The sequence below is a fragment of the Streptacidiphilus jiangxiensis genome, assembly GCF_900109465.1.
GTDB lineage: Bacteria > Actinomycetota > Actinomycetes > Streptomycetales > Streptomycetaceae > Streptacidiphilus > Streptacidiphilus jiangxiensis.
Genome location: NZ_FOAZ01000008.1, coordinates 283,697 through 338,971, shown reverse-complemented (window position 1 = coordinate 338,971; position 55,275 = coordinate 283,697). Strand labels below are relative to the sequence as shown.

55 protein-coding genes and 2 pseudogenes (1 of these 57 running past the window's edge) are annotated in these 55,275 nt (G+C 71.7%); 23 read left to right on the top strand and 34 right to left on the bottom strand.

What is annotated here, in order from left to right; all coding sequences use genetic code 11:
* Positions 1–263, bottom strand: the 5' portion of a protein-coding gene (locus BMY61_RS18145; RefSeq protein WP_269083976.1) for a SigE family RNA polymerase sigma factor. 427 nt of this gene lie to the left of the window's left edge; the window shows 263 of its 690 coding nt (coding positions 1–263); its start codon is at positions 261–263; its stop codon lies beyond the left edge, outside the window.
* A gap of 110 nt (positions 264–373) precedes the next feature.
* Positions 374–892 (bottom strand): DinB family protein, encoded by a 519-nt coding sequence (locus tag BMY61_RS18140; RefSeq protein ID WP_042451959.1) that lies wholly within the window; start codon positions 890–892, stop codon positions 374–376.
* Between the two features lie 179 nt (positions 893–1,071).
* On the opposite strand from BMY61_RS18140, the gene gadC reads away from it, so the two are divergent.
* From gadC to BMY61_RS46270, 5 genes are all read left to right on the top strand, one after another.
* Positions 1,072–2,556: a glutamate/gamma-aminobutyrate antiporter GadC gene (gene gadC, locus BMY61_RS18135; protein ID WP_042451963.1), complete on the top strand. Its 1,485-nt coding sequence runs from the start codon at positions 1,072–1,074 to the stop codon at positions 2,554–2,556.
* A complete protein-coding gene (locus tag BMY61_RS18130; protein ID WP_042451966.1) occupies positions 2,553–2,990 on the top strand; it encodes a hypothetical protein in 438 nt (145 codons plus the stop codon). The genes gadC and BMY61_RS18130 overlap by 4 nt, the downstream gene beginning before the upstream one ends.
* Positions 2,983–4,344: a dipeptidase gene (locus tag BMY61_RS18125; RefSeq protein ID WP_269083977.1), complete on the top strand. Its 1,362-nt coding sequence runs from the start codon at positions 2,983–2,985 to the stop codon at positions 4,342–4,344. Before BMY61_RS18130 ends, BMY61_RS18125 begins: the two co-directional genes overlap by 8 nt.
* A gap of 13 nt (positions 4,345–4,357) precedes the next feature.
* Positions 4,358–5,884, top strand: coding sequence for an MFS transporter (locus BMY61_RS18120; protein ID WP_042451969.1), 1,527 nt, complete (start codon positions 4,358–4,360; stop codon positions 5,882–5,884).
* 211 nt (positions 5,885–6,095) lie between these two features.
* Complete coding sequence (locus BMY61_RS46270) at positions 6,096–6,446, top strand: hypothetical protein (protein ID WP_052438989.1); 351 nt, start codon at positions 6,096–6,098, stop codon at positions 6,444–6,446.
* A gap of 87 nt (positions 6,447–6,533) precedes the next feature.
* Here the strand turns inward: BMY61_RS46270 and BMY61_RS18110 are convergent.
* From BMY61_RS18110 to BMY61_RS45040, 3 genes and pseudogenes are all read right to left on the bottom strand, one after another.
* Positions 6,534–6,695: pseudogene (locus tag BMY61_RS18110) on the bottom strand (NCS2 family permease); the annotation flags it as partial.
* A 94-nt stretch (positions 6,696–6,789) separates the two neighbouring features.
* Positions 6,790–8,160 carry a hypothetical protein gene (locus tag BMY61_RS18105; RefSeq protein WP_042451974.1) on the bottom strand — a complete coding sequence of 457 codons (1,371 nt, stop codon included), beginning with the start codon at positions 8,158–8,160 and terminating at the stop codon, positions 6,790–6,792.
* 312 nt (positions 8,161–8,472) lie between these two features.
* Positions 8,473–8,634, bottom strand: a pseudogene (locus tag BMY61_RS45040) (NCS2 family permease); the annotation flags it as partial.
* 273 nt (positions 8,635–8,907) lie between these two features.
* On the opposite strand from BMY61_RS45040, the gene BMY61_RS18095 reads away from it, so the two are divergent.
* Together BMY61_RS18095 and BMY61_RS18090 are read left to right on the top strand one after the other, a co-directional pair.
* Positions 8,908–9,126 (top strand): lipocalin/fatty-acid binding family protein, encoded by a 219-nt coding sequence (locus tag BMY61_RS18095; protein ID WP_143094409.1) that lies wholly within the window; start codon positions 8,908–8,910, stop codon positions 9,124–9,126.
* A gap of 14 nt (positions 9,127–9,140) precedes the next feature.
* Positions 9,141–9,857, top strand: coding sequence for a creatininase family protein (locus BMY61_RS18090; RefSeq protein WP_042452238.1), 717 nt, complete (start codon positions 9,141–9,143; stop codon positions 9,855–9,857).
* A 193-nt stretch (positions 9,858–10,050) separates the two neighbouring features.
* Here BMY61_RS18090 and BMY61_RS18085 read toward each other — a convergent pair whose 3' ends face one another.
* Together BMY61_RS18085 and BMY61_RS18080 are read right to left on the bottom strand one after the other, a co-directional pair.
* Positions 10,051–10,353 (bottom strand): hypothetical protein, encoded by a 303-nt coding sequence (locus BMY61_RS18085; RefSeq protein WP_042451981.1) that lies wholly within the window; start codon positions 10,351–10,353, stop codon positions 10,051–10,053.
* Between the two features lie 175 nt (positions 10,354–10,528).
* Entirely contained in the window at positions 10,529–11,989 is a 1,461-nt protein-coding gene (locus BMY61_RS18080; RefSeq protein WP_042451982.1) for an NCS2 family permease, read from the bottom strand.
* Between the two features lie 156 nt (positions 11,990–12,145).
* On the opposite strand from BMY61_RS18080, the gene BMY61_RS18075 reads away from it, so the two are divergent.
* Genes BMY61_RS18075 through BMY61_RS18065 form a run of 3 tightly spaced genes read left to right on the top strand, consistent with a single transcriptional unit; the run spans position 12,146 to position 16,425 of the window.
* The gene (locus BMY61_RS18075) at positions 12,146–12,457 is read left to right on the top strand and encodes a DUF2530 domain-containing protein (RefSeq protein WP_042452240.1); all 312 of its coding nucleotides are present in this window, start codon (positions 12,146–12,148) and stop codon (positions 12,455–12,457) included.
* A 19-nt stretch (positions 12,458–12,476) separates the two neighbouring features.
* Positions 12,477–14,870 (top strand): HAD-IC family P-type ATPase, encoded by a 2,394-nt coding sequence (locus BMY61_RS18070; RefSeq protein ID WP_042451986.1) that lies wholly within the window; start codon positions 12,477–12,479, stop codon positions 14,868–14,870.
* A 58-nt stretch (positions 14,871–14,928) separates the two neighbouring features.
* The gene (locus BMY61_RS18065; protein ID WP_143094408.1) at positions 14,929–16,425 is read left to right on the top strand and encodes a DUF2079 domain-containing protein; all 1,497 of its coding nucleotides are present in this window, start codon (positions 14,929–14,931) and stop codon (positions 16,423–16,425) included.
* A 22-nt stretch (positions 16,426–16,447) separates the two neighbouring features.
* Here the strand turns inward: BMY61_RS18065 and BMY61_RS18060 are convergent, their stop codons facing one another.
* The 7 genes from BMY61_RS18060 to hemL form a co-directional block, all read right to left on the bottom strand.
* Complete coding sequence (locus tag BMY61_RS18060; protein WP_042451989.1) at positions 16,448–19,795, bottom strand: sacsin N-terminal ATP-binding-like domain-containing protein; 3,348 nt, start codon at positions 19,793–19,795, stop codon at positions 16,448–16,450.
* A gap of 150 nt (positions 19,796–19,945) precedes the next feature.
* Positions 19,946–21,103: a c-type cytochrome biogenesis protein CcsB gene (gene ccsB / locus BMY61_RS18055; protein ID WP_042452244.1), complete on the bottom strand. Its 1,158-nt coding sequence runs from the start codon at positions 21,101–21,103 to the stop codon at positions 19,946–19,948.
* Positions 21,104–21,108: 5 nt separating this feature from the next.
* Positions 21,109–22,818 (bottom strand): cytochrome c biogenesis protein ResB, encoded by a 1,710-nt coding sequence (gene resB, locus BMY61_RS18050; RefSeq protein ID WP_042451990.1) that lies wholly within the window; start codon positions 22,816–22,818, stop codon positions 21,109–21,111.
* On the bottom strand, positions 22,818–23,564 hold the full coding sequence (locus tag BMY61_RS18045) for a cytochrome c biogenesis CcdA family protein (protein WP_042451993.1): 747 nt from the start codon (positions 23,562–23,564) through the stop codon (positions 22,818–22,820). The genes resB and BMY61_RS18045 overlap by 1 nt, the downstream gene beginning before the upstream one ends.
* On the bottom strand, positions 23,561–24,154 hold the full coding sequence (locus BMY61_RS18040) for a TlpA family protein disulfide reductase (RefSeq protein WP_042451995.1): 594 nt from the start codon (positions 24,152–24,154) through the stop codon (positions 23,561–23,563). Before BMY61_RS18040 ends, BMY61_RS18045 begins: the two co-directional genes overlap by 4 nt.
* A gap of 125 nt (positions 24,155–24,279) precedes the next feature.
* Entirely contained in the window at positions 24,280–24,921 is a 642-nt protein-coding gene (locus BMY61_RS18035; RefSeq protein WP_042452246.1) for a histidine phosphatase family protein, read from the bottom strand.
* A gap of 44 nt (positions 24,922–24,965) precedes the next feature.
* The gene (hemL, locus tag BMY61_RS18030) at positions 24,966–26,330 is read right to left on the bottom strand and encodes a glutamate-1-semialdehyde 2,1-aminomutase (protein WP_236656223.1); all 1,365 of its coding nucleotides are present in this window, start codon (positions 26,328–26,330) and stop codon (positions 24,966–24,968) included.
* Positions 26,331–26,503: 173 nt separating this feature from the next.
* Here hemL and BMY61_RS18025 point away from each other — a divergent pair, with 173 nt between their 5' ends.
* Complete coding sequence (locus tag BMY61_RS18025; protein ID WP_425314695.1) at positions 26,504–27,151, top strand: hypothetical protein; 648 nt, start codon at positions 26,504–26,506, stop codon at positions 27,149–27,151.
* Between the two features lie 100 nt (positions 27,152–27,251).
* Here the strand turns inward: BMY61_RS18025 and BMY61_RS18020 are convergent, their stop codons facing one another.
* Positions 27,252–27,962, bottom strand: coding sequence for an alpha/beta fold hydrolase (locus BMY61_RS18020; RefSeq protein WP_042452000.1), 711 nt, complete (start codon positions 27,960–27,962; stop codon positions 27,252–27,254).
* Positions 27,963–28,114: 152 nt separating this feature from the next.
* Between BMY61_RS18020 and BMY61_RS18015 the strand changes: the two genes are divergently transcribed.
* Complete coding sequence (locus tag BMY61_RS18015) at positions 28,115–28,936, top strand: helix-turn-helix domain-containing protein (RefSeq protein WP_174514524.1); 822 nt, start codon at positions 28,115–28,117, stop codon at positions 28,934–28,936.
* On the opposite strand, the gene BMY61_RS18010 is transcribed toward BMY61_RS18015, so the two are convergent.
* The 8 genes from BMY61_RS18010 to BMY61_RS17975 all read right to left on the bottom strand — a co-directional run bounded on the left by BMY61_RS18010 (position 28,928) and on the right by BMY61_RS17975 (position 37,256).
* Positions 28,928–29,653, bottom strand: a complete 726-nt coding sequence (locus BMY61_RS18010; RefSeq protein WP_342342525.1) for an alpha/beta fold hydrolase — start codon at positions 29,651–29,653, stop codon at positions 28,928–28,930. The two genes, BMY61_RS18015 and BMY61_RS18010, sit on opposite strands and share 9 nt — an antisense overlap.
* 410 nt (positions 29,654–30,063) lie before the next feature.
* Positions 30,064–31,113, bottom strand: a complete 1,050-nt coding sequence (locus BMY61_RS18005; protein ID WP_042452002.1) for an aldo/keto reductase — start codon at positions 31,111–31,113, stop codon at positions 30,064–30,066.
* Entirely contained in the window at positions 31,113–31,589 is a 477-nt protein-coding gene (locus BMY61_RS18000; RefSeq protein WP_201777606.1) for a MerR family transcriptional regulator, read from the bottom strand. Before BMY61_RS18000 ends, BMY61_RS18005 begins: the two co-directional genes overlap by 1 nt.
* 59 nt (positions 31,590–31,648) lie before the next feature.
* Positions 31,649–32,764 carry a MerR family transcriptional regulator gene (locus BMY61_RS17995; RefSeq protein WP_042452004.1) on the bottom strand — a complete coding sequence of 372 codons (1,116 nt, stop codon included), beginning with the start codon at positions 32,762–32,764 and terminating at the stop codon, positions 31,649–31,651.
* Positions 32,765–32,825: 61 nt separating this feature from the next.
* On the bottom strand, positions 32,826–34,100 hold the full coding sequence (locus BMY61_RS17990) for a hypothetical protein (RefSeq protein ID WP_042452006.1): 1,275 nt from the start codon (positions 34,098–34,100) through the stop codon (positions 32,826–32,828).
* A complete protein-coding gene (locus BMY61_RS17985; RefSeq protein ID WP_052438990.1) occupies positions 34,097–34,654 on the bottom strand; it encodes an RNA polymerase sigma factor in 558 nt (185 codons plus the stop codon). Before BMY61_RS17985 ends, BMY61_RS17990 begins: the two co-directional genes overlap by 4 nt.
* 82 nt (positions 34,655–34,736) lie before the next feature.
* On the bottom strand, positions 34,737–35,528 hold the full coding sequence (locus tag BMY61_RS17980; RefSeq protein ID WP_042452008.1) for a transglycosylase SLT domain-containing protein: 792 nt from the start codon (positions 35,526–35,528) through the stop codon (positions 34,737–34,739).
* Positions 35,529–35,951: 423 nt separating this feature from the next.
* Positions 35,952–37,256, bottom strand: a complete 1,305-nt coding sequence (locus BMY61_RS17975; RefSeq protein WP_042452010.1) for a hypothetical protein — start codon at positions 37,254–37,256, stop codon at positions 35,952–35,954.
* A 218-nt stretch (positions 37,257–37,474) separates the two neighbouring features.
* On the opposite strand from BMY61_RS17975, the gene BMY61_RS17970 reads away from it, so the two are divergent.
* Complete coding sequence (locus BMY61_RS17970; RefSeq protein WP_042452011.1) at positions 37,475–38,866, top strand: lipase maturation factor family protein; 1,392 nt, start codon at positions 37,475–37,477, stop codon at positions 38,864–38,866.
* Between the two features lie 43 nt (positions 38,867–38,909).
* Here the strand turns inward: BMY61_RS17970 and BMY61_RS17965 are convergent, their stop codons facing one another.
* The gene (locus tag BMY61_RS17965) at positions 38,910–39,734 is read right to left on the bottom strand and encodes a MerR family transcriptional regulator (protein WP_042452014.1); all 825 of its coding nucleotides are present in this window, start codon (positions 39,732–39,734) and stop codon (positions 38,910–38,912) included.
* Positions 39,735–39,921: 187 nt separating this feature from the next.
* Here BMY61_RS17965 and BMY61_RS17960 point away from each other — a divergent pair, with 187 nt between their 5' ends.
* Positions 39,922–41,664, top strand: coding sequence for a carbohydrate binding domain-containing protein (locus tag BMY61_RS17960; RefSeq protein WP_042452017.1), 1,743 nt, complete (start codon positions 39,922–39,924; stop codon positions 41,662–41,664).
* Between the two features lie 9 nt (positions 41,665–41,673).
* On the opposite strand, the gene BMY61_RS17955 is transcribed toward BMY61_RS17960, so the two are convergent.
* Complete coding sequence (locus BMY61_RS17955; RefSeq protein ID WP_052438991.1) at positions 41,674–42,186, bottom strand: hypothetical protein; 513 nt, start codon at positions 42,184–42,186, stop codon at positions 41,674–41,676.
* 217 nt (positions 42,187–42,403) lie between these two features.
* Here BMY61_RS17955 and BMY61_RS17950 point away from each other — a divergent pair, with 217 nt between their 5' ends.
* A complete protein-coding gene (locus tag BMY61_RS17950) occupies positions 42,404–42,745 on the top strand; it encodes a chaplin (protein WP_075003957.1) in 342 nt (113 codons plus the stop codon).
* A 123-nt stretch (positions 42,746–42,868) separates the two neighbouring features.
* Here the strand turns inward: BMY61_RS17950 and BMY61_RS17945 are convergent, their stop codons facing one another.
* Positions 42,869–43,114, bottom strand: coding sequence for a chaplin (locus tag BMY61_RS17945; protein WP_042452020.1), 246 nt, complete (start codon positions 43,112–43,114; stop codon positions 42,869–42,871).
* A gap of 336 nt (positions 43,115–43,450) precedes the next feature.
* Here BMY61_RS17945 and BMY61_RS17940 point away from each other — a divergent pair, with 336 nt between their 5' ends.
* The 4 genes from BMY61_RS17940 (at position 43,451) to BMY61_RS17925 (ending at position 44,856) form a co-directional block, all read left to right on the top strand.
* Complete coding sequence (locus tag BMY61_RS17940) at positions 43,451–43,693, top strand: chaplin (protein ID WP_042452022.1); 243 nt, start codon at positions 43,451–43,453, stop codon at positions 43,691–43,693.
* Positions 43,694–43,782: 89 nt separating this feature from the next.
* The gene (locus BMY61_RS17935) at positions 43,783–44,022 is read left to right on the top strand and encodes a chaplin (RefSeq protein WP_042452025.1); all 240 of its coding nucleotides are present in this window, start codon (positions 43,783–43,785) and stop codon (positions 44,020–44,022) included.
* A gap of 68 nt (positions 44,023–44,090) precedes the next feature.
* Positions 44,091–44,339, top strand: coding sequence for a chaplin (locus BMY61_RS17930; RefSeq protein ID WP_042452028.1), 249 nt, complete (start codon positions 44,091–44,093; stop codon positions 44,337–44,339).
* A 133-nt stretch (positions 44,340–44,472) separates the two neighbouring features.
* Entirely contained in the window at positions 44,473–44,856 is a 384-nt protein-coding gene (locus BMY61_RS17925) for a hypothetical protein (RefSeq protein ID WP_042452030.1), read from the top strand.
* 97 nt (positions 44,857–44,953) lie between these two features.
* Here BMY61_RS17925 and BMY61_RS17920 read toward each other — a convergent pair whose 3' ends face one another.
* Positions 44,954–45,643 (bottom strand): hypothetical protein, encoded by a 690-nt coding sequence (locus BMY61_RS17920; RefSeq protein ID WP_042452034.1) that lies wholly within the window; start codon positions 45,641–45,643, stop codon positions 44,954–44,956.
* Positions 45,644–45,910: 267 nt separating this feature from the next.
* Between BMY61_RS17920 and BMY61_RS17915 the strand changes: the two genes are divergently transcribed.
* The 3 genes from BMY61_RS17915 to BMY61_RS17905 all read left to right on the top strand — a co-directional run bounded on the left by BMY61_RS17915 (position 45,911) and on the right by BMY61_RS17905 (position 47,062).
* Positions 45,911–46,249: a rodlet layer protein gene (locus BMY61_RS17915; RefSeq protein WP_075003956.1), complete on the top strand. Its 339-nt coding sequence runs from the start codon at positions 45,911–45,913 to the stop codon at positions 46,247–46,249.
* A 64-nt stretch (positions 46,250–46,313) separates the two neighbouring features.
* The gene (locus tag BMY61_RS17910; RefSeq protein WP_042452038.1) at positions 46,314–46,652 is read left to right on the top strand and encodes a hypothetical protein; all 339 of its coding nucleotides are present in this window, start codon (positions 46,314–46,316) and stop codon (positions 46,650–46,652) included.
* A 68-nt stretch (positions 46,653–46,720) separates the two neighbouring features.
* Complete coding sequence (locus tag BMY61_RS17905) at positions 46,721–47,062, top strand: hypothetical protein (protein WP_042452044.1); 342 nt, start codon at positions 46,721–46,723, stop codon at positions 47,060–47,062.
* Positions 47,063–47,170: 108 nt separating this feature from the next.
* Here the strand turns inward: BMY61_RS17905 and hemB are convergent, their stop codons facing one another.
* The 7 genes from hemB to BMY61_RS17870 all read right to left on the bottom strand — a co-directional run bounded on the left by hemB (position 47,171) and on the right by BMY61_RS17870 (position 54,304).
* Positions 47,171–48,157: a porphobilinogen synthase gene (gene hemB, locus BMY61_RS17900; protein ID WP_042452047.1), complete on the bottom strand. Its 987-nt coding sequence runs from the start codon at positions 48,155–48,157 to the stop codon at positions 47,171–47,173.
* A gap of 141 nt (positions 48,158–48,298) precedes the next feature.
* Entirely contained in the window at positions 48,299–49,981 is a 1,683-nt protein-coding gene (locus tag BMY61_RS17895; protein ID WP_075003955.1) for a bifunctional uroporphyrinogen-III C-methyltransferase/uroporphyrinogen-III synthase, read from the bottom strand.
* Entirely contained in the window at positions 49,978–50,979 is a 1,002-nt protein-coding gene (gene hemC / locus BMY61_RS17890) for a hydroxymethylbilane synthase (RefSeq protein WP_075003954.1), read from the bottom strand. Before hemC ends, BMY61_RS17895 begins: the two co-directional genes overlap by 4 nt.
* Complete coding sequence (locus BMY61_RS17885; protein ID WP_042452050.1) at positions 50,976–52,283, bottom strand: glutamyl-tRNA reductase; 1,308 nt, start codon at positions 52,281–52,283, stop codon at positions 50,976–50,978. The genes hemC and BMY61_RS17885 overlap by 4 nt, the downstream gene beginning before the upstream one ends.
* On the bottom strand, positions 52,280–53,059 hold the full coding sequence (locus BMY61_RS17880) for a redox-sensing transcriptional repressor Rex (protein ID WP_042452052.1): 780 nt from the start codon (positions 53,057–53,059) through the stop codon (positions 52,280–52,282). Before BMY61_RS17880 ends, BMY61_RS17885 begins: the two co-directional genes overlap by 4 nt.
* A 101-nt stretch (positions 53,060–53,160) precedes the next feature.
* Entirely contained in the window at positions 53,161–53,889 is a 729-nt protein-coding gene (locus BMY61_RS17875) for a 3'-5' exonuclease (RefSeq protein WP_042452055.1), read from the bottom strand.
* A gap of 136 nt (positions 53,890–54,025) precedes the next feature.
* Positions 54,026–54,304 carry a glutaredoxin family protein gene (locus BMY61_RS17870; RefSeq protein ID WP_042452057.1) on the bottom strand — a complete coding sequence of 93 codons (279 nt, stop codon included), beginning with the start codon at positions 54,302–54,304 and terminating at the stop codon, positions 54,026–54,028.
* Between the two features lie 94 nt (positions 54,305–54,398).
* Between BMY61_RS17870 and BMY61_RS17865 the strand changes: the two genes are divergently transcribed.
* Positions 54,399–55,265: an HAD family hydrolase gene (locus BMY61_RS17865; RefSeq protein WP_042452060.1), complete on the top strand. Its 867-nt coding sequence runs from the start codon at positions 54,399–54,401 to the stop codon at positions 55,263–55,265.
* The last annotated feature ends 10 nt before the right edge of the window (positions 55,266–55,275 follow it).

Below are 55,275 nucleotides of genomic sequence, written 5' to 3'. Positions count from 1 at the left end.
TGGACCAGGTCCTCGGCCTCGTGGTGGTCACCGGTGAGCAGGTACGCGGTACGCACCAGCCGGCCCCAGCGCGCGGCCGCGAACGCGTCGAAGTCGCGCGGGACGTCCTGCTCCCACTCCCCCTGGCGCTCCCCGCCCCGCCGGTCCGCCCGCCGGTCCGGCCGCTGGTCCGGCCGCCGGTCCGGCCACCGGTCCGACCGCTCGCCCGGCCGCTCCCGGGCGGCCGCCGCCGTCCGCACGGACATCACCGTTGACGTCGCCATCCTTCGCACTCCACCCCCGTGCCCCCGTCGCCGCCCGTTGTCGGCGCTCTCCCTCCTTCACCCCGTTCCCCGCGGCGGAGTTGCACGCGCGGCGGAGAACGGCGCCGCGCTCACTCCCCGGTCGCGCCGTCGGTGAGCTCCCGGACGATGTCCAGGTGGCCGGCGTGTCGGGCGTACTCCTGCAGGACGTGGAAGAGGATCCAGCTCAGGGTGGGTCGGGGCGTGCCGTCGTCGGGGAAGCGGCCGCCCGCCGCCGCGAGGGTGGACAGCGGCGTGCCCGTCACGACCTCGCGGGTGTACGCGCCACCCGCGTGCAGCGCGGCGAGCAGGTCGGCGGCCGTCTCCTGCGGGCCGACGTGCCAGCGGTCGTCGGGGCCGCGGTCACCCCAGGGGGCCGGGACCGGCTCGCCCCGGAAGCCCCAGCGCAGCCAGCGCTGCTCCATGTGCACGAGGTGCTTGATCAGTTCGAGCACGGTCCAGCCGGAGGGCAGCCTGCTGACGCGCAGCTCCGCGTCGGGCACGCCCTCGGTCCTGGCGCCGATCACGGACCGGTAGTAGTCGAGGTAGTCCAGCAACAGCGCGCTGGGGTCGGCGAGTTGCTGGTCCGGTTCGCTCAGGGAGGAGTTCATGGCGCCGAGTCTGCCACCGCGCTCGCCACAGGCCTGCCGTCCGGCGCCACGGTTCCCGGCGTCAGGGCGAGCTCGCCCCCGTCCCGGTTGGCCTAGTCCCGCGCGCGTGGCCGAAGGCGTCTGCCGATCATCGGACGTGAGCGGACAGACCTGTCCGCCGGCGACGTGAGGAGGCATGCATGAGTGCCGCGGACGCACCGGCCGGCGACACCGGCCGGGCGGGAGGGGCCAGGGCATCCACGGCTGTTCAGGCTGCGACGGGCCCGCAGAAGATCACGTGGCTGACTCTGGCGCTCATGACGACGAGCTCGGTCGCCAGTCTCCGGGCCGCGCCGACGATGGCCGTCTACGGCCTCGCCTGCGTGTTCCTCTACCTCCTGCCCGCCGTGGTGTTCCTGCTGCCGACGGCGTTGGTCTCGGCGGAGCTGGCCTCGGGTTGGAGCGGCGGGGTCTACAACTGGGTCGCCCAGGGGCTGACGAAACCCCTGGCCTTCCTTGCCGTCTGGTGCCAGTTCGCCATGACGATCTTCTACTACCCCAGCCTGCTCGCCTTCGTGGCCAGCACGATCTCCTACGCGATCAACCCGAGCCTCGCCAGCAACGGTGTCTACACGGCGATCGTCATCGTGGTTCTGTACTGGACCGGCGTCTGGGTGTCCTCCCGTGGCACGAACGCCGTCGCGGGTCTGGCCTCGTGGGGGCTGATCATCGGCACGCTGATCCCCGGCACCCTGCTGGTCCTGCTCGGCCTCGTCTTCCTCGGGCAGGGCAACTCCTCCGCCGCACCGATGAACGCCGCGCACCTCTTCCCGGAGTGGACCGGCGTCGCCAGCCTGGTGCTGATCGTGAACAACTTTCTCAGCTACTCCGGCATGGAGATGAACGCGGTCCACGTCAACAAACTGCGCAACCCGGCCAAGGAGTTTCCGAAGTCGATGTTCCTGGCCATGGGCATGGTGCTGCTGATCTTCATCCTGCCCGCCCTGGCGATCAGCTGGGTCATCCCGTCGGACCAGCTCAGCCTGACCGCAGGTGTCATGCAGGCCTTCGACGCCTTCTTCCAGTACTTCCACGTGGGCTGGCTGGTGCCGATCGTCGCCTTCGCGCTCTGCGCCGCCTCGCTCGGCGGCATGCTCACCTGGCTGGCCGGGCCGTCCAAGGGCCTGCTGCTGATCTCCCGCCAGGAGGGGTACCTGCCCCCGTTCCTCCAGCGGCTCAACAAGCACGGCATCCAGCAGAACATCCTGGTGACCCAGGGTCTGGTCACCACCCTCATCGCCCTGCTGTACGCACTGATCCCGAACGTCTCCAGCGTCTACTGGATCTTCTCGGTCATCACGACCCAGGTGTACCTGATCATGTATCTGCTGATGTTCCTCGCCGCCATCCAACTGCGCCGCAAGCAACCCGACCACCCGCGCGGCTACCGCGCGCCGCTCCTCACCACGCTCTGCGTGGTCGGCTTCGTCGCTTCGGCGCTGGCGATGGCGATCGGCTTCATCCCGTCCTCGCAGTTCGGCAGCGGCAACGCCTGGGCCTATGTCGGCATCGTCGGCGGCGGCCTCCTGCTGCTCGGCGTGGTCATTCCGTTCGCCTTCCTGAAAGCCCGCAAACCCAGCTGGCGGCAGCCGGACGCCGCGACCGACGAGGCGGCCGTGTCATGAGCCCTACGCGTATGTGGTCCGAGCACCGGTGGATCTACGTCGGCGCGATCGTCGTGCTGGTCGGCATGATGATCGCCGGCCTGTTCACCTACACCCAGCAGAAGGCCAACAACCAGGCCGCCAACAAGGCCCACCAACTCAACGACGCCCTCGTCGCCCAGGGCTTCCCGGCCCTGAAGGTCAACAACATCATCGACGTGCTCGGCACCGACGGCGGAGCCGTCTGCAACGACCCCAACTCGGCGCTGAGGCGTGGGCTCTGGCTCGTGCAGATGGCCAACGGCGCGGGCGGCCCGGGGATGCGCCCGGTCATCGCCGACAGCCGGATCCTGGAGGCCGGCGCCGAGGTGGTCAAGGTGTACTGCCCGGACAAGCTGGACGACTACCAGCGCAAGATCAACGACCTCAAGACTGGGAACACCGTCCGTGACTGACTCCACCGAGGACGACCTCGCCGCCCGGGTGACCGCACTGATGCCGCGGGCCAAGGCGGACCTGGCCGAGCTGGTGTCCATGCCGTCGGTCGCCGACGCCCGCCAGTACCCGCCCGAGCACTGCCGCCGCACCGCGGAGTGGGTCGCCGCCGCCTTCACCGAGGTCGGCCTGGAGGGCGTGCACCTCGCGGAGACCCCGGACGGCAGCCACGCCGTCCTCGGCCACCGCCCGGCACCGCCCGGCGCCCCGACCGTCCTGCTCTACAGCCACTACGACGTCCAGCCCCCGCTGGACGACGCCGCCTGGCACTCCCCGCCCTTCGAACTGACCGAGCGCGACGGGCGCTGGTACGGGCGCGGTGCGGCCGACTGCAAGGGCAACATCGTCATGCACCTCACCGCCCTGCGCGCCCTCGGCGCGGACCTCCCGGTGGGGCTGAAACTGGTGGTCGAGGGCTCCGAGGAGCAGGGCACCGGCGGTCTGGAGGCCTACGTCCCCGACCACGTCGACGAACTGCGCGCCGACGCCCTGCTCGTCTGCGACACCGGCAACGCCGCCGTCGGCGTCCCCACCGCGACAACGGTCCTGCGCGGACTCGCCAACGTCGTGGTCACCGTCTCGACGCTGGCCGGGGACGTGCACTCCGGCATGTTCGGCGGTCCGGCCCCGGACGCACTCGCCGCCCTGATCCGGATGCTCGACTCGCTGCGCGACGCCGACGGCGCCACCCGCGTCAACGGCCTGGATGCCACCGGCACCTGGTCGGGCGTCGGCTACGACGAGCAGCAGTTCCGCGCGGACGCCGGCGTGCTCGACGGCGTCGGGCTGATGGGCGCCGACACCGTGGCCGACCGCCTCTGGGCCCGCCCCGCCGTCACCGTGCTCGGCATCGACTGCCCACCCGTCGTCGGTTCCGCCGCGGCCGTGCCCGCGAAGGCCAGGGCCCGCGTCAGCCTGCGGGTCCCACCGGGCGCGGACCCCGACTCGGCCGCGGCGGCGCTGACGGCGCACCTCGAGGCCGCCGCGCCGTGGGGCGCACGGGTCGAGGTCGAGCGGGAGAGCAGTGGCTCGCCCTTCCTCGCCGCCACCGACGGCCCCGCCTACGCCGCGCTGGACCGGGCCATGCGGGAGGCCTACGGCAGGCCGATCTCCTTCCTCGGCCAGGGCGGTTCCATCCCGTTGTGCAACGTGCTGGCGGAGGCGATCCCGGCGGCGGAACTGATCCTGATGGGCGTGGAGGAGCCACGCTGCATGATCCACGCACCCAACGAGAGCGTCGACCCGACCGAGATCGAGCGCATGGCCCTGGTGGAGGCGCTGTTCCTGCGTCACTACGCGGCGAGCGCCCACTGACAGGTGGGTGATCATGGGAACCGACGCCACTGCGGCGGCTCCGGCTCGAGCGGCCGTCGGCGTGCTCGCGGCCACGTGCGTCTCCGCCTTCGTCGTGAACGCGAACACCTCCGCGGTCAGCATCCTGCTGCCCGCGATCAGTGAGGACACCGGTGCGTCGCTGGCGACCCTGCAGTGGGCGGTGACCGGCTATTCGCTGGTCGGTGCCGCCGTGATCGTCACCTCCGGCGCCTTGGGCGACATCTTCGGACGGCGTCGGATCTTCATCGGCGGGCTGCTGTTGTTCGTGGCGTCGTGTGTCCTGATCGCGCTGGCGAACGGTGCCGGACTGGTGATCGCGGGCCGGGCGATCCAGGGCGCGGCGGGCTCGACGATCCTGGCCTGCGGGCTCAGCCTGCTGTCGGCCGGGGTCTCCGGCGAGGCGCAGATGCGCTCGGTTTCCCTGTGGGGCGCGGCGTCCGCCGCGGGGGCGGCGGCGGGACCGCTGCTCGGCGGTGTGCTCGTGGATGTGACGGGCTGGCAGGGGCTGTTCTGGATCGACGCGGGCATCGCCGCCGCCTGCGTGCCGCTGACGCTGCGCACGGTCCGGGAGTCCCGCGATCCCTCGCGCTCACGCGACATCGACGTCGCGGGGACGCTGCTGGTCGCCGCCGTGCTCGTCCCGCTCGTCTTCGCGGTGACCGAGGGCGCCGACTGGGGCTGGCTCAGCGCCCGCACCCTGGTGTGCTTCGCCGTCTCGGCCGCGTCGGTGGTCGGGTTCGTCCTGGTCGAGAAGCGGGTGCGCGCTCCGCTGATCGACCTGGCGCTGCTGCGCAACGCGTTCCTGGTCGGCTCCACGGTCGCCATCCTGGTGGTGGCCGGCTGCATCAACGCGCTCATGTACGTCTGCAGCCTGTACTTCCAGAACGCCGACGGTCTGGGGATGACCCCGCTCGAGGCGGGCTTCGCCACACTGCCCGCGGCGGCAGGCATCGTCGTGACGGCTCCGCTGATCACGCCGTTCGTCGACAGGGTCGGCGCCCGGACGGTGATCGCCGGTGGATTCGGGATCGCGACCGCCGCGTTCGTGGCCCTCGCCTTCGTCCACGCCTCCTGGCACTACGCGGCGTTCGCCGCGCCGCTGGTCGTCGTCGCGGTCGGGCTGGGACTGGCCAACGGTCCCTCCTCGTCGGTCGCGACCGCCTGTGTCACCGAGGACCAGGTGGGCGCGGCCTCGGGGATCTCCAACATGGGCCGCTACGTCGGCGCGGCCGTCCTCACCGCGGTGACCGCGGCCATCTTCAACGCGGTCCGCCTCGACCACCAGTCCGCCGGTGCGCCTGCGGCCGACGCCTTGGCGAGCGGCTTCTCCCGGGCAGCGATCGGCCTCGCGCTGTTCTGCGCGTTCGGGATCGTCCTCGCCCTGTTGGTCGGACGGATCCGCCCCACCGGCCCGCCGACCGCCGCGCACTACGCCGCAGCGGCGGCCGCCGGCTCGCACACCATTCCGACCCGTCCGGTCACCGGGGCGGCGGAACGGCCGGACGGAGCCGGCTCATAGGGGGGCGGAGCGAGGGGCGGCGAACACCGCCGACACCACGTACAGCGCCACCGGCACCTCGCGCGAGTACCCGGTGGCGATGCGCTGGATGCAGAAGACGATGAAGCCGATCCCGATGCCGTTGGTGATCGACGCCGCGAAACGTGTTTGTGTGCCCGGACAGCGAAGACCGTTCCTACCGCGCGGGGCTCGATCAGGCCATCCTGTCCGGATGACGGATATCCCTCGCGCCCTGGAGCAGCTCGTCCACTGGTACGAGGCCGAAAGGACCGCCGGGCTCATACTTCCCCGCGGCTGGTTCGGACGGCCATACGACAACAGGCACGAGTTGACCTGGACTCAGGCACGCCGGACGAAGCTCGTCTTGGAACTGGACCATCAACTGCTGCTCGTCCTCACGGAACCGGCGATGCCTCGTACGGAGGGCCCGAACCTCGTCATGCCGTTCCAGCAGTTGGTGTTCGACTGGCAGGAGTACGGCTCCCCGAGCCCCCACGCGGAGTCGTTCGGGGAGGGAGAACTCACCCTCGCCGGTATCCGCCTGTCGCCGACACGGAGGTAGACCGAGCACAGGCCGTCGAGCAACGCGAACGCGAGGAGGCGGCGGACCCGTCAAGGTCCGCCGCCTCCTCGCGCTCAGGCGCCGGCTCTACTGCCCGATGTGCAGCGCGGGCATCAGGTAGTAGAAGGCGAACACCGCCGACACCACGTACAGCGCCACCGGCACCTCGCGCCAGCGCCCCGTCGCGATGCGCAGGATGCAGAAGACGATGAAGCCGATCCCGATGCCATGGGTGATCGAGGCCGCGAAGCTCAGACACTTTGGCTCCCGCCACAAGTAGTCACGCCATCGAGGAGCCTTCTGCCTGCAGATTGCGGCCTCAGTGCTGCTTCATGAACAGCCGTCAGGTGCGGACGAAGGTCTGCGGGCCCTCGGCGTCCACGTGCGCACCGTCCGGCGTGTTCCAGACGACGAGCCACGTACCGCTGGTGGCGGCCCTGGCGTTGATCGTGTAGGCGCCGTTGGCGTCGGTCTTCACCCGACCCCACGTCTGCCAGGTCTTCGAGCCCTGCGGGCGGAAGAGCAGCGTCACGTAGCCGTGGGCGATCGGCTTCCAGGATCCGACGGTGCCCTGCTGGTACACGTGCCCGCGGAAGACGATCCGACCGTTCCGGCGGACAGTGGTGTGGTTCGGCGTTCCGCCCGTCATCTTCGTGGCGGAGACGGTGGTGTGGACGGTGTTGCTCCGCGCCTCCGGGAACCCACCCGCCGCTGGGGAGTACAGCCGCCAGTAGCCGTGCGGGTTGTTGACCGGCAGGGTGACCTTCAGGTTCCGAGGGAGCGGGCTCGCCGGAATCCGGTCCACCGTTGTCCAGCCGGTCTTTCCGTCGCCGGACTGCTGCAGGTAGAGAAAACCCTGGGAGCCGGCGGGGTCGCTGCTGTCCACGGTCACGGACACGGAGAGCCGCGAGTGGGCGTCGACCGCCGCCCCGGCCAGGTGGAGTGCGAGCTGCTGGTCGATCGAGGTGACGTCGAAACCGGCGGACGAGCCGGTGAGGTACTCGTCCCATCCACCGGTGTGGTCGCGTGCGTCGACCGTCCAGTGGGCAGGAGCGTTCCCCACGTTCTGAGTGAAGGAGAACCTGCCGTCGCCTCCCGAGACGCCTCCCTGCAGCCCCCCAGCCGTTTCGTCGAGCGCGATCGTCTGCTCGGGAGCGGGGTGCCAGGTGCCGTCCTGCTCCTGGTACTCCAGGATTCCGCTGACAGTCGCGGTTCCCCAGGCCGGCACGTGCGCGGCACTGGCCGAGTCGAGAACGATCCGGGTCGGCTCGGCCACCGGAGCAACCTGAGTCGACGGACCACAGAAGACCATGCGGTTGATGACAGCTTTCAGCTGGAGCTGCCGCGTGCCGGCCGAGAACGGTACTTGCGCGGAATGGACGGTGAAGCTGCCGTCCGGGGCGACCTTGCCCCCCGAGCTGACCACGACCGCGTCGCCGACTCCCACCGTTGGGGTGTACGGCCCGCTGTAGGGAGCCAGGGTTCCGTCGGACTGCTTGACCAGCATCTTTCCACTGACCGTCAGGGACTCGTGGCCGAAGGTCAGCATCCCGGACGACGCCTGCAGGTCGGCGAAGAACACACTCGTGCCATCGGACGCCCGGCCCGCGCACCACGGCGCGGGGGTCGCACCGGCCGGGGCCTGGGCCGGGTCGGCGTACGCGACGGCGGCCGGCAACGCCAGAGCTGCGGTCAGCAGGGTCGTCGTGGCCACAGCCGGCAGAGAACGTCGAATCACCTGAACGTCATCCCCCAAGAATGAGCGACAGCCAGGAACCCTCCCCGGGCTCCCGAGCGAAGGCATGGAGACTACGCCGACGGCGCGCCCTCTCGTATGGATTTATGTCTGAATTGCCGAGGTAAGGCCGAGACTTCGTTGCATGATCGTTAAGCTCTTGGATTCGACCGCGTGCAGCCCTCCTGTCGGCCATCGACAGCCGGTCCATCCACCACTGCCGCCAACGGCATCGGGCGGCCGGTCGACCAGAGCCGACCTGCCGCCCGATCGCCGCTCAGCCCGCCCGGCTCACTGCCCGATGTGCAGCGCGGGCATCAGGTAGTAGAAGGCGAACACCGCCGACACCACGTACAGCGCCACCGGCACCTCGCGCCAGCGCCCCGTCGCGATGCGCAGGATGCAGAAGACGATGAAGCCGATCCCGATGCCGTTGGTGATCGACGCCGCGAAACGTGTTTGTGTGCCCGGACAGCGAAGACCGTTCCTACCGCGCGGGGCGCGATCAGGCCATCCTGACCGGATGACGGAAATCCCTCGCACCCTGGAGCAGCTCGTCCACTGGTACGAGGCCGAAAGGACCGCCGGGCTCATACTTCCCCGCGGCTGACGCGTGCACGTACTGCTGCACACCCCGCACGACCTCCACCCGGGCCCGGTCCTCACGCACCTTGCGCCAACCCCACGATTCCGGCGCATCACCGGGGCCAGTTCATGCGGGCCTCGGTGGGGCAGTGGGAGGACGGCCCCGAGCAAGGGTCCTGCAAGGCAATCGAGGCTCTTGAGATCATCCGGGACACCCAGTCGGTTCGTGCTGTCACAGAACTGTCGGCCGCCGAGGAGGAGATGGCCGAGTGCTCCGGGCCCGGAGAGCTGACCGAGTTCCGCGAGCAACTCCGGATCGCCCGAGGGGAGATCGTGCCTCGTGCATGGCAGTATCCGTGAGGGAGACCGCATCCATGGATGCACTGATCACGGATGCCACCTCCCAGGATGAAGGCCGGCGGGCGTCGCGGGTCGCCGTTCTCCCAGTTGGCAGCTTCGAGCAGCACGGAGACTTCCTTCCGCTCGTCACGGACACGGCCGTGGCCTGCATGATCGCTAAGCGGATCGCCAAGGACTACGACCTGTTCTTGCTGCCGCCCATCACCATCTCCTGTTCCCATGAGCACGCTCGGATGCCCGGCACAGTGAGCATCAGCGCCGCCACCCTGCACGCCTTGGTCAACGACATCTGGCGCTCACTGCAGGAGTCAGGGACCGAACGACTCCTCATCGTCAGCGGGCACGGCGGCAACTACGTCCTGTCCAACGTCGTCCAAGAGGCCAACGTGCGGCACCCGCGGATGGCACTCTTCCCGGTTCGCGAGGACTGGAACCGAGCCCGCTTGGACGCCGGTTTGGAGACGACGACACACGACGACATGCACGGGGGCGAGCTCGAAGTCTCTCTCCTGCTGCACGCTGCCCCCGAGCTGGTGCGCCCCGGCTACGAGGGCGCCGATCACGATGCCCCCGAACGGCCCCACTTGCTCACGCTCGGGATGACCGGCTACACGCCAAACGGCATCATCGGCGCCCCATCCCATGGCACAGCCGCCAAGGGCGCTTCCCTCCTGGCCAGCCTCTCCCGATCGGCAGTTGCTCACTTGGAGATCCTCTCCAAGGGCTACTGAACTTGATCGAGTGATGTCGGTGCCGTTCGCCTGACGGTTGGGGGTTGGCGCCGGTGGCCCTGAGGCGCGGGGTGTGCGCCCGTGCGGACCGTAGGCGAGGGACCACCGGAGCCCGCGCACTGCACCGCACGCTCGCATCAGTGACACCATGCTCGCCAAGAATCCTGTGGAAGCGCCCGCAAGGACGCTGGGGCTACGGGCCGAGTAGACCAAAAACAACATCGTCGGCGAGCGAGACGGCGTACGCCGGCTTCCCGCCGACCGCGAGCGAAACGGCATCAGCGGGGCTGCCGCCGACCTCGAGCGAAACGGCGTACGCCGGCTTCCCGCCGACCGCGAGCGAAACGCCATCAGCGGGGCTGCCGCTGATGCGGGTGTGGGACACCGTGGTAGCGGTCGATGAGCGGCCCTGGGCGCTCGCGGCCGGAACACTCGCCGCAAGAGCGGCGCCGAGCAGGACGGCCGCCGCGGCGGCACGCTTCATGAAGGTAGTCATGACCGGAGGTGTAACCCAAGCCGGACACCGTCACGCTGCCGAGATCAGCGGCTCACCCCCTTGGAGCCGTGCGCAGGCGTCCGAACGGCCGCTCCCCCGCTCCAACGCCCGGCGCCGCATGCAGCATGCGAAAGGACCCCGACCAGCGGGGCCCTTCGCGCAGGTCAGCGACCTCTCACTGCCCGATGTGCAGCGCGGGCATCAGGTAGTAGAAGGCGAACACCGCCGACACCACGTACAGCGCCACCGGCACCTCGCGCCAGCGCCCCGTCGCGATGCGCAGGATGCAGAAGACGATGAAGCCGATCCCGATGCCGTTGGTGATCGAGTAGGTGAACGGCATGATGATCATGGTCAGGAACGCCGGGATGGCGATGGTGAAGTCCGACCAGTCGATGTCCCGGATGCCGCTCGCCATGATCAGGAAGCCGACGACCAGCAGGGCGGGAGTCGCGGCCTGGCTCGGGACCATGGTGGCGAGCGGGGTGAGGAAGAGCGCCGCGACGAAGAAGAGGCCGGTGACCACCGACGCGAGGCCGGTGCGGGCGCCCTCGCCGACGCCGGTGGTGGACTCGGCGAAGCAGGTGCCCGCGGAGCTGGAGGTGGCGCCGCCGGTGAGGGTCGCGATGCCGTCGATCATCAGCACCTTGTTCATGCCCGGGAGGTTGCCCCGCTTGTCCAGCAGGTGGGCCTCCTCGGCGACGCCCAGCACCGTGCCCATGGCGTCGAAGAAGCACGAGAGCAGGACGGTGAAGACGAACAGGACGCCCGTCAGCACGCCGACCTGACTGAAGCCGCCGAACAGGGACACCTTGCCGATGAGGCCGAAGTCCGGGGTGGCGACGGGGTTGTGCGGGAGCGCCGGGACGGTGAGGCCCCAGGACTCGGCGGGGACGTTGGCGACCTTGTCGACGATCATCGCGAAGACGGTCGCGACGACGATGGAGATGAGGATCGCGCCGGGCACCTTGCGGACCAGCAGGATCAGGGTCAGCAGCGCGCCGAGGACGAAGACCAGGGTGGGCCAGCCGTTGAGGTGGCCGTTGCCGCCGAGCTGGAGCGGGACGGTGGTGTGGGCCGCGTCCGGGATGCGGGTGACGAAGCCGCCGTCGACCATGCCGATCAGGGCGATGAAGAGGCCGATGCCGATGGCGATGGCCTTGCGCAGGCTGAGCGGCACCGCGGCCATGACCCGCTCGCGCAGACCGGTGGCGACCAGGACCATGATCGCGATACCGGCCAGGATGACCATGCCCATCGCGTCCGGCCAGGTCATCTTCGGGGCGAGCTGCAGCGCGACGACGCTGTTGACGCCGAGGCCGGCCGCCAGCGCGATCGGGACGTTGGCGAAGACGCCCATGAGCAGCGTGGTGAAGCCCGCGGTGATGACCGTGGCGGTGACCAGCTGACCGCTGTTCAGGTGGTGGCCGAATTTGTCCGTCGCGGAGGACAGGATGATCGGGTTCAGCACGATGATGTAGGCCATCGCGAAGAACGTGGCGGCACCGCCACGGATCTCGCGGCCGAGGCTGGAGCCCCGCTCGGAGATCTTGAAATACCTGTCCAGGCCGCTGGCCGGAGCCTGGGGGCCGGGTTCAGCGGGCGAGGTCGTGGCGGAGGCGGCCGACGAGGTCATGAAGGGGATTCCTGTTTCAAGCGAAAGATCATGCGCACACGAGCGAGAGTTCGAGCGCGTCCAGTATCAAATAAACAAAAAGTTTTAGCCATCTGCGCGCGTAGACTGTACAAAGCTCCAAAACAGGACCGTCACGGTACGCTCAGCAGCGTGAAGATGCCCGGCCTCGTCAAGACGACAACGAAGCTCCCCGCGGCCCCGCCGATGGAGGCGAACGACGTCGCCATCGTCACCGGTGGCACGGTGCTGTGGCTCGTCGGCTTCCTGGTGCTGCTGCCCTTCCACTCCTCCATGGCCGCCCACGGTCGCGGCGACTGGCAGTGGATCTGCCTGGCCGGCTTCGGCCTCGGCCTGATCGGCATCTGGTACTGCCGCGCCCGACGTGCGGCGATCCGCAGGGACGCGATCAGCAGGGCGGCCACACAGGGTGAGGGCGAGCGGCGTGCCCAGCAGGCGCCCGGGGAGTAGCCAACCTAGGGTCGGGGCTATGACCAGCACGCTCCCGACCCTCACCGGACTGACCGATGCCGAGGTGGCGCAGCGTGTCGCCGCGGGACAGGTGAACGACGTCCCGCTCAGGTCCAGCCGGTCGACCGCCGAGATCGTGCGGGCCAACGTCTTCACCCGCTTCAACGCGATCATCGGCACGCTGTTCGTGGTCATCCTGGCGGTCGGGCCGATCCAGGACGGGCTGTTCGGCTTCATCATCGTCGCCAACACCGGCATCGGCATCGTCCAGGAGCTGCGGGCCAAGAAGACGCTCGACAACCTCGCCGTCATCGGCGAGGCCAAGCCGCGGGTGCGGCGGGGTGGGCGGACCGTCGCGGTCAGCAACAGCGAGGTCGTGCTCGGGGACCTGGTCGAGCTGGGGTCGGGCGACAAGATCACCGTCGACGGCGAGGTCGCCGAGGCCGAGGGTCTGGAGATCGACGAGTCGCTGCTGACCGGTGAGGCGGACCCGGTGGTCAAGAAGCCGGGCAACCCGGTGCTCTCCGGCAGCTTCGTGGTGGCCGGCGGCGGAGCGTTCACGACGACCAAGGTCGGCCACGAGGCGTACGCCGCCCAGCTGGCCGAGGAGGCGAGCCGGTTCACCCTGGTCCAGTCGGAGCTGCGCAGCGGCATCGACACGATCCTGCGGTTCATCACCTACCTGCTGATCCCGACGGCGATCGGGCTGATCCTCAGCCAGCTCTACGTCTCGCGCAGCGACGTGAAAGAGGCCATCCGGCGCATGGTGGCGGGGATCGTGCCGATGGTGCCGGAGGGGCTGGTGCTGCTGACCTCCGTCGCTTTCGCGATCGGCGTGGTGCGGCTCGGGCGGCGGCAGTGCCTGGTGCAGGAGCTGCCCGCGATCGAGGGGCTGGCCCGCGTCGACACGGTCTGCCTGGACAAGACCGGCACGCTGACCGAGGGCGGCATGGACGTCGAGGAGCTGCGCACCCTGGCCGGCGGCGGCCGCCAGGACGTTGAGCACGCGCTCGGCGCGCTGGGCACCGCCGACTCCCGGCCCAACGCCAGCCTCCAGGCGATCATCGACGCCTACCCCCGGGCCGAGGGGTGGACGGTCGTGGAGGCGGCCGCGTTCTCCTCCGCGCGCAAGTGGTCGGGGGCGGAGCTGCGGAACGGGTCCGGCACGGTGGCGACGTGGCTGCTGGGTGCCCCCGACGTACTGCTGCCGTCGGGGAGCCCGACGCTCACCGAGGTGGACGAGCTGGGCGCGCAGGGTCTGCGGGTGCTGCTGCTGGGCCGCACGCCGACCCCGCTGGACGCGCCGGACCCGGCGGTGGGCCTGGTCCCGCAGGCCCTGGTGGTGCTGCGGCAGCGGGTCCGTCCGGACGCGGCCGACACGCTGCGGTACTTCGAGCGGCAGAACGTCTCGGCCAAGGTCATCTCGGGCGACAACGCCCTGTCGGTCGGCGCGGTGGCGGCCTCCCTCGGCCTGCCGCACGCACAGGACCCGATGGACGCGCGGCAGCTGCCCAGGGCGGCGACGGAGCCGGAGGGCCTCGCGGACGCGGTGGAGGGGCACTCGGTCTTCGGCCGGGTCACGCCGCAGCAGAAGCGGGACATGGTCGGCGCACTGCAGTCGCGCGGCCACCACGTCGCGATGACCGGCGACGGCGTCAACGACGTGCTGGCGCTCAAGGACGCCGACATCGGCGTGGCGATGGGCTCGGGCAGCGAGGCGACCCGGGCGGTGGCCCAGATCGTGCTGCTGGACAATCGGTTCTCGACGCTGCCGCTGGTCGTCGCCGAGGGGCGGCGGGTGATCGGCAACATCGAGCGGGTCGCCAACCTCTTCCTGGTGAAGACGGTCTACGCGGTGCTGCTGGCGCTGGCGACGATCATCTTCCAGGTGCCGTACCCGTTCCTGCCGCGGCACTCGACCGTGCTGAGCGGGCTGACCATCGGCATCCCGGCGTTCTTCCTGGCGCTCGCGCCGAACAACGAGCGGGCCCGGCCGGGGTTCGTGCGGCGGGTGCTGCGCTTCGCGATCCCGGCGGGCGTGATCGCGGGGACGGCGGCCTTCACCTCCTACATGCTGGCCCGGGCCAACCACGCGACCGGGCAGGTGGCGGACACCTCCACGGCGACGCTGACGCTGTTCGTCGTGGCGCTCTGGGTGCTGGCGATCATCGCCCGGCCGTACGCGCTGTGGAAGTTGATCCTGGTGGCGATGATGGGCCTCGGCTTCGTGCTGGTGATGACGGTCCCGTGGGCGCAGAACTTCTTCCAGCTGCACCTGGAGGGCTGGCGCGACCCGCTGACGGGCGCGCTCATCGGCGTGGTGTCCGGGGTGCTGCTGGAGATCGTCTGGCGGTACATCAACATCGGCCTGCCGCTGCTGCCGAGCGTGAAGGCGCGCCGCCCACAGGAGTAGACCTCTCGTCACCGGTCACCCCTTCTCCGGAGGGGGCCGTACCGGTACCGTGCGGCGGGTGACCCAGGGAGCGACCTCGACCGGCGGCACGACCGTCGGCATCCCCACGCAGCGTGCGGGCGGGGGCATCGGTGCGGGCGGGGGCATCGGTGTCGGCCGGGCCCGCCACCGACTCGCGGCCAAGCGCCCCACCTGGCCCTACCTGCTGCTGGGGCTGCTGTTCTGTGCCGGCTACGCGGTCATCGAGCTGACCCGCTACCTGCACGACGGCTCGATGTCCTGGGACACCGCGATCTTCGTCGAGGAGGTCCGCGCCTACGCGGACTTCCAAGCGCCGATCGTCCACATCAAGGGCCCGGACGCGAACATCCTCGGCGACCACTTCAGCCCGATCACGGCGCTGCTGGCGCCGCTGTGGTGGCTCTTCCCCTCCACGGTGACGCTGCTGCTCGCGCAGGCCGCGCTGTTCGCGAGCTCGGTCAGCGTCGTCGCGGGCACCGCCGGGCGGTTCCTCTCCCGCACCAAGGCGCTGTGCCTGGGCACCGCGTACGGGCTCTCCTGGGGGCTGCAGCGGGCCGTCGACTTCGACTTCCACGAGATCTGCTTCGCCGTCCCCCTCCTGGCGGTGGTGCTGCGCAACGTGCTGCTGCGGCGGTACCACCGGGCCGCGTTCTGGGCGCTGCCGCTGACGCTGGTCAAGGAGGACCTCGGGATCACCGTGGCAGCCGTCGGCCTGCTGCTGTTCCTGCTGCGGGAGCGGGCGCTCGGGGTGATGCTGGCCGTGTTCGGCGCCGGCATGACGGCGCTGACGGTCTGGGGTGTGATCCCGCACTTCAGCCCGACGGGCGCCTACGGGTACCGCGACAAGCTGCCGTCCGGCGGGTGGTCGCACTGGCTGACCGGCCTGCTCAGCCCGGCGGACGTGAAGCTGTCGACGCTCGGGATGCTGCTGGCGATCACCGGTTTCCTGGCGCTGCGCTCGCCGCTGCTGGTCGTGGCGCTGCCCACGCTGGGCTGGCGCTTCGTCTCCGACAACCCGGACTACTGGGGCACCGGCTGGCACTACAACGCGGTGCTGATGCCGGTGCTGTTCCTGGCCCTGGTCGACGCGGTCCGCCGGGTCCGCGAGCGGGAGGGCTCGCCCCGCTGGCTGCGCGCCTACGCGGACGGCGCGGTGGTTCCGGTGGTGACGGCGGTCGCGCTGACCCTGTGCGGGACGCTCGACCTCCCGGCGGTCTCCGTGCTGCGCGCGTCGACGTACGCGGCGACACCGCGCAGCGACGCGATCTCTCGCGCGCTGGCGCTGGTGCCGGACGGGGCGACGGTGGAGTCCAACATCACCGCGATGTCCCGCCTGGCCGCGCGCACGGACCTGTACTGGCTGGGCGGCAGCAAGGCGGCTCCCCCGCAGTACGTCGTCCTGGACCTGTCCTACGGCTGGTCGCCGTCACCCCCGGCGGACCTTCCGGGCTACGCGGCGCAGATGCACCCGGGGCACAGTTACCGGGTGCTGACGGACGACATGGAGTTCGCGGTGCTGGAGCTGGTGAACTGAGGCCGTCCGTCAGAGCTGCGGCTCACCCCTCGAAGTCCCGTGCGGCGCTGAGCTCGTAGGCGCGGTCCGGGTCGCCGAGCAGGGCCAGCACCTCGAAGCGGCGCGCCCACGCGCCCGCCGCCCAGGCGAGCCCGGCGGCCAGGCCCTCCGGCGTCGCCGCATGGAGCGTGCCGAAGGGGACGACCGGCGCGAACTCGTCCGACTCCACGACGAGTTGCTCTCCGTCCGGCAGCGCGGGCGCCTCGCTGTCCGCGTCCCAGCGCCAGCCGACCGGAGCCTCCTCGCCGTCGGGGCCGACGACGAGGAGCTCCTCGTGCTCCTCGTACACGGCCGGGCAGCCGGGCAGGAGTTCGCGAATCTCCTCCGGGACGGCGCGGACCGTGCCCTCCGTCAGGACGCGGCCGCCCGCGATCTCGCTGGCCAGCGAGACGTGCAGGCGCTCGGCGAGCGCGGGGGCGAGCGCCGGGGCGACGGTGATGAGCGGGAAGTCGTCCAGCAGCTGCACGAGATCGGGCGCGTCCGCGACGACCGCGTCGGCGACGTCGACGATGACGGTGTGCGCGGGGCGCCGGTGCGTGGCGGGGTCGAGCGGCGGGAGGGCGCGAACCTCGTCGGGGAGCGGGATCCGGTCCAGCGGGACGGCGGCCAGCGCGGTGTAGATGCCGTGGAGCTGACGGTGCGCCACCGGGCGCTCCGCGTCGGCGAGTCGGTCGAGGACGTCGTCGGGGCCGTCCGGCTCCGCCAGCAGCGCGGTGAGCGTGGTGCGGACGCCGAGGGCGTGCAGGAAGGCCTCGTCGAGGTCGGTGCGGGCCTCGTCGTAGAGGCCGCGCAGGAGCCGGTCGCCGCCGGCGGCGCGCAGGCCGGCGGGGGCGCGGCCGTCGAGGACCGGGTGGTCGCGCAGCCACCAGGCGGCGTACGGGACGACCTCGGCGGTGCGCCCGTCCGGCAGCAGCAGACGGACCTTGTCGACGACGGCGCTGCGCAGCGGCGGCCGGGCGAGCAGGGCGAGGGCCTGCGGCCAGGCGTCGTCGGCGACGAGGTCGAGGTCGCGGACGGCCAGCAGTTCGGCGGCGACGGGCGGGACGGCGGGGACGCCGGGCGGCAGGTCGTCGGCTCCCAGCAGGGGCTCGGTGACGTCCTCCGCCCACTCGGCGAGCCCGTCGGGCGCCTCGTCGAGCAGGGCGGCGGGCTCGCCGCCGAGCGCGCGGTCGGCAGGGGCGGTGGGGTCGAAGCGGTCGAGGTCGTCCGGGTCGAGGACGGCCTCCTCGGCACGCAGCAGGCCGAAGCCGTGGGCGACGCCGACGGCGCGCAGCACCGCGGCGTCCCAGCGCTCGACCAGCTCCTCGTCGAGGAAGACGGCGTCCTCCTCGTCCGCGATGGCGGCCAACGGACTTCCGGGCAGGACGAGTTCACCGGCGGACGCCCACGCGCCGTACTCGTCGGTCAGTGCCAGCCGGGCCAGCCACGGATACTGACCCTCGGTCAGTTCACCTTCGGCCAGCGCTGCCTGGACGACCCGCAGGACGGCGTCGGCGAGCTCCTCGGCCTCCTCGTCGTCCTCCAGCTCGGCCGAGCGGGCGACGGCGGCGCGCACCTCGGGGGTCTCCAGCACACCGGCGGGGGTGGCGACGCCCGCGCCGAGCTTCTCCAGCAGGGGGTGGGCGGCGTCGGGGTGGGCCAGGCGCAGGCCGAGGATCTCCAGGTCCTCGACGCGGACGGGGCCCTCCTCCCCCACCGGACTCGACGCATTCACCGGCACCAGCACCCGGCGCGGGCCCCGCACCATCCGGCCGTCGGCGAGCGGGACGGGCAGCGCGCCGAGCGCCTCCGGATCGGCGCCGGCGAGGGAGCCGTAGAGGTTGCGCCACCACTCGGGTTCGCGGTCGAGGTTGGCGAGCTGGTCGACGGTCTCGGCGAGGGCGACCCGGCGTACGTCGAGCGCGCGAAGCTCCTGGCGGCGCTCCAGCCCGGCGGGCAGCAGACCGGGCAGGACGGCGGCGAGCGCACGCACCACCTCGGCGTCGGCGCCCTCCAGCAGCACGGCGTCGCGGGGACGCAGCGCCGTCTCCCCCTCCTCGTCGGCCACCTGGGGCAGGAACGGTGTCTCCGGCAGCCGCTCCAGGATCGCGCGGCGCAGCTTGGCGTCCAGCTCGCCCTTGCCGAGCGGTGCCGGGACCAGGCGCAGCGAGCCGAGGCTCGCGCCGCGGCGGCGGACCAGGTCGGCGTAGGCGTCGGCGGCCTGCTCGACGAGGAAGTCGGTGAGCGGGCCGGGGGCGACGTGGCGCCGGGTGGAGTCGAGCGGGAAGCTCGCGATCAGCAGCGCGGGCAGGCCGAGCGGCTCGTCGCTGGGGGTGGGCGCGTGCAGGTAGGCGCTGCGGACGCGGACCGGGTCGCCGGCCTCGTCGACGGGGACGGCCCAGGTGAGCGACCAGAACGGGCGGTGCCGCTCCTCGGTGGTGCGGTCCGCGAGCAGCGCGGCGTCGAGGGCGCCGCCGCGGCTGAGCACCTGCCAACGGGTCGGCGAGCCGTCGTCCTCGATGACGACCTCGTCCTCCGCGACGGTCACGGTGGCGGCCTCGGAGCCGGCCCGGTCCTCGGAGACGGGCCGGCGCCGGACCAGCGACCGCGCACTGTCCTCGGTCTCGATGACGACCTCGGTCAGACCCGGCAGGGCCAGCAGCAGCGCGTCGTCGGTGTCGTCGAGGAGACGGCGGGTCAGGTCCTCGGCGGCGGCGTCGCGCAGCGGCAGCAGCACGACCGTGTCGTAGCCCTCGGGCGGGGTGCCCTCGGTGGGCAGCGGCAGGCGCAGCAGCGGGACGTGGCCCTCGCGGCGGCGCAGCTCCTGGGTGAGGCCCGCGTCCGCGCCCTCGCGTGCGGCGGCGTCGGCCGCCAGCTGCCGGGCCTCGGCGAGCGACCAGCGCACGCCGCCGGGGACGCCGATGACGCTGGGCTCGTCGGTGACGGACAGGACCGCGGAGAAGCCGACGCCGAAGCGGCCCACGGCGCCCGCGTCGCGCTCCTCGCGCTTGGAGGAGGCGCGCAGCGTGGAGAGCGACTCGACGCCCTCGGCGTCCAGGTGCGCGCCGGTGTTGGCGGCGGCGAGAACGCCACCCTTCAGGGTGAGCCGGAGCCGGCCGGGGACGCCCGCGCGGCGGGCGGCGTCGGCGGCGTTCTGGGCGAGCTCGACGACGAGGCGGTCGCGGTAGCCGCCCAGCGCGAGCTCCTCCTCGGCGTTGGCGTCCTCGCGGAACCGGGCGGGCGCGGCGGCCCACGCGTCGAGCACGCGCCGGCGCAGCGCGGCGGTGCCGAACGGGTCGGCCCCCTCCGTGCCGTCGTTGCCGAACCCGTCCGTCGCGGTCCTGGCTGTCATGCCGTCCTCCTGGTCCCCGGTGAAGCCGTGGCCGTGGCGAAACCCCAACCGAAGCCGTGGCCGCATTCTGCCTGGTGCGGGTGACAGGGACGAAAACGGGACGCCGGGTGTTCACACACCCGGCGTCCCGTCGCCTCGACCTCGAGCAGATCAGATGCCCGCGTAGCTGTGCTTGCCGTTGATGAAGATGCTCACGCCGTAGGCGTTGAACAGGTAGCAGGCGAAGGCGACGAAGACCAGGATCGCGGCCTTGCGGCCCTTCCACCCGGCGGTGGCGCGGGCGTGCAGGTAGCAGGCGTAGGCGACCCAGGTGATGAACGCCCAGGTCTCGGTCGGGTCCCACTCCCAGTAGTGGCCCCAGGCGGCCTCGGCCCAGATGGCGCCCGCGATGATGGTGAACGTCCACAGCGGGAAGACGAAGGCGTTGATCCGGTAGGACCACTTGTCCAGGGTCGCGGAGGCGGGCAGGCGCTCGAAGGCGTCCGACCACCAGCCGTCCTCCTTGGTGAGCCCCCTGGCCTTGCGGGACTCGTAGACGTCCTTGGCGACGTAGAGGATCGCCGCGATCGCGCCCGCGTAGAGGGCGCCGCCGCAGACCATCGCGCCGGAGACGTGGATCCACAGCCAGTACGAGTGCAGGGCCGGGACGAGCTGCTCGGAGTCGACGTAGAACTCGGTGACGGCGATGCCGAGGCCGAGGACGGCGCCGAGGGTGACCGGCAGGCCCATCCAGCGCACGTTCTTACCGGCCGCGAGCAGCGCGACGAAGAGCAGCGAGGCGATCATCGTCACGGCGACGGTGAACTCGTAGAGGTTGCCCCACGGCGGCCGGTGCGCGGAGATGCCGCGGGTGATGACCGCGCACAGGTCGAGCAGCGCCGCGAGCGTGGTGAGCGAGACGGCGATGCGGCCGATGCGGTCCGCGCCCTCGTCGCCGCCGGCGGCGCCGACGCCGTCGACGGGCGGGGCCGCGTCACCTCGGGTGACCACGTCGACCTTGCCGGCCTTGGCGGCGACGGTGCGGGTCAGCGTGGTGGTGCCGCCGCCGGCGCCGGTGACCTTGACGGCCACGGTCGGCGCGGTCCGCGCGGCGACCTCCTCCGCCTCGGCGTCGGCGACCGCCTGGCCGAGGGAGGAGCCGGCCTTGGCGGCGAGCGCGGCGGACTGCCGGGCGACGCGGCTGCGGCCGCCGAAGGTCCACTCGGCCGCGTAGGCCAGGAAGGCCAGCAGGAACACTGCCATCGCGGAGTAGACCAGGACGTTGGAGATGTTGGCGAACTTGGTGTCGATCGCCGCCTCGGCGAGGATCACGTTCACTCCTTCTCGGCTGCGGGGGCAGCTGCGGGCACAGCAGCGGGGGCGTCGGCTGCGGGGTCGTCGGCGTCCGGCTGGTCGGCGGGCGCGGTGTCCTGGAGATCCAGGGCGAGTTCGGCGAGTTCCTCGGCGATCCGCGCCGACTCGCTGCGGGCCAGGCCCGCGATCTCGACGGTGGTGATGCCGTCGGGGCCGGCCACGGCGCGGACCCAGATCCGGCGGCGCTGCACGAACAGCGATCCGATCAGGCCGAGCACGGCCATCACGGAACTGATCAGCGCCCAGCCGGTGCCGGGGTTGTGCGCGACGGTGAAGTTGGCCCACTGCTGGATGCCGGTGAAGATGACCGTGCCGCCGCTGGGCAGCTTCAGTTCCTCGTTCGGCACCATCGGGACGGACAGGCTCTTCTTCCCGTCCTTGTCCGTGAAGACGTACTGCGTCATGTGCTTGGTGTCGAGCTCGTAGATGCTCTGCGGAGCACCCGAGTTGTTGCCCAGGTCACCGTGGTACGCCGCGAGGTAGATCACCGGGTCGGCCAGGTCGGGGAAGACCGAGTGCGGGCCGAGCTTCATCACCGAGGAGTCGGTCGCGGCGGTCGGCGTGAAGATGCCGGACATGCCGATCTGGTAGGCGTTGCCGTCCTTGTCGACGTAGCCGTCGTTGACCTTGATGGCACAGGTCGAGGTGATGTTCGCGTCCTGCGGCAGGCACGGGGTGGGGCCGTTGAAGACCACGTTGCCCTTGGCGTCGGTGACCTGGAAGACCGGTGCGTAGCCGTGCGCGGTCAGGTAGACGTTGCTGCCGTCGATCGCGAGGGGGTGGTTGACCTGGATGTCCCCCTTCTTGGCCTTGGACGGGTCGCTGCCGGTCCAGTAGGAGACGTTGGCCTGGAAGGTGCGGGCGGTGCCGATCTGGGTGCCGGTGGTCTGGTAGGTCGCGTCGAAGCTGTCGAGCTTGAAGCCGAACGCGTCCAGACTGTCGGCGGTGTAGAAGGTGCTCGGCATGAAGTCGTCGTACATGGCGACGTTGTTGCTGAACGCCTTGCCCTCGATGACGAGGACGGTGCCCATCCCGCCGAAGAGCTTGCCGACCGCGAAAGCGATCAGCATGCCGAAGAGGGAGATGTGGAAGAGCAGGTTGCCGACCTCGCGCAGGTAGCCCTTCTCCGAGGTGATCGCGTCACCGCTGCGGGCGACCCGGAACCGGCGGCGGCGCAGCAGCGCCTCGGCGGCGGTGAGGGTCTTCTCGGCGTCGGTGCCGCCGGAGCGCCAGGAGGCGTAGACGGGCAGCCGGATCAGGTGCTTGGGCGCGGTTGGCGGCTGCGCGCGCAGCACGCCGACGAACTGCCAGGTGCGCGGGATGATGCAGCCGGCCAGCGAGATGAAGAGCAGCAGGTAGATCGCGGAGAACCAGAACGAGCTGTAGACGTGGAACAGTCCGAGCTTCTGGTAGATCGGCGCGAGGGTGCTGTGCCGGGAGACGAAGTCGGCGACCTTGGTCGGCGACGCGGCCGTCTGCGGCACCAGCGAGCCGGGGATGGCCGCGAGGGAGAGCAGGAACAGCAGGATCAGCGCGGTGCGCATGGAGGTGAGCTGGCGCCAGGCCCAGCGCAACCAGCCGAGCAGGCCGATGCCGACGTCCCCGCCGCCCTCGTTGTCCTCCGTGGGCGCGGAGCTCAGCCGCTCGGCGGCGTCGAGGTCGGTCGTCATCAGATACCCACCGAGGTGATCGGGAACCAGTACTTCAACTGCGTGGTGACCTGGTCCCACGCTCCGGTGACCAGCAGCAGACCGACCAGGACGAGCATGCCGCCGCCGATCCGCATGACCCACTGGTTGTTGCGCTTGATCCAGCCGAACGCGGCGAGCGTCCGGCGGAAGGCGAGCGCGGCCAGGATGAAGGGAAGGCCGAGGCCGAGGCAGTAGGCGAGGGACAGGATCGCCCCGCGCCCGGCGCTGGCCTCGTTGAAGGACAGCGACTGCACCGCCGCGAGCGTCGGCCCGACGCACGGCGTCCACCCGATCGCGAAGACCACACCCAGCAGGGGCGCGCCGACCAGACCGACCACGGGCTTGCGATGGCTGCGAACTTCGCGCTGGGTGAAGCCGGGCATCAGGCCCATGAAGGCCAGGCCCATGAGGATCACCAGCACGCCGGCGATCCGGCTGATGAGCTTCTGGTGCAGTTCGAGGTCGTTGCCGACGTTGCCGAAGAGGGCACCGAAGGAGACGAACACCGCCGTGAAGCCGAGAACGAAGAGCAGCGCACCGAGCGCCATCCGGCCGCGGCGGCCACCCTCGGCGTCGGCGAGGTCCGCGGCCGAGAACCCCGTCACGTAGGAGAGGTAGCCGGGGACGAGCGGCAGGACGCAGGGCGAGAAGAACGAGACCAGCCCGGCCAGCAGCGCGATCGGGAACGCGAGCAGCAGCGCTCCGCTCGTGACCGTCCCGGTCACGACTTCTCCGCGATCACCGGGTCGACGAGCTTGGCGAGCTGGTCGCTGGTCAGCGGCTCCAGCGCGCGCACCGCGATCCGGCCCTGGCGGTCCAGGATCAGCGTGGAGGGGATGGCCTGCGGGTTGAGGCTGCCGGCCGGGAACTGCAGCAGCAGCGAGCCGTCCTCGTCGTAGAAGCTCGGGTAGGTCAGGCCGTGGGTCTTGACGAACTGCTGGGCCTGGTCGATCTGGGTGTCGCGGGTGTTGATGCCGACGAACTCGACGCCCTTGGCCTGGTCGGCCTTGTAGACGGTCTCGAAGTCGCCCGCCTCGGCGCGGCACGGGCCGCACCAGGAGCCCCAGACGTTGAGCACGACGACCTTGCCGCGGTAGGAGGCGAGGTCGATGCCCTTGCCGTCGAGATCCTTGCCGGTGAGGTTGATCGCGGCGCCGCGCTGGCCCGCCGGGACGGACTGGGCGAGCCCGGTGCCGGCGACGAAGCCGGTGTCGCTCCCGCCGCCGGTCTCCGCGGCGTTGGTGCCGCTGCAGGCGGAGAGCATGAGAACGCCGCTCAGGGCGGCGAGTGCGAGCAGAGAGCGGCGGCGCGTCATGCGAAAAGTTTCGCATGCTTGTTTAGGCCGATTTCACGACCCCCACGAAAACGCCGCAGCAGGCCCTTGACCTGCCACGACGCTTCGTGTAGTGGATATTTAATTGATCTTTATGCCCCGAATGCTCATGCCCCGAACGACTTGTTGGTCAGCGGGCCCTTCTTGCCGGTGAGGTGCGCGGGCAGCAGGTCCCGGGCCGGCTCGCTGTAGCCGATCGAGACGATCTTGTCGCCCTCGTAGGTGAACGAGGTGAGGCTCGCCAGCGAGCACTGGCGCCGGCGCGGGTCGTGCCACAGGCGGCGGTGCTCCGCGAAGCAGCGGGTGACCCAGATCGGCAGCTGGTGGCTGACGCAGACGGCCTCGTGGCCACGCGCGGCGTCCCGGGCGGCGCCGAGCGCGCCCATCATCCGCACGACCTGCTCGATGTACGGCTCGCCCCAGGACGGCTTGAACGGGTTGGTCAGGTACTTCCAGTGGGACGGGTTGCTGAGCGCGCCGTCGCCGACCCCGAAGGTCTTGCCCTCGAAGATGTTGGCGGCCTCGATCAGGCGCTCGTCCTTCTCGACCGGAATCCCGTGCGCGGCGGCGATCGGCGCGGCCGTCTCCTGGGCGCGGTCCAGCGGGGAGGCCACGACGTGGGTGATGTCACGTCCGGCCAGGTGGTCGGCGACCCGGTCGGCCATCTTCCGGCCCAGCTCGGAGAGGTGGTAGTCGGGCAGCCGCCCGTAGAGGATGCCCTCCGGGTTGTGCACCTCGCCGTGCCGCATCAGGTGGACGACGGTGATGTCGCTCTTGCTCACGTGTTCAGCTCCTACGCGGTGGCTTCGGCGGCGGCGCGGGCCGCGGCCGGCAGGGCGGCGGCGATGCGCTCCAGCGCGCGCTCGTCGTGCGCGGAGGAGACGAACCACGACTCGAAGGCCGAGGGCGGCAGGTAGACGCCCTGGCTGAGCATGGCATGGAAGAACGCGGTGAAGCGGAACGACTCCTGGCCGCGCGCCTCGTCGTAGTTGGTCACCGGCTTGTCGGTGAAGAAGACCGAGAACATGTTCCCGGCGGTCTGCAGCCGGTGGGCGACGCCCTCCTTGTGCAACGCCTCGGTGACCAGCGCGCCGACCTCGGCGGCGACCTGGTCCACCGTCGCGTAGACGGCGTCCGTGCAGGCGCGCAGCTGGGCGAGGCCCGCGGCGGTGGCGACCGGGTTACCGGAGAGGGTGCCCGCCTGGTAGACCGGGCCGGCCGGGGCCAGGTGGGCCATCACGTCGGCGCGACCGCCGAAGGCCGCGGCGGGGAAGCCGCCGCCCATGACCTTGCCGAAGGTCATCAGGTCCGGCTTGACGTCCGCGGACCACCCTTCGTTCACGGATTCGAAGCCGTACCAGCCGGCCTTCGAGACGCGGAAGCCCGTCATCACCTCGTCGGAGACGAACAGCGCGCCGTTCTCGCGGCAGAGCTCGAGCAGGCCCTTGTTGAAGCCGGGCAGCGGCGGGACGACGCCCATGTTGCCGGGGGACGCCTCGGTGATCACACAGGCGATCTCGCCGGGGTGCGCGGCGAAGGCCGCGCGGACGGCGTCGAGGTCGTTGTAGGGCAGCACGATCGTGTCGCCGGCCTGGGCGCCGGTGACGCCGGGGGTGTCCGGCAGCGCGAAGGTGGCCAGGCCCGAGCCGGCGGCGGCCAGCAGCGCGTCGACGTGACCGTGGTAACACCCGGCGAACTTCACGACCTTGGCCCGGTTGGTGAATCCGCGGGCGAGCCGGATCGCGGACATCGTCGCCTCGGTCCCGGAGGAGACCAGGCGGACCTGCTCGACCGGTGCGATACGCGCCACAATCTCCTCGGCCAGCTCGACCTCGCCCTGACCGGGCGTGCCGAACGAGGTGCCACGGGAGACACCGTCCTGAACTGCGGCGATGACCTCGGGGTGGGCGTGGCCGAGGATCATCGGCCCCCAGCTGCAGACCAGGTCGACGTACTCGCGACCGTCGGCGTCGGTCAGCCACGGCCCTTGGCCTGAGACCATGAAGCGGGGTGTGCCGCCGACGGCCTTGAAGGCGCGGACGGGAGAGTTCACTCCGCCGGGCGTGACGACGGACGCGCGTTCGAACAACGCCTGGGAGACGGGTGCCTCGTACGGGTACGGACTGCCGATGGTGTGCTTGCTCACGGGATCGCTCACGGGAACATGGTCTCAAATCGCCGTCGTTTCAAAATCGCAGCCTTCGACACGGCATGTCCGCGCCGATCATCTGGGACGATGATCGGGCCATGCGGCGCGTGAGTGTGCCTGTCCTGCGGAGGTGCGCGGCGGCCTGTTGGCAAATCGACGACGGACGGTAAGGATGGTCCGGGGTGTCCGAGCAGCGTGAGGACTCCGACTGTGGCGCGGAGCGTGTCGACGACGGCTGCGTCGACAGGCCGGGCCGCGCTGCGCGCCGTGCGCGCGGGTTCGACGGGACGACGTCGCGACGGCGCGACGGAGGTGGAGGTGCTGGCCGCGTGGGGGTGACCTACAAGTACTTCGGCGCACCCGACCGCGCCACGGCCGCCCGCGTTCCCACCGCCCTGGGCCGCGACGGCCTCGGCCTCGAGGCCGGCGACCTGGCCACCCTGGGCCGCCTCGGCGAGCTCTTCGGCCTCGACGGCGGCACCGAGGAGTCCATCAGCGGGAGCCTCTCCACCAAGATCAAGCCGGAGACCGTCAGCGCGATGGTCCTCACCGGCATCCGGGGCATGCCCCTGAACGAGGTACCCCCGCTCGAGCTGGTGGTCCTCCACCCGGACTACGCCGTCGTCCAACTCCCTCAGTCGGTGGTCGAACCGCTGCTCAAGGCGGACGAGGCGGAGCTCGGCACGGCGGCCTTCATCTGGTCCACCGTCCCCGACCGCCGCGGGCCGCGGGACGCGTTCGTGATCTACCAGATGCTGCACGAGTGGCAGGACTTCGCGAACCGGCTGCACGACGCGGGACACCAGCTGTACTGCCTGATGTGGCCCTGAGCCGGGGATCGGGGGGGGCACGGGCCGGTGGCGAAGGCCCCGCGCTCAGCCGCCTGGCCCGCCTGGCCGAGGTCTCTGACCAGGTGGACTTGACGCCCTCTCAGATGCGCGCCGCACGTCCCTGCGTCGACGCATCCGCGACGGATTCGCCGAGCAGGAGCGCGGCGACCGCCTCCGGGTCCTCACGCATGGCGTTGTGGACGGTCGGGAGCTCATGGACCTGCCACCCCGGATCGGCTTGGAGCCGACTGCGGAGGTCGGCGAACGGCGTCCGGTCCTCCCACCCTGAGCAGTAGACGAACTCCCGACGCGGCACCTGGGCGAAAGCGCCGGTGAGCCGGATCGCCTGCAGGAGCGAGGCGAGGGGATGGGGCCGCCGGCGGGGGTCGCCGCCGATCGGCGGCTGGACGGCGTGACCGGTGCGCGCCGCACCGGCGACGAACGCCGCCCGGTACCCCTCGCTCGTCGACGACCAGCACGACTCGCCGTCGCGCGGCACGTAGGCGTCGAGATGCACCAGCCGGGAGACCCGGCCGCCGGAGCGGTCGGCGGCGGCCGCAATCACCATCCCGCCGTAGCTGTGGCCGACCAGCGTCGCGTCGGTGATGCGGGCGCGATCGAGCAGCTGCAACACATCGTCGGCGTGCGTGTCGAGGTTGGTGGTCGCGACCGTCGCATCGTCGTCCTCGGGCCGCAGGCCGGTCAGGGTCAGGGCGTGAACGGTGTGTCCGGCGCGTTCCAGCAGCGGAACCACCGCCTCAAAGGCCCAGGCGCCGTGCCAGGCACCGGGCACGAGAATGAATGCAGCCATGCGTTCCCCCTGCTCCCTCAGTCCGGGCCACCGAGGCATGCTGCCCCGATGAGCTGCGGTGCGGCCGGCCGCGCTGCGCCACCGGCGACCGCTCCACACGAGGAAGTCTCACCGGACCGGAGTGTGGCGTGCCACCGTTAGGATGCCAACTGATGCCCGTTCGCCGCCAACCTTCTCGGACCGCCGGTGTGACCTCGCACGTGTGGCCTTCCGGCGGGCGCCACCTGTGGCCTTCCGGCGAGGCGAGCGCGACGCAGTCGCACCCGCGCGGACACCTGGTCTACGCGGCCAGCGGCGTCCTGGCGGTTCACACCGAGCGCGGCACGTCGATCGTTCCGGCCAACCGAGTCGCCTGGACCCCCGCCGGGTTCACGCACCACCACCGCGCCCACGGCGACACCGACATGCGCATCGTCTTTCTCGCACCGTCCCTCGCCCGGCTCGTACCGGACCACCCCGCCGTGTTCCTGGCCTCCGGCCTCGCCCGCGAGGTCCTGCTCGCCCTGACCGGCCCCCACAACGACGACAACGCCGCGCCTGGCTACAGCCGCTCCGCGCGCGCTCGCCTGCTGCGGGTTCTCGTGGACGAACTCCGCGAAGCAGACGAACAGCCGCTGCACCTGCCCGAGCCTCAGGACGACCGACTCCAGGCCCTTGCCCGCCTGCTGCACGAGAACCCCGCAGACAACGCCACGCTGGCCGAACTCGGGACGATGATCGGGGCCAGCACCCGCACCCTCAGTCGGCTGTTCCGCAACGAACTCGGCATGACCTTCTACGAGTGGCGCACGCAACTGCGCATCCACCGCGCGCTCGTGCTCCTCGCCGACGGCCACGACACCATTCGAACCGCCTACGCCTGCGGCTGGGCCAACCCGAGCAGTTTCATCGCCGCGTTCACCGACGTCGTCGGAACGACCCCGGGCCGCTACCGGGTCAGGCAGGCCGGGGCCCATGGCGCGGATTCAGAGTGACTCCAGAAAATCACGGACGACGTCGATGAACCCGGCAGGGTCGGTCGCATGAACGGTATGGCCGGTCGGGAGCTCAACCAAGCGCGTTCCGGGGCGACGTCGCACCATCGCCGTGGCCTCGGCTGATCCGAGGATGTCACTCTTGGTGCCCCGGACGAGCAGGGCCGGACAGTCGGTGGCCAGCCAGTCGCTCCAGTGGTCGCCGACCTGTTGGCCCCCGGAGCGGACCATGTCCTCCGGGCTGAACGCCAAGCCCCACCCGTCAGGGAACTCACGTACGGCACCCATGAGGTAGCGAGCCGAGTCACCGAGCCGTTCGATCAGACCGGATCGCGTCGCCACCCGCCGCGGCCAGGCAAGACAGAACGAGAGGTCGTGATCCAGTTCGACCCCGATGTCCTCGATGATCAGGGCCTCAACGCGATGTGGTCGGCGAGCGGCGAGCTGATAGGCGTTCACACCCCCCAGCGAATGGCCGAGCACGACGACCGGGCCGACGCCGAGATGATCCAGCAACCTCAGTGCATCGTCGACGTAGCCCTCGCGGGAGTAGTCGTCCGTCCGGTCCGAGAATCCGTGCCCGCGCTGGTCCAGCGCGATCACCCGCCAGTCGGACGGCAACTCCTCGGCCAGGCGGGTAAACGTGCGGCCTTCGTCGAAGTGGCCGTGCAAGGCGAGCAGCACACGCCCCGAGCCTCCGAAGTCGAGGAACGACAAGCGCCTCCCATCCACATCCAGGCAGGCTCTCGACGGCTCAGCGGGGGCCTCACCCGATATCCGTAGGGTCATGGGAACAGCATGCTCGCGGGCACTGACAGGCAAGGTCAGCGGCTGCCAGGGCGGCAACATTCGAGACCCGTCTCGCGCGGATGCGCGATGACGCGTCGACCCAGCCCGAGGTCGCCCGGAAGACGCGGCTCACCCCCATCGGGCCACGCGGCCCGCCGATCCGCACACCATGGTGCCGCGGCGGCCGGGGCCGGGACAGGTCTCGACGCCTCCGCAGAACGGCGACTGCAAGCAGATCAACGGCATCCTGGTCTGCGGGACCACGAAGACCGGGTCGCCGTCGCCGCGTCCCTGACGCACGCCTGGCGTGCCTGACGGGGCGTCCGCGCCCGCACCGCTCAGCGGCGGTGCGGGGGGCGGCGGCGCAGGTCGGGGTCGGCGAGGGCGGGGCGGGTGTGGTCGGCGTCGGCCGGGTTGAGGGTGGTGCCCGGCGGGACGATGGCGTCGATGCGGTCGAGGACGTCGTCGTCGAGGCGCAGGTCGGCCGCCGCGAGTTGGTCGGTGAGGTGGGCCTCGGTGCGGGGGCCGAGGATCACCGAGGTGACCGCCGGATGGGTCGCCGCGAAGGCGAGGGCCAGGTGGGTGAGCGGGACGCCCGCCTCGTCCGCCACGGTCGCCAACTCCTCGACGGCGTCGAGCTTGCGCCGGTTGCCGGGGAGGTCGAGGTCGAACTTGTGCGAGACCACGCGGCGGAACGGCGTCATCTCGATCTCCTGGCCGTGCCGGAACTTCCCGGTCAGCCAGCCGCTGTTGAGCGGACTCCAGGTGAGCACCCCGAGCCCGTGCTTCTGGGCGGTCGGCAGCACGTCCGCCTCGATGCCGCGGACGAAGACGGAGTACGGGGGCTGCTCGGTGTGGAAGGGGACGTGGTGGCGCCGGTCGGCGACCCACTGGGCCTCGACGAGCTGCTCGGCGGGGAAGCCGGAGGTGCCGATCGCCATGATCTTGCCCGCTCGGACCAGGTCGGACAGCACCGAGAGCGTCTCGTCGATGTCGGTCGCGGGGTCGGGCCGGTGCACCTGGTAGAGGTCGATACGGTCGGTGCCGAGTCGGCGCAGGCTGTCCTCGACCGCGCGGGTCAGCCAACGGCGGGAGTTTCCCCGGAGGTTGGGGTCGCCGTCCTTGCCGAGGCGGAGCGGGAAGTGCCCCTTGGTCGCGAGCACGACCTCGTCGCGACGTCCCCGGATCGCCTTGCCGACGATCTCCTCGGACTCACCGGAGGAGTACTGGTCGGCCGTGTCCACGAGGTTGATGCCCGCGTCGAGGGCCGTGTGGATCATCCGGGCGGCGGCGTCGTGGTCGGGGTTGCCCCACGCACCGAAGTGCAGCGTGCCGAGGGCGAACTTGCTGACGGAGATGCCGGTGCGGCCGAGCGGGCGGTGTTGCATCAGAACTCCACGGTGTCGAGGTCGGCGTCGGTGACAGTCGAGGGTGCGCCGTTGCAGTCCAAGCCCTGGGCGATGAGCTGGCGATAGAGCGCGACCTTCTCGTCCAGCACGGCCAGGTCGCCCTGCAGCTCCGCCAGTTGGGCCACGATCCGGTCGCGGTGCGCGGCCAGCATCGCGAGGCGCTCGGGGTGGGTGGACGGGCCCTCGCCCAGCAGCCGGCTGAACTGTCGGACCTCCTTCGTCGGCATCCCCGTACGCCGCAGCCGCACCAGCATCTGCAGCAGGCGGACATGCCGCGCGGTGTAGCGGCGGCGCCGGTTCGGGTCCCGCTCCACGCGGGGGAAGAGTCCCTCGCGCTCGTACCAGCGCAGGGTGTCCACGCTCAGGCCGGTCGTCTCGGCCACCTCGGATATGCCCAGAGTCGCCGTGGTCGCCGTGGTCGCCGTAGTAGCCGCAGTAGCAGTCGTCGCTGTCACGGGGACGACGCTAGGTGCTGGAGTCCACTCCAGCACAAGCCCGGACGGACCCGACCGCCTCAGGCGACGATGAGGCGCAGGCCCAGCTCGGCGGCGTCGAGGGCGAGGAGGTCGCGGTTGCGTTCGGCCCAGCGGCCGGAGTCGAGGTCCTCGTGGAGCAGGGAGACGGCGCGCTGTTCGGCCTCCGGGCCGACCCTGGTCCACACCGAGACCGCGCGGCGGACGGCCTCGTCCAGGTAGGCCTCGGGGCGGCGCCAGTAGGCCTCGAAGAAGCCGTCGGCGCAGTCCCACGGGACGAGGACCGGCTCCGCGCGGCCGCCGACGGCCTGGGCCAGGTCGGCGAGGGAGGGCCAGTCGACGAGGAGCTCGGCGAACTCCGGCAGGTAGTCGCGGCTGAGCCAGAAGCGGTCGAGCCAGCCGGGGGTGCCGGCGTCATAGGTGAGCACCACCACGCGGCGGGCCACGCGTCGCAGTTCGCGCAGCCCGGCGGCCGGGTCGGGCCAGTGGTGGACGGTGCTGACGGCCATCGCCGCGTCGAAGGACCGGTCCGCGAACGGGAGGCTGCCCGCCGAGGCGGCCACGCACGGCGCGGCGCCCGCCGGGCGCAGGGCCCGCATCACGGCCGACGGCTCCACCGCGGTGACCTCGCGGTCCGGGGGCTCGTAGGAGCCGGTGCCCGCGCCTACGTTGAGCACGGTGCGGGCGTCGCCGAGAGCGTCCCGGATACGCGCGGCGATCCGCGGGTCGGTGCGCCGCGTCGCCGGGTAGGCGGATCCGATGGTGTCGTACAACTGCGCTCCGAACACTTTGAGTTGCTCCTCCGGCGTCGAGGTGATCCCCATGGCCCGGGCCTTGAGCTCCCGGTCGATGGCCGCTGCCAGGGCGTCGGCGCGGTCGCGCTGCTCCAGCATCAGGCCACGCAGTCGGCGCAGGTGCGCGACCGCGTCGGTGGCCGGGTCGTCGACGAGATCGGCGATCTCGCGCAGTCCGAAGCCCAGCCGTCGGTAGCCGAGCACCTCGCGCAGCCGCTCCACGTCGGCCGCCGAGTAGGCCCGGTAGCCGACGGCGGTCCGCGCGGACGGCCGCACGAGGCCGATCCGGTCGTAGTGATGCAGCGTCCGGACGCTGACACCGGCCAGCTCGGCGGCGCGCCCCACGGTCAGGTGCTGTTCCACGTGCCCGAGTCTCCGCCATGACGCTGCGTCATGGTCAAGCAACGCCATGGCGGACGGTGGATCAGGTGCCCGACCCCCAGGTGGGGCTCTCGGCGATGGCGGTGAGCTGGTCGATCGTGAGCACCGGGGTGGCGCGGCTGCGCGGGCCGTCCAGGCCGACGCTGTTGAGGGCGACCACGACGATCTCGGTGTTGCCGCGCTGCACGGCGACCCAGTACTGCTCGGTTCCCCCGCCACCCTGGCCGGGGACCTGCTTGGAGCCGAGCCAGGATCCGTCGGACAGGCGGGTCGCGTTCGGGTAGCCCTGCTGGACGGTGGGCCCGCCGATGCTCTCCCACCCGTAGACGCTGCCCTTGCCCTGGGCGTCGGTCAGCACCATGGTGTTGCCCATCATCGGGTTCTCCGCGCCCTTGGCCCCGGAGATGGCGAAGCCGGACGGGATGAGGCGGTAGAAGATCGCACCGATGCCGTCCGGGCCGAACGGGGTGTCGACGTTGTTGCTCTGGCCGCCGCTGCGGGGGATCGCGTCCAGCTGGGGGTTCCAGAGCGGGCTGGTCACCATCCGCTGGAGCTGGGCGGCGTCGAACGGGGGCTCGGCGCGGGTGGGGGTGTAGCCCTTGTCGCCGGGCGCGTTCTCCTCCTGGATCACCACCCGGGCCCCGTCGGGGGCCGCGTAGGTCGCGGTCCAGAGGGCGCTGGAGTTCCCCTCGGCGGGCATCTGCTCGATGCCGACCACGCCGCCGCCGGTCAGGTGCACCACCTGGCACTTGCTCCCGAACGGCACACCGGGCTGGGCCTTGCAGGCGTACGGGAACACGGTGGTGTCGGGCTTGCTCCAACGGCTGAGGTCGGCCCAGACCGCGGACACCCCGTGACCGTCGTCGTACAGCCCCGAGACTCCGGGCTCGAACAGACCACTGCCGAGCGGGGTCGCGGATCCCTTGTCGTGCAGGCCCACACCAGCGAGGACGGTGAGCTTGCCCGACACCGCGGACGCCAGGACGTGCCGGAAGATCGCGGCCACCTGCTGCGCCTCCGGGTCGAGCTTCTGCGGGGTGGGCAGCGGCAGGCTGCCCTGCGCGCCACCCGACGGGAGGGGCGCGACGGGGCTGGGCGGCGCGGCGGGCACGACGCTGCTGCCCGCGCCGCCCGAGACCAGGCCGGGCAGTAGCCAGCCGCCGGCGACGACGAGGGCCACGGCGACGCCGGAGGCGAGCGCGCGGCGGGTGCGGCGGCGGCGCCGGATCCGGTCGCCGATGTGGTGCAGGTCGACCTGGTGCGGCCCCGCGAGCTCGGCGAGTTCCCGCAGTCCGTCCCCGATGGGTTGCTCGTTCACCGGTTCCCTCCCGTGCTGACGTGTGCGGGGCCCTCGAGACCGGACCAGCCGGCCGACATGCGGGCGGACAGACGGGCCGACAGGCGGGAGGAGGCGTCGCTGAGGTGCCGCTTGACGGTGCCCTCACTCAACCGCATCCGGTGCGCCACCTGGGCCACCGTCAGGTCCTCGTAGAACCGCAGGACGACGCAGACGCGTTGGCGCGGCGTCAGCGTGTCGAGCGCGGCGAGCAGGTCCAGGCGCCGGTCGGCGCCCTCGCCGTGGTCCGGCACCACCTCGGCCTGCGGACCGCCGCTCAGGCGCGGCAGCAGCAGGCGCAGCCGCTGCGCGCGGCGGTACTGGTCGAGGTAGCGGTTGAGCATGGTCCGGCGGACGTACCCCTCCACGTCCCGGACCGTCCAGCCACCCTTCGGATGGGTGAAGACGCGGACCAGCGCGTCCTGGAACAGATCGGCTCCCTCACTGCGGTTGCCGCAGAGCAGGAACCCGTATCGGTTCAGTTCTGTGCCGCGGGCTTCCACCAGCTCCGCGAGCAGTTCGGACCACTCGGCCACTCGTCCCTCCCTTGCCCCTACATCACCTCACACGAACGAGCGAGGGAAAGGGTTGGGGGGTGTTCGGGGGTGTTCCTGCGGGTCAGTAGCCCTGCTTGCCGTAGGCGACGGTCTCGAAGGAGCCGTAGCGGTCGTTGGCGTAGCGGACGCCCGCGATGATGTTGTCGACCGGGTTGAGGATGTCCTTGTGGCCGGGCAGGGAGTAGGAGGCGAAGGTCGGCTTGATGGTCTGGATCAGGCCGTAGGTGCCGCCGTAGAGGGCCTGGTTGCCGTCCCAGTGGTTCTCGGCCTTCGGGTTGCCGGAGGACTCCGTCAGCGCGCGGGCGTGGATGGAGGCGGCGGAGGGGACCTTGTCGCCGTGGGCGGCGAGGATGTCGCGGGCCTGGGCGATCCAGCCGTCGAGGTTGTTCGCGTAGGTCTTCTCGGCGGGCTTGGCGGACGCGGCGGCCTTCTTCGCCTCGGCCTGCTTCTTCTCCTCGGCCTGCTTCGCCTCGGCAGCCTGCTTCGCCTCGGCAGCCTTCTTGTCCTCGGCGGCCTTCTTCTCCTCGGCGGCCTTGGCTCCGCCCAGCAGCTTGCTGACGTCGACCTGGGCGGCCTGGTCCGCAGCGGGCTTCGCCGTGGTCGGCAGCTTGCTCAGCTCGACCGGAGCGGACTCGGTGGCCTTGGCGGCCTCGGCCGGCTTCGCCCCGGCCAGCAGCGCGCTCACCTGGGCGGCGTCCTGGGCCGGTATTCGGTCGGCCACCGTGGTCATGTGCGTGGCTGCCTCGGCGGGCGTCGCGTGCTGGCCGGCGAGCACGGCGGAGGCGGCGACACAGGACGCCATCAGGACGCCGGCGCCGAGGCGGGTACGGGTACGCGGAAGGTCGAGACGCATGTCACTCCAGAAGTCATGGCGGCAGCAGGCTGCCCGCCCGGGAACAGGGCGGGCGGGCAGCAGGGAGCCGCTCGGGGCGCTGGTGGCTTCTCGACGCACCCGGCGCACACACGCGCTGCGGGCTCACGGGTCGAGGCGTTCGCGGGGCTGATCCGCCGGGCGGCGCTGGGTTGCTGCCGCTTTCCGCTGAACGATTTCCACGTTCACACGACGTCGGCGGCCGGGGCAAGGACCTTCGGCCCCAAGTGGTCCAAACCACAGCAGAGAAGGGCATCCCGTACAGACCACTCAACTCGGTCGGGAATACCCCGAATCGGCTCTACAGAGCCTCCGACCCGCCGCCGTGGCTCCGCCCGCGGGGACGGGCGCGAGCGGGGTGCGGTGAGCCCCGTCACGCCCCTCCCCGGCGACCGCCGGAAGCGGTCAGAGCTGCGCGGCGGTGACCGGGGTCACGCCGGGGGTCTCGGAGGGGGTCTCGGAGGGGGTCTCGGAGGGGGTCTCGGAGGGGGCCGGCACCGGCCTGCGACGGGTGAGCACGGCACGCGGCACCAGGACGGCCAGGAGCAGCAGCGCGCCGCAGCCGAAGAGCCCCCGGGCGCCGGACGGGGCCGCGAGCAGCAGGCCCGCCAGACCGGAGCCGCCGGCCACACCGAGGTTGTAGGCGGTGTTGACCCAGGCGCCGCCCTCGGTGCGGGCACCGGCCGGGACCAGCTCCTCGACCAGCAGGTAGGCGGTGATCAGGGCGCAGTCCGCGGCCGCGCCGCCCAGGAAGAGACCCACGGCGGCCCCGCCGGGAACGAAGAGCAGCGCGGACAGCGCCTGGCAGGCCGCGGCCCCGACGGCCAGCAGCGTCAGCCGCCGCTGCGCCGGACCGCGCCAGGCGCGGCGACCGTAGCCGAGGCCGCCCAGGACGCCGCCGACGGAGCAGAGCGCCAGCAGCGGGCCCGCCACGCCCGCGCCCCAGGCTGCGACGGCCGCCAGCTCCGCCAGCGCCAGCGAGGCCCCGACGGCGAGGACGGCGAGCAGGACGGAGGCGAAGGCGCCCGAACGCAGTGGCACGCGCGCGGGGCCCGTGCCGTCGGCGGCGGGTGCCGGCACCGGCGGTGCGGGCAGGTGGCGGAAGACGGCCGCCAGGGTCAGGAAGCCCGCGCCGAAGCAGGCCGCGGCCAGGCCCAGCACGGCCGCTCCCGGCAGGGCCGCGAGCAGCGCGCCGGCCAGGGCCGGGCCGAGCGCGAAGACCGTCGACTCGCAGGCGGCGTCCAGGCTGAGCGCGGCCTGCCGCTGGGCGTCGTCCCGGGTGAGCACCGACCAGCGGGCGCGGACCAGGGGCCCGACGGGCGGGGCGAGCAGGCCCGCGACGGGCGCGAGCAGGTCCGCGACCCATCCGGTGTGGGCGGCGGACAGCAGTGCGACGGTGCCGAGCAGCGCGGCGAACCCCGCCGCGAACCAGGGCAGCGTCGCCGGTCGGCGCTCCGCGAGCCGCGCCCTGTAGGGGCCGAGAACCGCGGTGACCAGCGAGAACGCTCCCACGGCGGTGCCGGCGAGGGCATAGGAGGCAGAGCCGTGGGCGCCGTGGGTGCCGGACGCGTCGCACAGGGCGAGCAGCAGCGGCAGCGGCAGCAGGCCGTAGGGAAGCCGGGCCAGGGCGCCGGCGAGCAGGAGGCCGCGGGCATGCGGCAGGGCGAGGACGGCGCGCAGCGAGGCGCCGCCCTTGGCGGGGCGGGACATGGGAGCTCTCCAGGCAGGAAAAGGGAAAGGGCGCACTGCGGGACGACGAGGCGCGCACGCGTCTGTCAGCGATCAGCGACGCGGCGTCGGCGCTCGGTCTAGTGCGGCCCGGAGAGATGCATGGAACGGACGTTAGCACGGCGCCCGATGACCCTGCATCAGGAATGCCCGGCGGCGTCGGTGAGCGCGCGGGCGGTGATCGGGTGCATGGTGAAGCCATGCGGTGGTTGGACGCGTCCGGTGACTGGCTGGGCAGGCTGCTGTTCCAGCGGGCCCTGGCGGGCGTCTACCTGGTCGGCTTCCTGACCGCCGCGCGGCAGGGTCGGGCCCTGCTGGGCGAGCACGGGCTGACGCCGATCCCCCGCTTCCTGGCGCGGCGGCGCTTCCGGGAGGCGCCGTCACTGTTCCACTGGCGCTACTCGGACCGCCTCTTCGCCGCCGTCGCCTGGACGGGCTGCGCGCTGGCGGCGGCGGTGGCCGCCGGGGCGGCGGACAGGGTGCCACTGGGTGCGGGGATGGCGCTGTGGGCGCTGCTGTGGGGGCTGTACCTGTCGATCGTCAACGTCGGGCAGACCTGGTACTCCTTCGGTTGGGAGTCGCTGCTGCTGGAGACGGGCGCGCTCGCGGTGTTCCTCGGCAACGACCGCGTCGCCCCGCCGGTCACCACGCTGCTGCTGATCCGCTGGCTGCTGTTCCGGGTCGAGGTCGGCGCCGGGCTGATCAAGCTGCGCGGCGACCGCTGCTGGCGCGAGCTGACCTGCCTGTACTACCACCACGAGACGCAGCCCATGCCGGGCCCGTTCAGCTGGTGGTTCCACCGCCTGCCGCGCCCGCTGCACCGGGTAGAGGCCGGCGCCAACCACGTCGTGCAGCTGGGCGCGCCGGTGGCGCTGTTCCTGCCGCAGCCGGGGGCGACGGTGGCGGCCGGGCTGATCGTGGTGACGCAGCTGTGGCTGGTGCTGTCCGGCAACTTCGCCTGGCTGAACTGGCTGACGATCACGCTGGCGCTGAGTGCGGTGAGCAACGGGACGCGACCCGGCCACCCGCCGACGCCGGTCTGGTTCGCGGTCCTGGTCCTCGCCTACGCCGTGCTGGTGCTGGTGCTCAGCTACCGCCCCGCGCGGAACCTGCTCTCCTCGCGGCAGCTGATGAACGCGTCCTTCGACTCGCTGCACCTGGTGAACACCTACGGGGCGTTCGGCAGCGTGACGCGGCTACGGCACGAGGTGGAGCTGGAGGGCAGCGCGGACGGCGAGACCTGGCTCGCGTACGGGTTCAAGGGCAAGCCCGGCCCACTGCGGCGCCGGCCGCGGCAGTTCGCGCCCTACCACCTGCGCCTGGACTGGCTGATGTGGTTCGCCGCGCTCAACCCGGGCTACGCGCGTGGGTGGTTGACGCCGCTGCTGCGCAAACTGCTGGACGGGGACCGCGCGACGCTGCGGCTGCTGCGCCGCGACGGCAACCCGTTCCCGGACGTGCCCCCCGCGCACGTCCGGGCCACGTTGTACCGCTACCGCTTCACCACCCGGGAGGAGCGGCGTGCCACGGGCGCCTGGTGGCACCGGGAGCCGGTCGGCCCCTACCACCGGACGCTGTCGCGGCACCGCTAGTGCCGTGGCCACGGCACCAGGTGCGTTGACCGCAGGGAGGTGGCTACCGCAGCGGCCACTGGATCTCGGTCACCCACTCCTCCTGCGGGCCGCAGGACTGGAGGTACAGCTCGCGGCCGAGGCGGTCGGCCTCCTCGCCGGAGGTCTCGATCCAGCGGGCGAGGGTCTGGACCGTGCCGAGGACGCGGTCCATCGAGCCGTGGTGGACGATCGTCGCCGCGCGCTCGACGGCCGGGATCTCGACCACGTCGAGGCCGGGGACGGAACCGGGCTCCACCGACACGGTGATGCCGGCGTGGACGGTGATGCCCTCGCCCAGGGCGCCGTCGCCCTCGGGCTCGTACCAGGCGATGTCGGGGCCGGTCACCGGCACCCCGAGGGTGTCGAGCCGCTCGTGCAGCGCGCGGTAGAGCGGCCCGATCACGGGGCCGATGTGGCGCGGGTCGAAGCTGCGGGCCAGGCCGGTGGCGACGGCCACGCGCGCGGCGGCCAGGGACTTGAGGACGACCTCGTCGGTGGGCATGAGCCCCTCCCTCTCGATGGTCCGGAGCCTCGTCTCGACCTGGGCCAGGCGGGCCGTCGCCAGGGCGACGGACTCGGCCAGCTCGGCCTGCCGCAGGCGCAGCATGCCGCGCAGCTCCTCCGTCCCGACCTTCGCGTCCAGGACCTCGCCGACCTGTTCGAGGCTGAAGCCGAGGTCCTTGAGGGCGATGACGCGGTTGAGTCGGGACAGCTGGGCGGCCTCGTAGTACCGGTAGCCGGTCCACGGGTCGACGCGGGCAGGGCGCAGCAGGCCCAGTGTGTCGTAGTGCCGCAGCATGCGGATCGACACCTGGCCCAGGCGGGCGAAGTCTCCGATGGTGAACATGACTCCTCCAGTGACAGGTCTCCCACTGTGTCAGGGTCAAGCGGCGACGGGTGAGCGGGGCGCGGCAGGTCACAGCAATTGGCAACACTCTTAACTGTTAACAGTCTTGACAGTTATATGGTCCAGACCAATCATTGGCGGGGTCCAGACACGTTTCACGCACCACTCCACCCCACGGGAGTCCTGCATGAGATCAGTCCGTGCCCTGCTCAGTACCGCGCTGCTCGGCGCGGGCCTGGCCGTCTTCGCCGCCCCCACGGCACACGCGGCAGGCACCGCGCTCCCCGCCCACGTCTTCTCGCCCTACTTCGAGGCGTACAGCAGCGACGACCCGGCGACGCTCGCGTCCGCCTCGGGCAACAAGTACCTGAGCATGGCCTTCCTGCAAGCCGCCACCAAGGGCTCGTGCACCGCCTACTGGAACGGCTCCACCAGTCAGCCGATCAGCTCCGCCACGTTCGGCAGCTCGATCTCCTCGATCCAGGCGGGCGGCGGCGACGTCGTCCCGTCCTTCGGCGGCTACACCGCCGACAACGGCGGCACCGAGATCGCCGACAGCTGCACCAACGTGAACTCCATCGCCGCGGCGTACGAGTCGGTGATCACCACCTACAACGTGACCCGGATCGACCTCGACACCGAGGACAACTCGCTGACGAACACCGCCGGGATCGACCGCCGCAACAAGGCGATCGCACAGGTGGAGAGCTGGGCCGCGGCCAACGGCCGCACCGTGCAGTTCTCCTACACGCTGCCGACGACCACGAGCGGCCTCGCCTCCAGCGGGCTGGCGGTGCTGAAGAACGCGGTGACCAACAACGCCCGCGTCGACGTGGTCAACATCATGACCTTCGACTACTACGACGGCGCCACCCACGAGATGGGCACCGACGCGGAGAACGCGGCCACCGGCCTGGAGGGCCAGCTCGCCTCGCTCTACCCGTCCAAGACGGCCGCGCAGCTGTGGAACATGGTCGGCATCACGATGATGCCGGGCATCGACGACTACGGCGCCGCCGAGACCACCACCGTGGCCGACGCCGCCAACGTCGAGAGCTGGGCCACCGGCAAGGGCGTGGCCGAGCTCTCGTTCTGGGCGCTGGAGCGCGACAACGGCGGCTGCCCCGGCACCGGCGGCTCCGACACCTGCTCCGGCATCAGCCAGAACACCTGGGACTTCAGCCACGCCATGGAGCCGTTCACCAGCGGTGGCGGCGGGCAGACCCAGAACGACTTCTCGCTGAGCCTCAGCCCCGCCTCGGCCTCCGTGGCCCAGGGCGCCTCGGCGACGGCCACCGTCTCCACGGCCGTGACCTCCGGCAGCGCGCAGTCGGTCGCCCTGAGTGCGAGCGGCGCGCCGTCCGGCGTCAGCCTCGCCCTCAGCCCGGCCTCGGTCACCGCCGGCGGCTCCAGCACGCTCACCGCGACCGTCGGCTCCTCCGTCGCCGCCGGGACCTACCCGATCACCGTCACCGGTACGGCGGCCTCCGGCAGCCACAGCGCCACCTACTCGCTCACCGTCACCGGCACGGGCGGCGGGGGCGGGGGCGGCAGCCTGGTCAACGGCGGCTTCGAGACCGGCAGCCTGAGCCCGTGGACCTGCCAGTCCGGCAGCTCCGTCGTGTCCACCCCGGTCCACAGCGGCAGCCACGCGCTCGCCGTGGTGCCGAGCTCGTCCGCGACCGGTGAGTGCGACCAGACCGTCACGCTCCAGCCCAACCACGCCTACACGCTGACCGGCTGGGTCCAGGGCCCGTACGCCTACATCGGCGTGAGCGGCGGCGCGACGGCCAGCATCTGGTCGAGCGGCACCAGCTGGAACCAACTGACGGTGCACTTCACCACCGGCAGCAGCGGCACGGTCACCGTGTACGTGCACGGCTGGTACGGCCAGGGCAACGTCTACGCGGACGACTTCAGCGTCGCCTGACCCGCGCGATCAGTCGGCCAGGACGGGGACGTCGATCCTGACCATCCCCGCGACGCCGAACTGCAGCATCACCGGGACGGTGCCGCCCACCTTCAGGGCGGCACCGTTCGTCAGCACCACCCTCGGACCGTTCGCGGCGCCGAACGAGGCGGTCGAACCCGAGGCGATCAGCACGCCGGCGACCGACAGCGGGTTGGTCGCGGGCGCCCCCTGGAGAGTGGCCCGCTTGCCCTCCACCGCGACGACCGCGAGGTGCTCGGTCACCGGCCCGGCGTTGGTGACCCCCATCTCCAGCTGCGCACCACCCGAGGCACCGAGGTGGACCGCGGCCTTGATGATCTTCAGATCGACATTGCGGCTGGTCACCGAGAAGTCGGTGCCGTCGGCGCCGGTCGAGGACGAGGACTGCGCCGCCCCCGGCAGCTCCCGCTGCACCCCGCCACTGGAGCAGCCGGACAGCGCGAGCGCGGCGGACAGGGCCAGGACGGGAAGCGCGATCGCGGCGCGGGAACGGTGACGCATGGAAGGCATTATCGCCACCGGCCCCCCGCCTCCCCGCGCCCGGGGGTACGCGTCCAACCCGCGTCCACTACGCGTCCGGTACGCGTCCGGACGGGCGACTTGGCGTCGCGCCGCCCGGGAGCGGCTGGAATATAAGCGCACAGTGAAGCTGTGAACACGTAGGGCGACCGGAGCGCGAGCAGGTCCGGCGCCCCCGACCACAGCAAAAGGAGCAAGCATGCGCATGCCCTCTCGGCTGGCAGCCGCCGGGGTCCTCGCGGCGGGCCTGGTGCTCGCCGCCTGCGGGATGGCGAGTGCCGACGCGAACGCCGTCGGTTCCGTCTCCAACTCGCCGGGCTTCCTCTCGGGCAACCTGATCCAGGTGCCGGTGGACGCCGACATCAACCTCTGCGGCAACACCGTCAACGTCGTCGGCGCACTGAACCCGGCCTTCGGCAACCGGTGCAGCAACGGCGAGGAGGTCGGCGACGGAGGCCACACGATGGCCTGGCACCACCACTGGTGGCACCACGACGATGACGACATGGCGGCGCCCGACCAGGACCAGGACTGCGATTGACGGCAGCCCCCTCCCCCGCGAAGGGCGCGACGCGCGCTCGGCCTGACGCGTCGTCACCCCCGATAATACGAATCGGCCCTGCTCCCGAGCATGGAGCAGGGCCGATCCGTGTGCGCGGCCGAATCAGCCGACGTTGGCACCGTGGTTGCCGAAGGCCGGGTTCAGCAGGCCGATCACGTTCACGGAGTCGCCCACCACGTTGACCGGGACGTGGACCGGGACCTGCGCCTCGTTGCCGCTGACCGCACCCGGGGAGTTGGAGGCGTCGCCGCAGGCGTGGGAGCTGGCGAAGGCGGCACCGGTACCGGCGGCGACGACAGCACCGACAGCGGCGGACGCGACCAGGGCGCCCTTCAGGACGTTCGTCATGACTCTCGTTTCCTCACACGAATGGACCGCACCGCCGGACGGGCCGGCCGTGGGGCCCGCGATTACCGAACCGCAGGCAACACGCCCAACGAGGCCATTTCCCGGCCGTCACTTGCCCCTTTCGACATTCACCCGGTCGGTGGATTCGCCCGAACATGCGCCCATTCGAGTGGAGCTGAAGTTGACCCATGTCCTGGCGGACGACGGGTCGTTGGAAAGTCCGGATGAACACGGCGGGCCAACGGCCGCCGCTCCGGGAAGGAGCGTGCGAGGCCGGTCCGGTCCGCCGATCCCGAGATCTTCGATCCACCGATTCTCACGAGAGAGGACACTCCCATGCTGAACACCAAGCGTGGCCTCCTGGTCACCGTGGCCGCCGCCGGTCTGCTCGCCGCCGGTGGCGGCGTCGCCGCCGCCAGCTCCACCGCGCAGGGCACCGCCGCCAACTCCCCGGGCTTCCTGTCCGGCAACCTGATCCAGGTTCCGGTCCACGTCCCGGTCAACGTCTGCGGCAACACCGTCAACGTGATCGCCCTGCTGAACCCCGCGTTCGGCAACCACTGCGTCAACGAGGGCTGATCCTCCCCTCGCAGCAGTGGGGCCCGGCCGCGCACCGCGGCCGGGCCCTTCGTCGAAGCACCCACTTTCATCCCGAAGGAATCCGCATCATGAGCAAGGTCCTCAAGGCCGCCGCCCTCGGCGCCGCCGCCGCTGCCGTCTCCGTCGCCGGCGCGGGCATCGCCGCCGCCGACTCGTCCGCGAACGGCACCGCCGCCAACTCCCCCGGCGCGATCAGCGGCAACGAGATCCAGGTCCCGGTCCACGTCCCGGTCAACGCCTGCGGCCTCTCCGTCAACGTGATCGGCGCCCTGAACCCGGCGTTCGGCAACCACTGCGTCAACAAGTGAGCCGGAGCCCGCTCGGGCTCCCCTCCACCCCTTTTCGGCGTTCCGGTATTCCAGACAGGAGTTTGATCGTGTCCAAGGTCAAGACCATCGCCGCGGTCTCCGCAGCCGCCTCCGCCGGTCTGCTGCTGGGCGCCGCGGGCGCCGCCTCCGCGGACTCCACCGCGAACGGCACCGCGGCCAACTCGCCCGGCTTCATCTCCGGCAACCTGATCCAGGTCCCGGTGCACATCCCGGTCAACCTCTGTGGCAACTCCGTCAACGTGATCGGCGCCCTCAACCCGGCGTTCGGCAACAAGTGCGAGAACGTGCCCTGCTGACCGTCCTGCTGCCCCTCACCCAGCAGGCGGCGCGTCGCCGTCCCCCGTGCCCTGAGCGCGCGGGGGGCTGTGGCGCGCCCCCGACCACCTCGCCTCGACTTGCAGCGCCCCGACTGGATCGAGACCACCACCCATGAACACGTCCCGGGCAGCGGCCCTCGGCACCCTCGTCCTGTCCGTCGCCGGCCTCGTCGCCGCGACGCCCGCCTCCGCGGCCGGCACCGCCGCGACGACCAGCGGCGCGCAGCCGAACGCGGCGCTCCAGCCGATCGCCGCCGGCCCCGCCCTCGCCGGGCTGACCGGCGCCGTGCCGAGCGTGGTGCGCCCCGCGAAGGACTTCCGCCTCGACCCGCTCGCCAACTCCGCGGCCGACCCGCTGAACAACGGCGTCGCCCTCAAGCCCGACCACGGCGCGCCGGTCTCGACGGCACCGGTCACCTCCGGCCTCAGCAACGGCGGCGGCCTCGGCAGCCTGCCGGTCATCGGCGGCGCCGCCGCAGGCCTGCTCCCGGGCTGAGCCGCACAGACCTCCAGCCGCACAGACCTCCAGCCGCACAAGCCTCCGCCGGTCCTGCCTCGACTCCTCCTTCGGCAGGACCGGCGGATTTTTGTCCCTACCCCGCGGCGCCGAGGGCGCCCTTGGCGCTGGCGACCATGTCCTGCACCGGCGCGATGAGGTTGGCGTCCGGGGTGCGCTGGTCGAGCGAGAGCTGTCCGCCGGGCGCGCCCTGCAGCTGCGGCGGGGTGACCTCCGGCTGGAGCCGGGTCAGGTCCAGCTGCGGCAGCTGCGTGTTGGTCGTCGGCGCCTCGTAGGGCAGCGTGTGGGCCGGCATCGAGCGCCCCTCGTACGTCACCGGGTGACCGACGCCGAGCGCGGCGCTGACGGCCTTGAGCGGCGCGGCCGGGACGGCCAGCCGGGTCCCGCCGTCGTGGACGGTGCCGTCGGCGGAGGGCATGGGCGCGGTCAGGCCCAACTGCGGCGTGCGGTCAGTGGAGCCGAGCGAGGGCAGCAGCGGGTCCGGGATCAGGGAGTGCTGGTCGTGACCCTGCACCGGCGGCTGGAGCGGCATGGCGGGGACGCTGCCCGTCAGACCGCTGTCGGAGTGGTGCCCGGTGACGTGCTGCACCAACGTGCCCAGGGGAACGCCGAAGGGCACGTCCATCCGGCCGACGCTCTGCTCCAGCGCCTCCTGCTGCTGCGGCGAGAGCGGCTCCGCCTGGGCGCTGGTCGCGCTCACCGCGGCCAGGACCGGCGCCGCGCAGACGGCCAGGGCGACGGCCGTTCCGCGGAGGGACTTGTTCATGGTGACGCTCATTCCTCTTCTGGGCATGGGTTGGGGGCGATTCAACAGCGTTGCAGGAGTGGAGTTTTCGATATTCCACCCGTACGGAGCAGTGACCCCGCCACATTTCCCTCCGTCGCCCGCGAATTTCCTCCTTGTGAGTGAGTCCCGGTCATGCACGGCAGTTGCCGGATTCCCTCGATCGGAGTCGCAACCCCGACGCCATCACTCTCGTTGGTTTGTGTGCCAGCACGACGGATTGATAGGTGTTCAGAAAGGCGCGCAGCAATGCTCAAGAAGTCCTTTGCCGGTGTCGGAGTCGCAGTGGCCGCTTTCGCGGCGACGGTCACCCCCGCGATGGCCATCGGCAACGCGGACGGCATGGCCAGCTCCGTGGAAGGCCCGGGCGGCACCAACGTCACCGGCACCTGGGGTGACGACAGCCCGAACTTCCACTTCCTGGACAACCCGAACATCTGCCTGCCCGAGATCCACCACGTCCAGGTCGGCCTCGTGCCGGTCCAGGCGGACGTGCCGATCGGCAACCAGCAGCTGCACCAGACCTGCAACGTCGGCCAGGCCACCCAGTCCACGGGTGACGGCGTGGCCTCGCACCTGATCGGCTGACAGCCCGCAGCAGTGCCCGCAGTACCCCCTGACTGATCTGAACCAACTCACCAGGAGAAATCCCGTGATCAAGAAGTCCCTGGCCGCCGCCGGCCTCGCCGCCACCGCGCTCGCCATGTCCACCGGCACCTCCTTCGCCATCGGCGACGGCGACGGCGCGGCCTACTCGACCCAGGGCGCGGGCGGCACCGACGTCACCGGCACCTGGGGCAACGGCAGCCCGAACTTCCACACCGCGGACAACCCGAACGTCTGCCTCCCCGAGGTCCACCACGTCCAGGTCGGCGTCGTGCCGGTCCAGGTCGACGTCCCGGTCCTCAACCAGCAGGGCCACCAGATCTGCAACGTCGGCCAGACCACGCAGACCTTCGGTGACGCTCCGCTGAGCCACCTGATCGGCTGACCTCTCCCGATCGTCCACCGATCGGCGGGTCCCGCCTCACCTCGTCGGAAAGAAACGAGAACCACCCCATGCTGAAGAAGGCTCTCGCCTACGCCGGCGTCGCGGCCGCCGCGATCGCCGCCACGGCGACGCCCGCCTCCGCCATCGGCGACGCGGACGGCTCCGCCGTGTCGACCCAGGGCGCCGGCGGCACCAACGTCACCGGGACGTGGGGCAACGACAGCCCCAACTTCCACTTCCTGGACAACCCGAACATCTGCCTGCCCGAGATCCACCACGTGCAGGTCGGCCTGCTGGTTCCGGTCCAGGTGGATGTCCCGGTCGGCAACCAGCAGCTCCACCAGGTCTGCAACGTCGGCCAGGCCACCCAGTCCACGGGCGACGGCGCGGCCTCGCACCTGATCGGCTGAGCTTTACCCTGACCCTCAAGAGTTCCACGAAGCAGGGCCCGGGAGTCTCCGACTCCCGGGCCCTGCTTGGTTGTTCAGGATTGCATCAGCCGTTGTGCAACGCTGGGGTCAACTGTTTCGGAGCCACTGAGCCACCTCGGTGCCCCAGTAGGTGAGGATCTGCCCGGCGCCGGCGCGGCGGATCGAGGTGAGGGTCTCCAGGATCATCCGGTCCCGGTCGATCCAGCCGTTGGCCGCGGCGGCCTCGACCATCGCGTACTCGCCGGACACCTGGTAGGCCGCGACCGGCACCGGGCTGTGGTCGGCCAGCTGGCGCAGCACGTCCAGGTAGGCCATCGCGGGCTTGACCATCACCAGGTCCGCACCCTCGGCAACGTCCAACTCCAGCTCGCGCAGCGACTCCCGGGCGTTGGCCGGGTCCTGCTGGTAGGACTTGCGGTCGCCCTTGAGTGAGGAGCCGACGGCCTCGCGGAACGGCCCGAAGAACGCGGACGCGTACTTCGCGGTGTAGGCGAGGATCGACACGTCCTGGTGCCCCGCCTCGTCCAACGCCTCACGGACGACCGCGACCTGACCGTCCATCATGCCCGACGGGCCGACCATGTGGACCCCGGCGTCGGCCTGCACCCGCGCCATCTCCGCATAGCGGAGCAGGGTCGCGTCGTTGTCGACGCTGCCGTCCGCGGCAAGGACGCCACAGTGACCGTGGTCGGTGTACTCGTCCAGGCACAGGTCCGACATGACCACGACCTGGTCGCCGACCTCCGCGACGACGTCGCGGATCGCCTGCTGCAGGATCCCGTCCGGGTTGGTGCCCTCGGAGCCGACCGCGTCCTGCACGGCCGGGACGCCGAACAGCATGATGCCGCCGACGCCCGCGGCAGCGGCCTCGTTGGCGGCCTTCTTCAGGGTGTCACGGGTGTGCTGGACCACGCCGGGCATGGAGCTCACCGGGATCGGCTCGGTGATGCCCTCGCGCACGAACATCGGCATGATCAGCTCGGCGGGGTGCAGACGCGTCTCGGCGACCAGCCGCCGCACGGCGGGAGTCGCACGCAGTCGTCGCGGGCGGATGTACGGACTCTCGATTCCCATTGCTGCGCCTTCTTCTGATCGTTCAGCCAGGCAACCACCCAGGGGCGCGGGGAACTGCGCGCTCAGCCCTCTACCGACGTAGACGGTCGCTCGCGCAGCTCCCCGCGCCCCTGAACAGTGCAACTTCCCTCAGCCCAAAGGCTAACGCGCCTTCCGACGCGACCCGGGCCGCCGCTCGGAGGGCCGGTAGACCGGCTCGCCCGCCTCCAGCGCCGCGTCGCGGCGCGCGCCGCCGAACTCGGCCAGGGCCTCCGCCAGCGCGTGGACCGAGGGGGCCGGGGCGAGAACGTCCACGCGGAGCCCGTGCTCCTCGGCGGTCTTGGCCGTCGCGGGGCCGATGCAGGCGATCACGGTCACGTTGTGCGGCTTGCCCGCGATGCCGACCAGGTTGCGGACGGTCGAGGACGAGGTGAAGATCACCGCGTCGAAGCCGCCGCCCTTGATCGCCTCGCGGGTCTCCGCCGGCGGCGGCGCCGCGCGGACGGTGCGGTAGGCCGTGACGTCGTCGACCTCCCAGCCGAGCTCGACCAGGCCGGCGACCAGCGTCTCCGTGGCGATGTCCGCGCGCGGCAGCAGCACCCGGTCGATCGGGTCGAAGACCGGGTCGTACGGCGGCCAGTCGTCCAGCAGGCCGGCCGCGCTCTGCTCGCCGCTCGGCACCAGGTCCGGCTTCACGCCGAAGTCGACCAGGGCCTGCGCGGTGGTCTCGCCGACCGCCGCGACCTTGATGCCGGCGAAGGCCCGGGCGTCGAGCCCGTACTCCTCGAACTTCTCGCGCACGGCCTTGACCGCGTTGACCGAGGTGAACGCGATCCACTCGTAACGGCCGGTCACCAGGCCCTTGATGGCGCGTTCCATCTGCTGCGGGGTGCGCGGCGGCTCGACCGCGATGGTCGGCACCTCGCTCGGGACGGCGCCGTAGCCGCGCAGCTGGTCGCTGAGCGCGCCGGCCTGGTCCTTCGTCCGCGGGACGAGGATGTTCCAGCCGAACAGCGGCTTCGTCTCGAACCAGGACAGCTCCGCGCGGCGCTCGACCTGCTCGCCGACGACGACTATCACGTTGCTCGCCGGGTCCACCGGGGCCGAGACCGGCGACGGCAGCACCTTGGCCGCCTTCAGCTCGGCCGCGATCGTGCCGAGCGTGCCGCACCAGGTGCGCTGGCGGGTCGTGGTGCCCTCCAGCGTGATCGAGACGGGCGTCTCGGGCTTGCGGCCGTGGGTGACCAGCGCGGCGGCGGAGGCCGGGACGGAGCCGAGGACCGTGCGGACGACGAGCGTCGACTCGCAGGCGCCGAGGTCGGCCCAGACCGACTCCGCCAGCAGGCCGCCGCAGTCGACGAAGCGGACGTCCGCGCCCTGCGCGCCCGCGCGCAGCGGCACACCGGCGTAGGCGGGGACACCGACGGACTGGGCGACGCCGGGCACGACCTGGAAGGGGACGTGCGCCTGGGCGCAGGCCAGCATCTCCTCGGCGGCCCGGCCGTCGAGGCCCGGGTCGCCGTCGACGGTGCGGACGACGTGCTTGCCACCGCGGACGGCGCCGAAGAAGCGGGAGACCGCGGCGCCGCCGTCGCCGCCCAGCACGCCGCCCTCGTCGAGGACGAAGGCGTCGGAGGCGTCGGCGGCCTGGTGCACCTCGACCTGCGCGGGGCAGTGGGCGCGCACGGCCGCGGCGGTGAGCGGGTCGGCCACCAGCACGTCGGCCGAGGCGAGCACCTCCACCGCGCGCAGCGTCAACAGGCCGGGGTCACCGGGGCCGGCACCCAGGAAGGTGACCTGGCCGACGGGACGGCGCGGGGTGTCGGGACTGGCGGTGGGGCTCACTTGGCTCGCTCCCCCATGAGGCCGGCCGCGCCGGCGGCGAGCAGGCGTGCGGCGAGGCCGCGTCCCAGCTCGTCGGGGGCGTCGTCGCCGGTGGTGGACATCTGCACGACGGTGGCACCGTCGACGGTGCCGACGACGGCCCGCAGGGCGAGTTCGTCGGCCTGGGTGGTGGCTAGCGCGCCGACCGGCGCGGAGCAGCCGGCCTCCAGCGCGGCCAGCAGCGCGCGCTCGGCGGTGACGGCGGCCCGGGTGGGCGCGTCGTCGAGGACGGCCAGGGCGGCCGCCAGCTCGGGGTTGGCCGCGGAGCACTCGATGGCGAGGGCGCCCTGGCCGGGGGCGGGCAGCATCACGTCGGTGTCGATGACCTCGGTCGCCTCGGCGAGGCGGCCGAGCCGGTTCAGGCCGGCGGCGGCGAGGATCACGCCGTCGAGCTCGCCGGAGCGGACGTAGCCGATCCGGGTGTCGACGTTGCCGCGGATCGCGACGGTCTCGACGGCCAGGCCCGAGGCGGACGCCCAGGCGTGGAGCTGTGCCATCCGGCGCGGGGAGCCCGTGCCTATGCGGGCCGGGTGGAGCGGGTCGCCCTTCTCCAGCAGCTCGGCCAGGGTCAGCCCGTCGCGCGCGACGAGCGCGTCGCGCGGGTCCTCACGCAGCGGGACCGCGGCGAGGACGAGGCCCTCGGGCGCGGCGGTGGGCAGGTCCTTGAGAGAGTGCACGGCGAGGTCGATGGTCCCGGCGAGCAGCGCGTCGCGCAACGCGGAGACGAAGACGCCGGTGCCGCCGATCTGGGCGAGGGCCTCGCGGGAGGTGTCGCCGTAGGTGGTGATCTCGACCAGCTCGACGCGGCGGCCGGTCGCCGCGGCGACGGCCTCGGCGACCATGCCGGACTGGGCCATCGCCAGCGCGCTGCGCCTGGTGCCGAGCCGCAACGGGGGGAGCTCTTCGGTGGGGAGGCTTCCGGAGGATGGGGGCACACCCGTGCCCGTCTGACCCGTCATGAGATCATCCTGGTAGTGCTGACGGCCTCAACGGCCATGGGATCGAGGTCGAACAGTTCGCGCAGCGCCTCGGCGTAGGAGGCGCCGCCGGGTTCCCCGGCCAGCTGCTTGACGCGGACGGTCGGCTGGTGGAGCAGCTTGTCCACGACGCGGCGGACGGTCTGCTGGATCTCCGCGCGGGTGCGCGTGTCCAGGCCGGGGAGGCGTCCGTCGAGGCGCTCCAGCTCGGTGTTGACCAGCTCGGTGGCCATGGCGCGCAGGGCGACGACGGTCGGCGTGATCGCGGCCGCGCGCTGGGCGGCGCCGAAGGCGTCGACCTCGTCGGCGACGATACGGCGGACCGCGTCGACGTCGAGGGCGCCGGAGTCGGCGTGCTGGGCGGCGGTGGCGAGGGTCTCCAGGTCGACCAGGTGGACACCGGGCAGGGCGTGCGCGGCCGGGTCGACGTCGCGGGGCATGGCCAGGTCGAGCACGGACAGCGGGCCGGCGAAGGCGCTGCGCTTGTCGGCGGCCAGGGCGAGGTCCTCTGCGGTCAGCACGATCCCGGCCGCCCCGGTACAGGAGATGACGACGTCGGCCTCGGCGAGCGCCGCGCCGACCTCGTCGAAGGGGACGGCCCGACCGCCGAGCTGTTCGGCGAGGCGCTCCGCCTTCTTCTGCGTGCGGTTGGCGATGACCAGTTCGGCCACGCCCTCGCGGGCAAGGGTGGCGGCGGCGAGCGAGCTCATCGAGCCGGCGCCGACGACCAGGGCTCTGCGTTCCGCGACGGGCCCGGCGACGGCGGCGATCTGCTCCAGGCCGAAGGTGACCAGGGTCTGGCCGGCCTTGTCGATCGCGGTCTCGCTGTGGGCCCGCTTGCCGACCCGCAGGGCCTGCTGGAACAGCTCGTTGAGGCCACGGGCGGCGGTGTGCTGGTCCTGGGCCAGGTGCAGCGCGTCGCGCAGCTGGCCGAGGATCTGGCCCTCGCCGACGACCATCGAGTCCAGGCCGCAGGCCACCGAGAAGAGGTGGTGCACGGCGCGGTCCTCGTAGTGCACGTAGAGGTGCGCGGTGAGCTCGTCCAGGGCGACGCCGGAGTGCTCGGCGAGGAGCGTGGACAGCTCGGCGACGCCCGCGTGGAACTTGTCCACGTCGGCGTAGAGCTCGATGCGGTTGCAGGTGTTCAGCAGGGCCGCCTCGGCCACCGGCGTCGCCGCGGCGGCGGCGTGCAGCAGCCGGGACGGCTGGTGTCCCGTCAGCGCGGCCCGCTCCAGCAGGCCGACCGGTGCGCTGCGGTGGCTCAGTCCCACGACCAGCAGACTCATCCCGCCGCCTCCTCGAGTTCGGTGCCCTCGGAGACTACTGCGGCGGACGGGGTGGCAGGGACCTCTTGGTCGGCGTCGTCCAGGTCGTCGCCGGCCTTGCGCTGCTCGTGGAAGGCGAGGATCTGCAGTTCGATGGAGAGGTCGACCTTGCGCACGTCGACGCCGTCGGGCACGTTCAGCACGGTCGGCGCGAAGTTGAGGATGCTGGTGACACCGGCCGCGACCAGGCGGTCGCAGACCTGCTGGGCGGCGCCGGGCGGGGTGGTGATGACGCCGATGGAGACCCGCTCGGAGCGGACGATCTCCTCCATCTCGTCGGTGTGGCGCACCGGGAGGCCCGCGACGAGCTGGCCGCTGAGCGCGGCGTCGGCGTCGAGCAGGGCGGCGACGCGGAAGCCGCGGGAGGCGAACCCGCCGTAGTTGGCGAGGGCGTGGCCGAGGTTTCCGATGCCGACGATGACCACGGGCCAGTCCTGGGTCAGGCCCAGCTCGCGGGAGATCTGGTAGACGAGGTACTCGACGTCGTAGCCGACGCCCCGGGTGCCGTAGGAGCCGAGGTAGGAGAAGTCCTTGCGCAGCTTCGCGGAGTTGACGCCGGCCGCGGCGGCCAGCTCCTCGGAGGAGACGGTGGGGACCGAGCGCTCGGACAGGGCGGTGAGCGCGCGGAGGTACAGCGGCAGCCGGGCGACCGTCGCATCGGGGATGCCCCGACCCCGGCTGCGGCGGTTGGACGCGGCAGCGTTGGGGTTGTTCTGAGTGGATCGGCCAGTTGCCACGGTGCTCCTGAGGGTGAAGCTGGGCTGCGAACGCCAGGCTATGTCTTTGTGAACGCGTGCACAAAGATGGTGTCCGTTTTGTCCGGCAGGAGTGACACGCATCACGCCCATTCCCCCCGAGCCGCCGGACCCTGGGCCGGAACGCCGTACGGTACGGCGCACGGTACGCCGTACGCACCGGGCGCGACGACAGCGGAACGATTCTGCGTGCGCACCACGTCCGCCCGGCGGCGCAGCTTGGGCCACGCCGTGCGCTGGGCCCCCTCCACCATCGCCCGCACCGGTTCGACCCCGCCGGCCGGGGTGCCGAGACAGCAGCGCAGCAGGCGCGCGGTCGCGCGGGCGTCACCGAGGGCGGTGTGCGCGGGGAAGTCGGGCAGCCCGAAGGCGGCGGTGCAGGCGCCGAGGGAGCGGCCGGGGAGCTGCTCACCGAGGACACGCTCGGTGAGCGCCATCGTGCACAGCGTGGGCATCTCCGGCACGGCCACCCCGATCCGCGCGAACTCCCGTACCAGGAAGCCCAGGTCGCAGCGGACATGATGGCCGACCAGGATCCGGCCGCGCAGCAGGTCGGACAGGTGCGGGGCGATCTCGCGGAAGTCGGGGGCGCCCACCACCTGCTCCTGGGCGATGCGATGCACGGCGGTCGGGCCGACCGGGCCGCCCGGGTCGATCAGGGTGCTGAACTCGGCCTCGACGCGCAGCAGCGGGTAGTCGAGGAGCACGACGCCGACCTCCACCACACGGTGCCGCCAGGGGCTGCGCCCACTCGCCTCCACGTCCACGACCGCGAACCCGCGAGGGGGTGGCGTCGTGGTCGGGGGCTGCACGGGAGGCTCCTTCCGGATCGTCCCCCCACGGCACAAAACCCCTCGATGGTAAGCGCACTAACGGCGCATGGCTAACCCATTACAACGGGGTGAACCGGACATATCTTCCGGCTGTGATCGGCTGTGGTCCCAATCGTTATGCGCCCAGTGCCTTTCGCAGGCGCGCGGGGTCGACCTTCCAGAAGTCGTGCTGCCTGCCGTCGATCAACGTGACCGGGATCTGCTCCCAGTACGTGCGGAACAGCTCCTTGTCCTCGTTGATGTTCAGCTCCTCGACGGCGAAGCCCAGCTCCTCGGAGAGCCGCAGGACCACCGCGCGGGCGTCCTCGCACAGGTGGCAGTCGGGCTTGCCGATCAGCGTCACGACATGGTCGGCGGGCTGCTTGGTACTACGACGCGGAAGAAGAGGAGCCATGCAGCCATTCTGGACCTCACGGGGCGCACAGAGTTAACTGCTCCTCCACGCTGCGGATACAGGTTTCCGGCCGGTATCTGGCTATGCTCGCGGCATGGCCAGGCAGCGGAACACCACGCGACTCGCGGGCGAAGCGTCCGCGGAGGCAGCCGCGGAGCAGGACCGACCCGGCGGCGAGCTGTCGGTCGACCCCGCCGCGGGCGCGTTCTTCGACTGCGACAACACGATCATGCAGGGCGCGGCCATCTTCTACCTGGGCCGGGGCCTGTACAAACGCAAGTTCTTCTCCAGCCGCGAACTGGCCCGCTTCGCCTGGCAGCAGGCCTACTTCCGGCTGCACGGCGCGGAGAACGCCGGGCACATGGCGGACGCCAAGGAGAGCGCCCTGTCCATCGTGCAGGGCCACCGCGCGGCGGACCTGGAGGCGATCTGCGAGGACGTCTTCGACGAGTTCATGGCCGAGAAGATCTGGCCGGGCACGCGCGCACTGGTGCAGATGCACCTGGAGGCGGGCCAGCGGGTCTGGCTGGTGACCGCGGCACCGCAGGAGGCGGCCCGGGTCATCGCGGCCAGGCTCGGCATGACCGGTGCGCTCGGTACCGTCGCGGAGACCATCGACGGCGTCTACACGGGCCGCCTGGTCGGCGAGCCGCTGCACGGCCCCGCGAAGGCCGAGGCGGTCAAGGCGCTGGCCGCCCGCGAGGAGCTGGACCTGGCCCGCTGCGCGGCCTACAGCGACTCGGCCAACGACATCCCGATGCTCTCCCTCGTCGGTTACCCGTACGTGATCAACCCGGACGCCGAACTGCGGCGCCACGCCCGGCGCAACGGCTGGCGGGTGCGCGACTTCCGCACCGGCCGCAAGGCGGCCCGGGTCGGCATCCCGGCCGCGGCCGGCCTCGGTGCGGCGGCGGGCGGCACGGCCGCGGCCGTCGCCCTCTACCGCAACCGGCACCGCTGAACCGAGCGCC

Excerpts from the sequence above, each read along its gene's own strand:
- BMY61_RS17920 (WP_042452034.1), bottom strand. The coding sequence starts at position 45,643 with ATGAACAAGTCCCTCCGCGGAACGGCCGTCGCCCTGGCCGTCTGCGCG.
- hemC (WP_075003954.1), bottom strand. The coding sequence starts at position 50,979 with ATGACGGGTCAGACGGGCACGGGTGTGCCCCCATCCTCCGGAAGCCTC.
- BMY61_RS17905 (WP_042452044.1), top strand. The coding sequence starts at position 46,721 with ATGCTGAAGAAGGCTCTCGCCTACGCCGGCGTCGCGGCCGCCGCGATC.
- BMY61_RS17945 (WP_042452020.1), bottom strand. The coding sequence starts at position 43,114 with ATGACGAACGTCCTGAAGGGCGCCCTGGTCGCGTCCGCCGCTGTCGGT.
- resB (WP_042451990.1), bottom strand. The coding sequence starts at position 22,818 with ATGACGACCGACCTCGACGCCGCCGAGCGGCTGAGCTCCGCGCCCACG.
- BMY61_RS17975 (WP_042452010.1), bottom strand. The coding sequence starts at position 37,256 with ATGTCCCGCCCCGCCAAGGGCGGCGCCTCGCTGCGCGCCGTCCTCGCC.
- BMY61_RS18130 (WP_042451966.1), top strand. The coding sequence starts at position 2,553 with ATGAGCCCTACGCGTATGTGGTCCGAGCACCGGTGGATCTACGTCGGC.
- BMY61_RS17940 (WP_042452022.1), top strand. The coding sequence starts at position 43,451 with ATGCTGAACACCAAGCGTGGCCTCCTGGTCACCGTGGCCGCCGCCGGT.
- BMY61_RS18120 (WP_042451969.1), top strand. The coding sequence starts at position 4,358 with ATGGGAACCGACGCCACTGCGGCGGCTCCGGCTCGAGCGGCCGTCGGC.
- BMY61_RS18035 (WP_042452246.1), bottom strand. The coding sequence starts at position 24,921 with ATGCGGCACGGCGAGGTGCACAACCCGGAGGGCATCCTCTACGGGCGG.
- BMY61_RS18040 (WP_042451995.1), bottom strand. The coding sequence starts at position 24,154 with ATGACGCGCCGCCGCTCTCTGCTCGCACTCGCCGCCCTGAGCGGCGTT.
- BMY61_RS17925 (WP_042452030.1), top strand. The coding sequence starts at position 44,473 with ATGAACACGTCCCGGGCAGCGGCCCTCGGCACCCTCGTCCTGTCCGTC.
- BMY61_RS17935 (WP_042452025.1), top strand. The coding sequence starts at position 43,783 with ATGAGCAAGGTCCTCAAGGCCGCCGCCCTCGGCGCCGCCGCCGCTGCC.
- BMY61_RS18080 (WP_042451982.1), bottom strand. The coding sequence starts at position 11,989 with ATGACCTCGTCGGCCGCCTCCGCCACGACCTCGCCCGCTGAACCCGGC.
- BMY61_RS46270 (WP_052438989.1), top strand. The coding sequence starts at position 6,096 with ATGACGGATATCCCTCGCGCCCTGGAGCAGCTCGTCCACTGGTACGAG.
- BMY61_RS17965 (WP_042452014.1), bottom strand. The coding sequence starts at position 39,734 with ATGTTCACCATCGGAGACTTCGCCCGCCTGGGCCAGGTGTCGATCCGC.
- gadC (WP_042451963.1), top strand. The coding sequence starts at position 1,072 with ATGAGTGCCGCGGACGCACCGGCCGGCGACACCGGCCGGGCGGGAGGG.
- BMY61_RS18005 (WP_042452002.1), bottom strand. The coding sequence starts at position 31,113 with ATGCAACACCGCCCGCTCGGCCGCACCGGCATCTCCGTCAGCAAGTTC.
- BMY61_RS17870 (WP_042452057.1), bottom strand. The coding sequence starts at position 54,304 with ATGGCTCCTCTTCTTCCGCGTCGTAGTACCAAGCAGCCCGCCGACCAT.
- BMY61_RS17950 (WP_075003957.1), top strand. The coding sequence starts at position 42,404 with ATGCGCATGCCCTCTCGGCTGGCAGCCGCCGGGGTCCTCGCGGCGGGC.
- BMY61_RS17955 (WP_052438991.1), bottom strand. The coding sequence starts at position 42,186 with ATGCGTCACCGTTCCCGCGCCGCGATCGCGCTTCCCGTCCTGGCCCTG.
- BMY61_RS17915 (WP_075003956.1), top strand. The coding sequence starts at position 45,911 with ATGCTCAAGAAGTCCTTTGCCGGTGTCGGAGTCGCAGTGGCCGCTTTC.
- BMY61_RS18140 (WP_042451959.1), bottom strand. The coding sequence starts at position 892 with ATGAACTCCTCCCTGAGCGAACCGGACCAGCAACTCGCCGACCCCAGC.
- BMY61_RS17960 (WP_042452017.1), top strand. The coding sequence starts at position 39,922 with ATGAGATCAGTCCGTGCCCTGCTCAGTACCGCGCTGCTCGGCGCGGGC.
- BMY61_RS17970 (WP_042452011.1), top strand. The coding sequence starts at position 37,475 with ATGCGGTGGTTGGACGCGTCCGGTGACTGGCTGGGCAGGCTGCTGTTC.
- BMY61_RS17865 (WP_042452060.1), top strand. The coding sequence starts at position 54,399 with ATGGCCAGGCAGCGGAACACCACGCGACTCGCGGGCGAAGCGTCCGCG.
- hemB (WP_042452047.1), bottom strand. The coding sequence starts at position 48,157 with ATGGGAATCGAGAGTCCGTACATCCGCCCGCGACGACTGCGTGCGACT.
- BMY61_RS17885 (WP_042452050.1), bottom strand. The coding sequence starts at position 52,283 with ATGAGTCTGCTGGTCGTGGGACTGAGCCACCGCAGCGCACCGGTCGGC.
- BMY61_RS18060 (WP_042451989.1), bottom strand. The coding sequence starts at position 19,795 with ATGACAGCCAGGACCGCGACGGACGGGTTCGGCAACGACGGCACGGAG.
- BMY61_RS18090 (WP_042452238.1), top strand. The coding sequence starts at position 9,141 with ATGGATGCACTGATCACGGATGCCACCTCCCAGGATGAAGGCCGGCGG.
- BMY61_RS18020 (WP_042452000.1), bottom strand. The coding sequence starts at position 27,962 with ATGGCTGCATTCATTCTCGTGCCCGGTGCCTGGCACGGCGCCTGGGCC.
- BMY61_RS18070 (WP_042451986.1), top strand. The coding sequence starts at position 12,477 with ATGACCAGCACGCTCCCGACCCTCACCGGACTGACCGATGCCGAGGTG.
- BMY61_RS18085 (WP_042451981.1), bottom strand. The coding sequence starts at position 10,353 with ATGACTACCTTCATGAAGCGTGCCGCCGCGGCGGCCGTCCTGCTCGGC.
- BMY61_RS18015 (WP_174514524.1), top strand. The coding sequence starts at position 28,115 with ATGCCCGTTCGCCGCCAACCTTCTCGGACCGCCGGTGTGACCTCGCAC.
- BMY61_RS18075 (WP_042452240.1), top strand. The coding sequence starts at position 12,146 with ATGCCCGGCCTCGTCAAGACGACAACGAAGCTCCCCGCGGCCCCGCCG.
- BMY61_RS17980 (WP_042452008.1), bottom strand. The coding sequence starts at position 35,528 with ATGCGTCTCGACCTTCCGCGTACCCGTACCCGCCTCGGCGCCGGCGTC.